Below are 49,968 nucleotides of genomic sequence, written 5' to 3' on the forward strand. Positions count from 1 at the left end.
ATACGTGCACAGCAGCCTGGGATACAGGAGTCCGGAGGAGTTCGAGGCCCTTTACTCCCAGCAAGTTCTTAAGGAAGCAATGTGAAATCTCTAAACTCATTTTACCTCAAATCTGTCTTGACAAATGGGTCGCACTACACTTTGTGAGAAAGTCTAATTGCGAGAGGACTTAATATTAAAACACTTAAGAAATTGGAACCTTGTCGGTATTACCGCTTACATCAATCCGTTTCTTTTTGCTGGTAATTGAAGTGATGGTTGTTAAAGGTGCGCGAAGATTGTCAAGTTGTATATTGCTTTAATTGAGAACAGTTCCTGAAACCGCATCGGCGGATTTCGAAGACTTTTTCTAAAAGATGAAGAAAATAATCGAAGCTATTCTCCTACCAGCCGGTGTTGCAGTTTATCGCATTCGAACAGGCGTTGCCTAGCGCCGTGCCTATTGCATCGCCGCAAGCATCGCCGCAAGCCTGGCCCGCTTGTTGAGCCGAGATAACGAGAATGACCGTGCCTATTAATGCCACTCCTCCTGCGACTCCGCAGCCTATCCAAGCCTTGCCTGCTCTTTCTTTTCTTGCTTCCTTGACGTAACAATCGGTATATGCTGTAACATAGTCACTTGGTTTACCAAGCAATCTTTCAGGGGGAGGTGAGGGTTTCAACAGATAAGCTAATCCAACACCGATTATGTTTATAAGGCATCCTGCTCCTGTCCAGAGCCACCATTGAGAGTCTCTTTTTGCATCCGCTTTTGCCTGCTCGCAGGCGTTTTCTGCAAAAGCCGATATCGGCAACGCAACAATAGCAAAAACGATTATTAAAGATATTATTCTTTTCATCCTTCTCCCTTACGTTTAGCTTTATAACATTATCTTAAATAAAAATGATTTGTCAAGTGTTGATTGATAAATAAAATCATCTTTAATCTAAGAGTGAAACTAACCACTTAGTCTGTCGTTAAATTGAGGGCTTAGTCGTTCTTTGTGTCTGTCTGTTTTTGACCGAAAGGAATGTAGAGAGTCGTTTGACGCTGACGAAGCACTTGTCCGCTCCACTGTTTTTTATATGCCGCGATTGCCTGGCTATCCACTTTAGCATCGCCAGAGGAGCGGTAGATGGTAACTTCGGCTAGTTTTCCTGTGGAATCGACAACCACGCGGAGCGTTCCGCCTTCAGAAAACTGGCGGTCGAACACTATGGCGTTCTCCGGATAGGACTTGGCTATCGTTCCGACGGATGGAGCGGCGGCTTTAGTCGTTCTTGCCGATTTTGTTTCTTTTGCAGCGCCGCCTAAGGCAGAGGATTCATTCTCCTTGATTTTATTGTTGATGTCGCTGATTGTTCCTGCAACAATCGCCTTGCCTGCCTCCTCGGAGCTTCTGCGGCCTCCGCCTTGCTCTGCATTAGCGGTTTTTTCCTGCGCCAATTGAAGTTCGGCTCCTTCAGTCGAGGAGGATATAGACTCGTCTTTGGCAATGTCATCCACATCGTAGGCGCTGACAAGCTCTTTGTTCTCCTCAGGCATTGCAGGTATGGGAACGCTCATTTTCGCTTCGGCTTCCGAGGCGTAATATCCGGCACGGCTTTGCATCTCGACGGCTCTTTCATTAGAAGCAACAGGTGCGCTCTGGGATTTGTCCGTTTTTGCTATTCCCTGTTCACGTTTGAGGTCGACTTTCCCGAGTTCCTCTATTTCTTTCATTTGCGAGAATTTGGCAGGCGCTCGACCTATGAGTTCGATTCCGATTACGATGGCGAATACGACTGCAACGCCGGCTGAAAGGTAGGGCAGAAGACGCCATCCAAGAAGCTTGCGCCTTGGACGGTGGACAAGCATATGTCTGGAATCCGTGAGTCTGCGGCTCAGGCGATTGGTGAAACTGTGCCAGTAATGCTCGCCCGGATCAGGGACGCTTTCTGATTCACCGTCACGAACCAGAGCGTCTAATGCATTTAGCTCCTGAAGTTTTGCTTTACACGCAGAGCATTTCTCCAGATGCTTTTCAAATTCACTCTTCTTTTTTTCGCTCAACTCCCCATCGTGATATAAAGGTATTAACTTTTCAAAATCATTGCATTTCATAGCAGTGCTCCAAGTTCCCCTTTAAGCATCTCTCTTGCGCGCGAAAGACGCGACATCACCGTTCCTACAGGTATCTCCAGCACCTCGGAAATCCTCGTATACGACCAGTCCTCGTATACCCTCAGAACAAGAACCTGTCTGAGTTTTAAGGGCAGGCTGGCTATTGCCTTATGCACTTTTTTCCTTGTTTCATCCTTCAAGGCAGTTGTTTCAGGCGTTTCACCTGAAGATTGGAATTCAAGATCAACATCAGCTATCTTGAGTTTTTTCTTTTTCAGATGGTTCAAGGTCAGGTTAATGGCTATACGGTAAATCCATGGGCTGAAAGGGTAGTTGACATCGAAACGTTCTATTGCCTTGAAGGCGCGTATGAACGTTTCTTGAGCCAGATCATCAGCTTCGTGATGATTCCTTACAAACCTGTAGATCACTGTATAAACCTTTCTTTGATAACGCTCTACCAGTTTGGAGAACGCACCAAAATCTCCATTTTTTGCCTCTATTAAGAGTTTTTTTTCGTCTTCGGGAGGTCCTTTATGTTCCTCGGACCTTATCCCTTTGTCTCTTAATACCGAAAGAGGCATGATTTATTCCCTCATGGAATATGCAGGGGGCGGAAGGGGTTTAGCGTAAGTTTCAGGCTTAAAGTATTATACATCAGGAACCGATCATTTTTTTTATGTCGGAGTCCATCTCTTGAGGGGCTCGGCCTGTAACAATCGTCGAATAAGGAAAGCTTCCTTCAGGTTCAAATTTATTCTTCATTTCGCTGTATATTTCCCATGTAGCGTCAGATAGAAGATCAGAAGTCTTTCTTTTCTCAATCCATTCCCTTACTTTTTCAGGCGCTGCGTCTGTCCGTATAAAGAAAGACTCGACTCCAAGCTCGTCAGCTGCTTTTTTCAACTCAAGCCTGTTTTTTTCTTTATGGCAGGTTGCATCGATTATAAGTGACTGTCCTTGAGAGAGATATAGCTTCACTTGTCTGGCAAGGTAGTCGTAGACCCTCTTTGATATCTCCGCAGAATAGAGATCAGATCCGAATCCGGCATAGTGGTGTTCGTCTAATGAAACGCCGGCAATCACTCTTCTCACAACATCCGCCCTGATATGGATGGCGTTTGTCCAATCCCTTGTTCTTGATGCAAGATATGTTTTGCCTGTTCCCGGAAGGCCGTAGAAGACTATTAACCTTGGTTTTGAAAAAAGGGTGGAGGCGTAAAGCTCGGCAGAGTCGAAGTATGCACTTGCTCGTCTCTTTATCTCCTGTGCATCGCGGGGATTCTGAGACAGTTGAAAACCTATGACCTTTCCCCTTACGTAGGCGCGGTAGCAGCGGAAAAAGTCATGAAACTTCAGCAATGAATAATCCTGCGTTATGTCAAGATACCTCATAAGGAGGAAATCGGACAGCTCCCTTTTCGAGTGAAAATCAAGATCCATGGTCATGAACGCTAAATCCGCGGCTGTATCCGAACAGGCAAAGCGCATATTGAACTCGATTCTATCGAAGATGTGAATCTTATCCTCGTATATAAAGATGTTGCCGGAATGAAGGTCTCCGTGGCAGTATTTGATAAAACCTTCCTTCTCCCTTTTTCTGAAGTCCTCCTTCTTGTTCTCAAGGAATCTGAATACATTCTTCCTTATCGACTCAAAACGTTCCGAGGAGAGTGTAATGTCCTTCACGTTCTCGGTCTGCTGAAAGTTTTCCTCCCAGTTGAAGCGAACATTCTCCAGGGAACCTTCTTTTGTAATCTCTTCAGAAGTTTCAGCCGATTTATGAAATTTCGCAATCTCTTTTGCAAGGCCGTCAATCGTATGATAATCAATTTTGTCGTTCTTCAGTAGGCTGCTCATCAAGGATTCCTGGGGAAGCTCCTTCATGACTACAATATATTCGAGCGGTTCGCCGTTTCCTGAAATCACGAGTCGCCCATCCTCGTCTCTCGTTATCGGTTCGACACCAATATACAAGTCCGAAAGCAAGCGATTGAGCTTGACTTCCTTCTCGCAGAACTCTTTCCTTTTATCCAGAGTCGAAAAGTCCAGGAAACCGAAGTTGACAGGTTTCTTGAGCTTATAGGCCTTAGAACCCGTAAGAAAGACCCATGCGGTGTGAGTCTCCGCTTTTCTTATCTCTCTTACTTTGTGCGGATAAAACCCAGGCTTGCTCATTGCATCGAGGACTTCTTCTGTTAAATCATGGAACAAGTAAACGTCCTATCTGTGCCGCTGTTTGTGTAAGTCTGGTCTTAGTCTCAGCCATTGCCTGCTTGAGTGTCGTAGGTCCTGGTTGAATCGAGATTGCCGTAGTACGGCGATCTCTGGGTGCTATCTGTATAGCAATATCGCCACACAGAAGGATCATCCTGCGGTGCGGGAGTCTCCTCAGGTTTCCGACAACCTTATACGAAAGGCTTTGCTTATCCAGTCTGCCTTCTCCGGATATTATTACATCGTGCCTAGTAAGCCGTTCACGCAGACCTGAGAGTCTTAATAAAAAATCTGCGCCGCTCATGGTTCGCGAGCCTGCTAGCGCGGCGAAACCGAAGGCTATTCCTCCGGCAGCTCCCATGCCTTTGCGGTGATCAAGACGCTGCGCGGTTGTCATCTCGGCAATAACTGCATATCGATCAAGAGCGGCTGCAAGAATCCTCATCTCCTTTTCGCCCGCTCCCTTCTGCGGAGCATAAACAAGCGAACCAAGATGTCCTACAAGGGGACTGTCCACATCCCAGAGTATTGTAACCTGTTTTTTCACTCTGGGATCCAGCTGTGAAAGGTCTATCTTGGCAAGGTTTTGGAGCTCCTGAGGCCCTTTGGATAGGGGTTTGCCGTGAGAATCGAGGAACCTGGCGCCGAGCACCTCCAGAGCATCTCTGCCTCCGTCAACGGTTGCACTCCCTCCGAGCCCTACGATAACTTCGTCCATGCCTTTATCCAGCACGTTCCTTATGGCTTCGCCTAATCCTCTTGAAGTGGTATGCAATGGATTTCGTTCTTCTTCTTTTACAAGTCTTAATCCAAGCACGGATGCAGATTCGATATAGGCGCTGCGACCTGCTATCAGAGCTTGGGTTTTTATCCTTCTGCCTGTGGGACCCGTAACCTGCATTGTGGAGATCCTGGCTCTTCTTCCCTTAAGATAGTACGATAGACACTCAATAAATCCGTCTCCTCCGTCTGAAAGAGGGTAGAGCTCCATCTTTTCCCTTTTCAAGCTGCTTTTGAGGCCGGCGGCAATCGCCCGCGCTGCGGCTACCGGTCCTAGCGCTTCTTTATATGCTGTGGGGGCAATGAAGATCATCTTAACCTCTCCAATCTTGCTTTAACCTCTCATGTTTTGTGTTTCAAGGAGATTAAACTCCTCAAGTAATCTTGATATAGCTCTTTTGAGATTGGGTGCACGAAGAAAGAATGACAGTTTAAGTTCTGAATTGGTAAACGCCTCGATATGAACGTTGTCCGCACGGAGAGCTTCGAAGGCACGTTTGGTTATGGCCGAATCCTTGCCTGCTCCGGGTCCTACCAGGGAAAGCTCGGATATGCCTTTTACTACAGAGAGAGCCTGAGCTCCTGTTTCTTTCTTAAACTTCTCCAATAGAGTCCTTGCCCCAGGAGAGTCCGTTTCTGATACAATGAATGCCAGGTCGAAACTCGAATCTTGAGGATGACCGTGATGGTAGAAAAGGATGCGTATTCCCGCGTCGGCCAGCCTGGCTATCGCCTGTGACATGGCGTTGGGGTCTTGCGGTACGTCCTTGACCGTTATCCTGACAAGCCCTTTCATGTGGGTGAATGCCCGGACGAAACGCTCCTCGAGTTCTTCCTGTTGCCCTATAGATGTTCCTTTTTTGTAGGGTCTTGTGCTTGAACGCACTTCAAGCGGAATCCTGTAACGCATTGCCAGCGATGCGGCTCTTGGATGGATGACTCTTGCTCCGTAGTCTGCAAGCTCCACGAGCTCCTCGTAGCTTATCGTATCGAGAACCTTTGCCTTCGGGAAAAGCCTGGGGTCTGCCGAAGAAAGCCCCTTGACGGTCTTGTAGAATTCGCAGGAATCGGCGTTAAGAAACCGAGCCAGCGCTACCGCGGTCGTATCCGAACCCCCTCTGCCCAGTGTTGTTACTTCCTTGGATTCCGAGCTTACACCCTGGAACCCTGCAACTATAGGTATGTATCCCTTGTCAAGAGCTTCCTTCAGTCTCTGGCCTCTGACATAGAGGATTCTTGCGTCGTTATGTCTTTCATCGGTATGAATTCCTACCTGGGAGCCCGTGAACGAAAGGGATTTTGCGCCTCTTTCCCCCAGAGCCATTGCAAGAAGACTCATCGTAACGCGTTCTCCTGCAGTCAGGAGCATATCCAGTTCCCTGCCTTTAGGCGAAGAACACACCGAATTCGCAAGCTTCTGAAGCTCGTCCGTCTGGCTGCCCATCGCAGAGACCACCACACATATTTTTGTTTCTTTTGATCTCCTAGCCAGATAAGATGCAACCCTTTTAACGTGGTTTGCGGTAGCCAGAGAGCGACCGCCGAATTTAGCGACAATCAAAGCCACTTCTCTAGACGTTTGACGGCTTCCTCTATGCGGGACCGCTCGATTGTCAATGAAAATCTTACAAAACCTTCACCGGACTGGCCGAAACCGATGCCTGGTGTTACGAGGACGCCTGTTTCAGCAAGCATCTTCTTGGCAAATTCCATCGAGGATACGCCTTTTCGAGGAATCTCGGCCCAGACATAAAATGTTGCCTTTGGTGCCGGTATGTTCCATCCTAGAACATTTAATCCCGCCAAGAGGGTTCCACGCCTTGATCTGTAGAGGGCTCTTGCATCCTTAGTAACCTGATCCACGACTTCGAAGGCGGTTTGAGCCGCCCTTTGTATGGCCACAAAAACGCCTGAATCCGTATTCTCCTTGATTCTTCTCAAGGCTGAAATCATATTGGAATTACCTACAACAAAGCCTATTCTCCAGCCCGTCATGTTGAAGGTCTTTGAAAAGGAGTGAAACTCTACCGCGCATTCCTTTGCTCCCGGCACGGCTAGGACGCTTGCAGGTTTTTCGTCGAAGTATATCTCGGAATAACAGTTGTCGTTTATAAGCCACATATTGTGGCTGCGGGCAAACTGAATTGCCTCGGCATAATCAATAGGGGTAGCCATTGCGCCAGTAGGATTGGAAGGATAGTTCATAATAAAGAGTTTCGTACGCTGTGTAGGCCTGAGTCTTGGAATATCTATAAGAAAATGATTCTCTTCGAGAAGGGGCGCAGGATTAGGCTTTCCTCCGGCAAGGAGAATCTGATTACGGTAAACCGGATACGATGGATCAGGATATATAACCTCATCTCCTTCATCGACAAGAGCCCAAATTAAATGGGAGATTCCTTCTTTAGAACCAATTAGTACGCAGACTTCTGATTCAGGATCTACGTCAACTCCGAATCTGTCCTTGTACCACTTGGCTATATCACGTCGCAGAGTTAATGTGCCGGTGTATGTAGGGTATCTATGGGTGCTAGCATCGCTGGATGCCCTAACAAGGGCGTTAACTATTTCTGGATTAGTAGGTTGATCCGGATCGCCTATCCCGAAGTCTATTACTCCTTCGCCGTATTCTGTCTTGAGCTTATCGAGTTCTGCAAACAGATAAGGTGGCAGAAGTTCCAAACGTTTTGCTGTTTCTCTCAATTTTCCTCCAAGATGTCGGAGTATCCATAGAGCCCTTTTGGACGTCCGACAATAAATCGTATAGCCTTGAGTGTTCCTTGTGCAAATGCAAGGCGACTGGATGCCCTGTGTGTAAGTTCCAGTCGTTCGCCTTCGGTTGCAAAGAAAATCGTATGTTCTCCCGCTATGTCTCCTGCCCTCAAAGCCAATACAGCTAATTCGTCCGCATCTCTTTCACCGGTCAATCCTTCACGTCCATACAGGGTTTTTGTTATTCTTCTCTCTCTTTTTACAATCTCCTCTAGCATCTTTGCCGTCCCGGATGGTGCGTCCTTTTTGTGGCGGTGATGCATCTCGAGAATCTCGATATCATAATCCTTGAGTGAACTTGCCGCTTGCCCGACGAGTTTGAAAAGCAGATTTACGCCAGTTGACATGTTCGGCGACCACAAAACGGCTTTGTTTTCGGAGTGTTTCTTGAGTTCTTTCAAGTCGTCAGGCGTGAGGCCGGTCGTCCCCGAGATTATAGGCAGCGATGATTCCTTGAGTTTCTTCAGAAGAGAGAGGAGACTTTGCGGTGATGTAAAGTCAACAACTACGTCGGATTTGTCAAGTAGTGACGAAATATCAGAAAGAACTAAAGTATCGGAAAACATCTTACCGATTTCAGGATGATCGGTTCGTTCAATGATGCCGGATAGGCGCATATCCTTTGTCTTCGAGATGAGTCTTGCAACTTCACCGCCTATTCGGCCGCAGCCGCCGGCGACGATTACGCGTATCATTTAACTAAACCGTACTCCTTGAGAGCGGTCTTGAGTTTCGAAAGATTCTCTTCAGAAAGTCCTGACATAGGAAGTCGAACCTCTCCAGTGTTCCACTTGAGGATTCCAGTTGCGGTCTTTATCGGGCCAGGATTGGTCTCTGTGAATAAAGCCTTTATCAGCTTAAAGAGCCTGTGATGCATGTCTCTTGCTTCATCAATTTTGCGTTCCTCGAAAAGCCTGACGAGCGTTGCCGTATCCTTTGGAGCGATGTTCGAAACAACGGATATGACGCCTTTGCCGCCAACGGAAAGAATGGGCAAAGTAAGGCTGTCATCCCCAGATAACACGCTGAGCCATCCGCACCTCGATACAATCTCAGATACTTGATCCAGGTTTCCAGAGGCTTCCTTCACGGCTACAATCTTGTCATACCTCCTGCATACTTTTTCGAAGGTGGCAGGTGTCATGTTAACTCCCGTTCTTCCAGGGATGTTGTAAATAACTACGGGCATATCCGTCTTCTCACAGACTTCTGAGAAGTGACCGTAGAGACCGTCCTGCGTAGGCTTGTTGTAATAAGGCGTAACAACCAGCGCGGCATCGGCACCCCATTCTTTCACTTCCATTACTTCTTTGACGGTTTTCGATGTTGAGTTAGTTCCTGCTCCTGCAATCACGGGCAGCTTTTTCCCTGATTCTTTTGCTAGTTTAACTGCCGTTTTGACGACTAGTTCCTTTTCGCTATCTTCCAGGGCAGGGGTTTCTCCGGTCGTCCCGCACGGCAGGAGTCCGTCAATTCCTTCTTGAATCTGCCAGCGGATATGTTTTTCTAAGGCCTCTGTATCTATTTTCCCGTTCTTGAACGGTGTTACTAAAGCTGTAATCGCGCCACGGAACATCTAGCCTCCTTGGAGAGTTAATAATACTCGATTTTTGGACTCAAGTCAAGTGGATGCTAAGTATCTGTCTTTGTGGTGTCTTACATGCATCTGTCGGAGAAAATAATCTCGATTTCCCCTTAGTACCGCAATGCGTTTGTTTTATTCTTGACATCTTAACCTTGTCTCTTATACTACTCACTAATGATTTACGGAATCGACGTTTTGAACTCAGAGGTTCGCTGGGTGAGAAACTCCAAAGGCGATGAACCAACAACCTTCGGCAGAGTGTTTGTTGAAGATAGCTCGCCTTCGGGCTTAAAACAAACCCTTAGAGGGCTTTTTACTCGTCTTCAGATAAGAAAATTCGTGTTTCCACTTCAGGGAAGGGATGTAAAGGTAAAGTGTTTTGCATCCGACAAGGTTGATATTTCAGAACTTGAGGATAATGTTGCCTGGGAGGCAAGATTTTTCCTTGGTTTTGATAAGAGCCGCGACATTATGAGTTTTGATCCTCTAAGAAGCGTTGGCCAGGAGACATGGGTTGTTGCTGCCAAGGCTCTCTTCGAGGATGTGAAACGTCAAAGTGAAGTTTTTCCGATTTCACCCGTCCATACGGAAACGGGGCAGACGGCGATTGCGAATGCAGTGCTTGAGTCTAAGTGGGGGCAGAATGCGGTAATGACTTTACACCTCGACACAACAAGGGCTTTCCTTGTGGTTGTAAGTCACGGTATTCCCATACTTGCTCAAGAATTGTTCATGGATAAACCATTCTCCGGTCAATTTGATGAGGTTTCGTTCACGATGTGGCAGGAGGAACTAAAACTCAGAAGAAATTTTCTTCTGCCGGATCATCGCAAACTCGATGCCTTTCTTCTGTCCGGTGAGGCTGGTTTAAACCAAGAAAATGCAAAAAGACTCGGAGAATCCATCGATCTTGATGGCAGTGTCTTTGAACCTTTTGAGGGAAAAGACACTGATTCCGGCACGAATGTTTCACCGCTGTATTCGATTGCTTATGCCTGTTCTTTGAGGGATGAGCCTTGATACGAATAGACCTTTCTGTGCCCAATCGTCATAAGTCATTGCCCTTATGGTTGTTTGCCTTGATTTTTCTGGGTATATTCCTGGTATTATCAGTATGCTTGGGTTTAGGGCTTTTCTTGCAGTGGAGGTATTTGAACGATGTTGAAAATCAGCTCGGAGTTCTTGAGACGGAAAGGGACTCTCTGAGATTACTCAAACGCGAGATGATGAGTTATAATGATGTTGCCGGAAGGTTGGATTCTTTGAAGCTTGAAATAAAAAAAGGCAGGAATAAAATTGAAGAACCTTTAGGTATACTATATCTTCTCGAAGCAAAGCTCGTTCCTGGGATGAAACTTGTTTCCATCCGGTTTTCCGACCGTTTCGTAAAACTTGAGTGCTTAAGTCCGTCCAACGTAAAGATAGCCCGTTACATGGATGCCCTTTCCGAGACGGAGAAGTTCGATTCTCTTATTAGTGAGCCGCATGGTTTTAGGGAAGGCTTGATTGATCACAAGGTAACGTTGAGGATTAAATGAAGACTCTTGTCGTCGTTGTATTTACCGTGCTGGTTGCCGGAGCAGTAGCTGCGGGTGCTTTCTTCGGCGTCTCAAACTATTACCGATCAAGGGAGATGATCGAAAAGAAACAACGTATTGAAGCGGAGGTCGCATTGCTGAGATTTGAAACGAGTTCATATAACGGCAGCCCGGAAGCGACTGAAATGCTTATGCACGAACTGGACAGTATAAGCAATACGATAACATCTGCTGAAGAGAATCTCAAGGAGATTCTTGGCAGAAGGGGGGCGCTCAACAGCAAGCCGGGTGTTAAGCTCGAGAATTATCTCGATGAAGACGCTTTAAGATTGTATCCTTTCTTTCTAACTTTAGAAGGCCGGCATTCAGCTTTAGACACCTTTCTTTTAGAGCTTCATGACGAGCTTCCATTGATGCTTCTCGACAGCCTCGATGCCACACCTGGGCATTCGAGCTACAAGCTTAAGATTTGGGGCGTTGCAAGATTTCCCAGAAACGAATAGGTTTGAAAAAAAATCTTAAAGAGATCGTAGACCGTCTCCGAAGGGAATGTCCGTGGGATCGCGCTCAGACCATGCAGTCTATTCGTCATCTTTATGTAGAGGAGGCATACGAGCTTTCAGAGGCGCTTGAGTCCGCGGATTCACTAAGGATTTCGGAGGAGTTAGGTGATCTGCTTTACATCGTTCTCATGGGAATAAGAATTGCTGAGGATGAGGGCATTGCATCATATGAACAGGTGGAGGAAAAGGCAGCCGAAAAGCTCATTCGCAGGCATCCTCATGTCTTTAAGAGTAAGTCGGTATCGGGCGAAGCAGAGGTCCTGGCGAACTGGGAGAAGATAAAGGAAGATGAGCGTCTTTCAAAAGAATCGGATAAAGGCTTTTTTTCGGGCGTACCAAAATTACTTCCTGCGCTGATTAGAGCCCAGATGATGCAGGAGCGAGCTGCGAGAGTGGGTTTTGACTGGCCTACTTCGCGGGGCCCCCTGGATAAGATACACGAAGAAGCGAGAGAAATTGCCGAACATCTAGAGTCAGACAACAAAAGGGAGCTTGAAGCAGAACTGGGTGATCTTCTTTTTTCGGTGGTAAATCTTGCACGGCACATAGGCGTTCAGGCTGAAGAGGCATTATCAATCTCGAACAAGAAGTTTTCGGCAAGATTCGAGCATGTCCGGAGGTTAGCGAAAGAACGTAACCTAAGCCTAGAACAGCTTAGCATAAAAGAACTGGATGAGTTATGGGAGGAAGCCAAAAAATTGCCCCAGGAAGACAGCTAGCTATCCTCCTGGGGATTCAGACCTAGTTTCTTTCTATAAATAAGAATCGTTGCATCTCAGATAGACGGGTATTATCCATTCGACTCGTTAAACTTACCGTTTAGCTTGAGTGCTCTTATCAATCGCGTGATGCCAATTCCCCCACCGAAGCGTTTAGTCATCGGTAAAGCCAGGAATGACTCCAATTCGGATAATACTCGTTCCTTGCCGAAATGTGCAAACAAGAGCTCGGAATACATACCATTTGAGATAGAAAGGAATCTGTCGTGCATGATTGACGGATCCGTTTCACGTTCAGCCGAACCGATGGTTTCGATTCCATGAATGATTACATCTACCTTGTTGGCGCAAGTGTCGGTGCGTCTCATGTTCCAGAAGGGAGACGTTTTTTCAGGAAAATTGGTTAAAAACACTACATTTCCATAATCCCTGCAGAGAGCTTCTTCTTGTTCAGCCTCAATGCAATCCGTCGAGTACTTTCTGCACGCCGATTCGTAAGATATACTGGGGAACTGAAAGTCTTCGCGTCCTCTTGCCGCATCCAGATGTGAATCCATTTCAAACCCCGAATGAAATCCTAAATGCTGGCATAGTTCGGATTCCAGAGCCATAAGCTCGTCAATACTGCCACGGGACTCGAATTCGAACATCGGAAATATAAGATCGTGTCTCCCGGGAACAGGATTTGCTTCCTGACGGTAGCTCGTGCTTTGGCAAAAAACGCCCGGATACTCCTTGTGAGTCAATAGCTCATGTTCAAGCCACATCTGTCCGGTCTGGGGAAGGGGCCACACTGCTCCATTGTAATCGAAAGACCCTATGGTCGTAGGGTCTTCACATGCAGCAAGTATGCTCAGTCTTGACTGCGTCGGGACCTCAATGTAGCCTCTGGATAAAAAAAAACCCCTCAAGAGGGTTATTGTTTTGTGGTATTCTAACGGGTCAATCAGATTCAATCTATTGCTCCTTTTATAATAAATATTTATCGACAATGCCTTTTAAAATACGCCCGCCTTTTTTTGAGAATAAGGCGGGCGCAGGCTATTAAAAGACATTATACATTATGATAACGAGAAAGTCAAGATTTTTTGAAGGGGTTCTCTCGCGGCGCTATAAAAGGAGGGCTGGGTCAGACGAATACGGTTTTTTCAGAAAAGATGAACGATTGCTCTTGCAAGAGGTCTTAACCACGATACATGCATGGTCGCGAAAGACCCGAGAATGTGAATTAGTTCTGGAGCAACGTATAACCTCAGGGATGCGAAACCGAAAAGCAATCCCACAACAAGCCATGTTTGCCATTCCCTCAACGCCCACAAAGGATTGAATCCCTTGAAAAATGAACCACGAAAGATTTTCGGGAAGAAAAGTTTTACCCTCTTCTTGTACATCTCGTAATCCTTTCCGAAGCGTTCGGCAAGGCTTTTTTCCTCCGCTTTGCCAATCAATATGTAAAGGACTATAAAACCTGCCGATGTCAAGGATATCAGTATCCAGTGAGGCTGAAGAAGCGCTAATCCTGCTCCGACCAGAAGGCCATTTGCGATGTACAAAGGGTGCCTTGAAAGAGAATATGGGCCGCGAGTCACAAGACTCTCGTTTGATATCTTGGGGTTGCGCGAGACCGGACCTATGAAGCCCGCGGCCCAAAACCTTATAGCCAACCCGGGAAGGAACAACAAGGCGCTCCACAAACTTATCCAAGGATGTGCGAAGGCAAGCAAAACGAATACCCACAGCGCCGCAAGGGCGCTGCGGGTACGGAAGAGAGTTTGTCCTAAAGAAGCCTTCAATGCAGGTAAATCTCCACGCGTTTTCCTTCGTTGTCTTTTACTTCAAAGACCTTGCCGGGCTGGGCCTCGTTAAGAGCTTTCAGGATAGTTTCTGCCTGAATCTCCTGTTTGGAGAACACGCTCGATGGTACGAAGTTCATTGCGAATTTTGCGAGCGAGATGGGCAGGTTTACCCTTACATTCGGTTTTTCCTTATTGCCTTCATCAAATACAAGGATAGTAATCTCTCTCGCAAAAGGTCTTGCGCCTTCTATACTCTCAAGTAGTTTTTCAGCTTCCTCGGCCGTTATCTTGCCGCTTGAGACCATCCTGAGTATGCGAAGGGTTGTGTCGTTACTCATGGCGTCTTCTGCCCTTTTTCTGGTTATCAATGTCGACGGTTACTCCGAAGGACTCGTCGCGCCTGCCTCTGGTTTTGCGTATCTCCTCAACAGCGGTATCTACGTCTATTTTTCCTTCTTCAAGCTTGTCTATAATTACCGTTACGTTGCGTGGTCTGCTTAACGCCTTGACTATGACGCTTACGATTATCGTTATTCCCAGAATCACTATTATTACAGGCCACCACTGGGCGAAAGTAACAGGAATTATCAGGGCGTTGGAAAGCCAAAGACCGATACCGAACGCCGCGATAATAAGTCCCCAGAATATGCCCCAGCCTGAGAACCATCTGCGTCTTTTTATGGCAGAGGCTATTACTCCGCCAAGCATGAGGAGTCCAAGCATCGAGAATATAAGGGGCCATGCTGTTTTGAAAGCTAGTAATTGAGGATAGATATTTCCGAGGTAAATCCAGACGCCTATCCAGGCTACTATAAGTCCAAAGATGATTCCCGAGATTGCACGGGTCACTTATTCCTCCTTTTAGTATCGACTTTCACTAAAGCGGGGACACCTTTAACGGTGCGGCCAGCAAGGAAGTATATGATGGCAACCGTTCCAGCAAGTACGGCTGTTATCAAGAGAACTCCAATTCCCGCTCCGTAAATCAGACCTGTCATATATTCCTCCTTTTGTGAATGGCTATATCCCCCTCCCTAGCCTTGATGTAAAGTTTTGTTTTCGGTTTACCGACTGTTATCTTATATTCTTCCATATCAAAAGCCGGTTCGTAATCCGTTTTTATTAAATCAAAATCGGAGTCGATATCCGAATCCTTGTTTTTGTGAATCGTTATCTCGACATCGGCGTCTTCGGGGAGACTCAAGTCTAAATCGCCGGAGCCAAGCTCTATCCTTCCCCCTTTGCATTCTTCGAGGTCAAGATTGATATCTCCTGAACCCATGGATATTGTGAGCGATGCTGAAATGTTTTCTGCGTCCAGATCGCCCGAACCAAGGGATATCGCCATTGCCCCTTTTATATATTCGAGGCGAATGTCGCCCGAACCAAGGGAGGCGGCAGTGCGTTCAGTTATATTGCTTATATCAATCTCACCTGAAGTGCTGCGCAAGGAGATATCAGCTATTCTTTCTACCTTAACATCACCCGAAGCGGCTTTTAAAATCATCTTCTGGGTGGCAGGTACTTGAACGAACATATCCCCTGACATTGTCTTTATCGTCAGTTCTTTTTCGGTCTCATTGACTCTGTGACCACCCTCAACTTTTATGCGGATATTAGCATCCTCGTCACCTTTTATGGTTACGTCGCCTGAGACTGCTTTGATTACAATGTTATCCTTCGGATTAAAGAGAAGATCCTTTTCTTCTCCTTCTCCGGTTATGAAACCCATTCCGGAGATGCTGGTTGAGATCAACTCGGGGAGATCCTTCAATTTTAGCTCCACTTTTCGGGCAATGCGTTCGCCAAAATCCGGACCGAAACCTGCATGACCTTTTGGACCCCAGCGATAGGTTTCTCCAAGAGCTTCAAGCAGCTTTGCCGCTTGATCGGCCGTTATTTTTCCTTCTTCAAGTAACTTAAGAATTCTTTCACGTTCTTCCATTATTGCCTCCGTTCTTCACGAAGTTTATGACCTTTTTTGTTTCTTCCCCTGCATTAAAGATGGCATCTTTTTCGATGATTCTGATAATCTCATGTTCTTCCATATGGTGATCGCTGACTGAAAGCGTCCCTTCCGGTTTTAATATCCTTGCGATTTCAAAGAGGACCTTCTCCGGCTCTTTGAGCATGTGAAGGATGTCGTAGAGGATGACTAAATAAATCGAACCATTTTCGAGGCCTGTTTTGCAGTTCGAGGTTATTGTTTCTATATTTTCCAGGCCGTTTTTGCACGCAATGGACTTGATTCTTTTAGCTGCAAGAGGTTGTATGTCAAGTGCGTAGACCTTGCCTTCTGAGCCCACAAGCTTTGAAGCAGCTATTGAATAGCTACCTGGTCCGCACCCGAAATCAAGAACCTTAAATCCTTTCTTGATACCTGCTTCTGCCAGAATCTCCTCCGGTGGGTTCTTGCGGTTGCGGCTAACCAGAGATGCGCACATGATTCGAAATGCAATATCGCTCATGGGTTTATCAGACATTATTTGAATCAATCCTCGTCGCAGCAGCAGTCGATATCCTCGTGACATCCACAATCGTCTGCGTGTTTGATAATTATCATCTTACGACCAGGACCGAACCCGTGGTTAATGTTATGAATTTTTCTCATAAGCTTGTGGGGGTGAAGATGATGGTGTGAATGTCCAAATGAAGCATTAATATGACCATAACTTTTTTGCACCGCTTCGAGAAGCTTCACAGCCTCGTCCGTTGTAATCTTACCTTCTTCAAGAAGATTCAGGATTTTTTTCCTTTCTTCCATCGTATACTCCTTAAGCTCGACAGTCTTTTTTGAAGGCTGCAAGAAGCCTGTCTGCTTCATTTTTTGTTATCTTGCCTTCTTCAACAAGCTTGAGGATTCTTTCCTTGTTGAGCATTGAATCCTCTTTCCTGCAAGCCTCTTCCTCTGCAATAAGCATTTCTTCTTCGTAGCAGGTATCCGTCGATTCTTTCTCTTCGTAAGTCATTTTAGTCTCCGTAAGTTACTCTTTATCGGGCGTTTCAGGAGGAGCTGGGGGAGAGGGAGGCTCGATGATACAGCATTCCTGACCTGGGCCTAAAGCCTCGAGAAGACGCACTGCTTCATCTACGTTGACCTTTCCATTTTCAAGGAGGTCAAGAATTATCATTCTTTCGTGCACGTCATCCTCCTTTAATCGCAGACGGAGCAATCTCCAAAAGGCATTATTTCAATGTCACCTACATCACCGCAATAGGGTTTATTCATCCTGACAACAATCTTTCTCGGGGTGTGCCCGAAGAAAGGGTTATGTCTGATGGCAAAGCGCGGTATGTAAATCCTTTTTTCAAAACGCTTATGATGATGCTTGTCAGTATTGACGTCCACACAGAGATCATCAGCAAAGCTTTTCTTCAACGCTTCCAGAAGTTTTGCGGCATCGTCGGCATTGATTTTTCCTTCTTCAAGCATCTTCAAGATTCTTTCCTTAGGGTTCATTTCGTCTCCTTTCAATCGCATAAGTTAATGAAACCACGAAGGATATTCTTCACGAACGTATCCTCTAGCTTATCTCTTCTCAGGATTATCGGTCGGTGGTTATAAGTCTTCACCATTCCTCCTTTTACGCGTCCTCATCGGATTCCTGTTTCCGGATGAGTTTTATTGCATCCTCTGCAGAGAGCTCACCTTGCTCAAGTTTATCAAGTACGTCACTTATCTCTTCCTGAGAGGCGCTTGAGGTTATTATGCCCATCTTAGCCAGTAATGCGTCCAGACGGTTGCGCACCGTAGGGTAGGAGAGTGCAAGTTCCCTTTGCACGTCTCTTAGGCTACCCCTGGAGCGCAGGAATATCATAAGAAATTCGCGCTCCTGTTCATCCAGCCTTGAAAATGGCGGTATCTCAAAGTCTCCCTTGATCTTAGTGTCGCACTTTCTACAACTTAGTTCGGAGATGAAAAGCTCTCCTTCGCAGACCGGACATTTTCCAATCAATTTCTTTTCTGCCATGCCCCTATTATAATCAAAATTTTAACTTTGTCAAGGTCTACTTTAACAAAATTAAATTGAAGTGAAATAAAATTAAAATTAGGGCAGTTGGGATTAAAATTTTTTTGACGACGTCCATTCCGTTGGCGACGAGGTAGAAAAGCTGGACAAAAGATGGTCAAAAGATGGTCAAATAGCCGCTGGAAGGCTGCATAGCCTCCAGGGGAGGCATGCGCGGAATGGAATTCCGCGAACATTACTTTCGATAGAGATCAATTTTGAAGACACCGGATGAAGTCAGGTTTGAAGAAGAGAGTCAGTTCTCCTCTCCTTGACGGGAAGGGATTAGGGGAAAAATGAGAGTCGAAATTCGAGAGTGGTCGAAAAAAGATTTCACATCCACCCAGCCTCCCCCTTGTGGGGAGGATTGGAGGATGGGGGTAAACCAAAGTCATTGCGAGGGAGCATCCAAGGGAGGCATGAGCGGAAGTTCCTTCCGCAAGGCGTGGCGATCTCATAGCACTATCTTATGTTCTGAAATACAGAGTCATGTGTTTTGTGCTTAGTGCCAGGAGATTGCTTCGGTTTCTGGAAGCAACCTCGCAATGACTATTCAAGATAACCACGTCACCCTGAGCGAGCGACCGAAGGTCGCATGGGCTTAAGCGTAGCTTAAGTAAGTTACTTCCGTTCAATGGTAGCGGCTGGAAGCCGCATGGGTCGAACTTCGTTCGACAAAATTAAGGCGGTGCGCCGTGAGGGTCTCACTAAACGTGAGACGAATTGTTAATCAAAGATGATCGCTTCGCTCTTTAGGTCGGCCCGCACAATTCGGGCGCACCTGAAGGTACGCCCCTACGGGCTTGTGGTTATCTGCCGAACGCCTGCGCTTCCAGCGCACGTTCGGCCAATGCGCCTCCGGCGCTGCCCCTCCCCCCTTTGTGGGGGAGGCTGGGTGGGGGGGTAATCCTTGACACTCCACCCATTCTCGCATAAAATAAACTGCAATTAATAACATCCTTTTAACGCATTGGAGGGCGTTATGCCTTTTTATTACGGACTGAAGACGAGAGAACCCAAGCCTCTGAAGTTTTCACAGGAGGACAGGAAACGCACTGCAGAGCGCTTGCTCCTGCTTCGCGAAAAGCTAAGAGGAGAGGTGCCATCCCGTACGGTGTCCGAGAGCCTCTTGCTCGCCACCTGGAACATCCGAGAGTTTGGTTCGAACAAACGATCAGCGCGTCTGGCGGAATCGCTCTACTATATTGCCGAGATTATCTCCGCGTTCGACATAGTCGCAGTGCAGGAGGTGAACGCGGACATGGCCGAGCTCGAGCGGGTCATGCGAATACTCGGCCGCAACTGGCGCTACATAGCGACCGACGTCACCGAAGGCGCGTCCGGCAACCGGGAGCGGCTCGTGTTCGTTTACGATTCCGCTAAGGTCACGTTCCAGAACATCGCGGGCGAGATAGTGCTGCCCGAAGGCTCGCTGGTCACGGACACAAAGCAGTTTGCGCGCACGCCGTTCATGGTCGCCTACCAGTCGGGCTGGTTCAAGTTCATGCTCGCGACCGTGCACATCTACTACGGCAAGGAGGGCCAGAATACCCCGGAGTTCGCGCGCCGTGTCGCGGAGATTGAAAAAATAGCCCTGACCATCGCCGAGCGTGCAAAGGAAGATGCACAGCACCGGTTCGTCCTTCTCGGCGACTTCAACATCGTCAGCCCCGAGCACAAGACCATGGAGGCGCTTCGCAAGCAGGGCTACTTTATCCATCCCGAGCTCATGAAGAAGCCTTCGAACTACAAGCGCGACATGCACTACGACCAGATAGCGTTCCGCGCCAAGGCCGACGAGCTTTTGCTGGGCGACGGCCGCGTCGCAGCCGACCCCGCAGCTAAAAAGAACGCGGGCGTGTTCGACTTCAACCAGGTGGTCTTTACCGATTCCGACTTCAAGGTCTACAAGAACACCGTCAAGGAGCAGACGAAGCTCGACGACTCAAAGCTCGAAAAGGAGTACCTCTCGAGCTGGCGCACGTACCAAATGTCCGACCACTTTCCCATGTGGGTAGAGATGAAGATAGACTTCGCTGACCGGTATCTTGCAAAAATCGTGGAGTCCGAAAGATAGGATTCCCTCGAAGAACGTCGCCGATCCAAAGGGAAGGTCTGAGGGATCGCCGGTTTTCAATCCACCTAGGGGTACCCGCACATGAAATGACGACGATTGCGGAGTAACCATACAAAGTAGGCTTGTGGGGTGGAGAATCCCCCCTACCCCCCTTCAAAAGGGGGGCCGATACCTAGCTTGACAGCTTGTAATTCCCCGCATAAAATGAACAGCGATTAACAGCATCCTTATAACGTCAAAACATCGGAAGGCGTTATGCCTTTTTATTACGAACTGAAGACGAGTAACGCAGGGGCAGAGCCTCAGATCGGCAAGTATTAGCTTGCAGAAACGGGAAAGCGCTACTCTTCGATTCGAACCGGCGTCCCAACCCGCACTATCCTTTTGAGCGAATCTACGTCCTCATTGTGAAGTCTAATACAGCCCTCTGATGCGCGGGTGCCAATCGAGGAAGGGTCGTGCGTGCCGTGAATGGCGATACCTTCCCATTTCTTGCCTGATTTTGTCTCGGTCGCAAGCGTCGATAACAAAAAGAACCAGGGTCCGTATGCACCCTTTATGGGTCCTTTGCCGTCGCCGAAATCGTGCTCCCATGTGCGGGAGTCCTCAATGGAAGTTATGGTGAAATCTCCCTCTGGCGTGCGGCAGTCGCCTACGCGTTCCTTGTCCCCCGCGTTTCTGCCTAGCGCAACCGGGTAGGTTTTGACAAGAACCCCGTCCTTATAAAGGAAGAGCCGGAACGTCGATTTCTTTATGACTATAGATATTCCGCCCGGAGCCGCCTTTATCTTTGATGCGGTAAGCGCGTCGCTACCGAGCACGAGAACCATATCCCCAAGATTGGTGCGCGTTTCTATTCTGCCCGTTCCGAGTTCCGCTACGAGCTTTTCTGCGAGCGGTCTATCGGACTCAGAGCAGTACAAAACCGTTTTCGTGAAGGTATCGTCATCGGCCGTCTGTGGTTCGAGCCCCAGTACGCCGAAGCGCACGCTGAATTTGTATGCGGCGTCGCGCGCGAGTCCCTGTTTTTGGGTGCCGTTCAAAATCAGTATGCCTCTTGCATAGGGCAGGGAGTCGAATGCGAAGGCGTTGATTCCGTAAAACACGTGAACGGTTCCGCGAGTGTTCGTGTCGGCAATCTGCGCGTCAGGGAATAAAGCCTTGAGCGTTGCGAGCCACACCCTGTCCTCGGGGTGTATGAGTATCTTCGTATCCACTTCGTATGAGATTCCATTATCCTTTGTCCCTACAGAATCCTTGATGCCTAACGAGTCCATGGCGAGTTCGATCGCCTGAACCGGGAACTTAATGCCGCGCAGCTTTTCGTAGCCCGAACACGAGCTGTGATATATTACCTCTGGAGGCTTTGGCTTGCAGCCAAAAAAGACGAAAGCGGCAAAGACAAGAATCGAAAGAACCCTCATAATTGCAGAAGTTTACGGCAGCGATTGGCTTTGTCAACTCAAAAAAACTTCGTTTCCTTGACATCTTTTCCGGCTTGAATATAATCCTTTACGGACAAGGAGAGGGTCCAAGGAACAATCTAATGCGAGCGTCTTCTAAAGGCATGCATTTAATCGCTTAGCGAGGAGAAAAATGATCCTTGGATTGCACAGATTTCGTTCGGAGAATGAGAAAGGGAGAGGTTCATGAGCGAGAAACTCACAGGGTTGCTTTCGGAGTTTCACCTGTCGGATATTATTCAGCTCTTAATAATGACCCAGAAAGCAGGCGAACTGGCTCTTAGGGATCTCGATCGCCAGAAAACCGCGCTTCTTTACTTCGAAAAAGGGAACCTGGTTCACGCCGCGCTTGACAGCGCGGATGGACAGCATTCAGAGGGTTTAAGGGCATTTCAGGCTATAATTGGCTGGGACGAAGGGGAGTTCAAGTTTCTTGCCGGCAAGCAGACCCCGAAGGTTACCATCAGGAAAACATCTCAGGAAACCCTCATTGACACTCTTGCTCGGATGGATGATATCAAGGAGATGAACAAGGAACTGCCAACAGAGGATATCAACCTTTTCATAAAACCGGAGCTAGACATCGTGCCTTCAATATCGGTTCTTGAATGGCGCGTTCTCGCTCTCGTTAACGGACGAAGAACGATCCAGCGGATATGCCAGAAATTCGGAGACGAACTCGAGGCAAAAAGGGTTCTCAGGGAGCTTGTGAGGAAAGGGCTTGTAAGCGCTGATCCTCCGGAGTCGGACTGGCGAAGACTTGTACCGTCAATCAGATCGGCTGCGGAAGTCGAATACGACAGAGCGCTTCCGCCAAGGGTAAGGACGAATCTTCTCTTCAGGGCGATAGACGGAAAGACGCACTTCGAGGATATACGAAGGAAGCTGCAGATGGATGAGAACGATCTCCTTGAAGATATGAAGCTTCTTTACGAGCTTAAATGGGTTAAATTGAGCCCGGATGACGAGAGGGCGTTTCTTAAGCATCTTGCCGATTTGTGATAGACGCAATCCCTGCAACGCACCAGCCGAATCAGGAAAGGGTTGACAAGGGGTTGCTTTTATGTATACTTAATATGTATATGTGGGAAATCGGGATTATTCACTTGACAAACAGACGATTTTGATTATAATCATGTCCGATGGAAGACAAGCAAAGGAAGCGTGGATTGAATAACTCGAAAGAGTGCGGAGATTATTCGCCTCGACCGTCAGGTCGAGGCTTTTTTCTGTTGTCAAGATGGAGCTTCAAGAACGGTAAGCCTTTGCTTAAGTTTTATGCGCATACCCCCAACGATCAATGGCGGTTCAGACGCAGCTGGATATTCAAGAAATTTCTCAGCCGCGCCCTGAGGGGCGAGAACCGGACAAACAATTCGTCCTCGAAAACGAGACACGGTTCGGATGCCGTCTGCCGCTACATAAGATCGATAGCTAATCCCGATATTTGCTTCGACAGTTTCTTCTACCTTCTCGTTTCGGGATATGCGGGAGGCAACTCGGAAGCGTCAATGGCGGCGTACGTCCGCGCTGATGCTTTAGATTCAAGCCTCGATGCATTGCGTCGGGGCTTTTATTTTGCTGAAATAAACGGGATAACAAAGGAGGTTCGATGAACCAGCCGTCTGAAAAAGATGGTCTTGCCCTGGAATTGGAGCTTCTCAGGGCCGAGATATTCGAAAGGCTTTACAGCGCGATGACCTCTGAAATCAATCCAAGACTTGATAGGCATCTTGCGGCTTTCGTGAAGGAATGGACTGACGATTTCATGAGCCTGCCTGACGCATCTGTCAGTAAATTCATGGAGATGTTGTGATAAGCGAGTTAAGCGGACGGTTGCTGATATGAGTCTTGAGCCGATTAGATTTGCGAAAGCGGGAGCGGGAAAGCGCAAGCCGAAGGAGACTATGTGGACGGAATGATGAAAACGAGTGACGCAGAAATGGAACTTTTAAAGAGCGAGCTTCTTGAAAAGGTGGAGAAGATGTTCGGTTCGTTTTGTGCGTCCGAAGCCTTTGTAAAACAGGAATTATGTCGCCTTGAATCCCTGTACAGCGGAGTGGCATGACGGGCGACATTAATGTAAACCGGAAAACAACCCCAAAACCTTTAGGAGGTATAATGGGTCATAGCGCAAATAAGGGCGGCTTTATAAAGGCGGCCCTCTTTGCAGTACTGGGCATCCTTCTGGCAGTTCCTGCCGTGGACGCGCAGGTAACGGTAAAGGGCGACGCCCGCTACCGCTTCGAGTACTTTGCCGAAGGAAAGAACACCGATACCCTTCAGGGTCCGGACACGACAACGACCCGCTACCGCAACCGCATCCGCGGACGCGTAGGCGTGGAAGCAAAGCTTTCCGAAGAGCTCAAAGCCTATATAGGGCTTGCCACAGGCGGAATCGACCCGGTGTCCACGAACCAGACCTTTGACGATGCGTTTAGCACCAAGGTTATCGGTCTTGACCTGACGTATTTCGAGTGGAAACCGTCCTTAGTTCCAGGACTCAATCTATCCGGAGGCAAGGTAAAGAAGCCATGGGTAATGGTTACAGACCTTGTGTGGGACGGCGACCTCAATCCCGAAGGACTTTTCCTTTCCTACACGCCGTCGTTCGGATTGATAAGCCCCTTCCTTACGGGCACCTACTTCTGGGTGGACGAGACCTCCGGCGACAACAAAGACTTGATGCTCTATACAGGCCAGCTCGGAACCAGGCTCGCATTCGGAAACGGAATCGGCCTTATGCTCGGCGCCTCCTACATCACATACACGAATATCCAGGGTCATAAGTGGCTGTACGATGACAAGGGATTCGGCAACACCGAGGGCGAAGATATGATAATCGACACACTTACCGGTGATACTTCCTATGTGAAGAACAAGACCTTTGCCTGCGGCTATGACCTTCTTGATATCATCGCGGAGTTCGGCATTCGCATCGGAACGTTTCCGATTTCGGTGTACGGCGACTACGTCATGAACATAGCCGCCGATGAAGACAACGCCGGCATGATGTTCGGCGTACGTCTGGGCAAGGCCTCCAATCCAGGAAGCTTCGAGATAGAGGCCAACTACAGAACGCTTGACAAGGACGCCGCGCTTGGGGTTTTCACCGACTCCGATTTCCGCGGCGGCGGAACAAACGGTTCCGGCTTCAAGTTCTCGGGCAAGTACCAGCTGTCACCGGCCGTCCAGCCCGGCTTGACAGTATTCTACAACACCAAAGGCCTTGGCGACGGCGTTAACGACCGGCTGCCTTACACCCGCGTACAGGCCGATGTAAACTTCAAGTTTTAACAGCTTAGGAGGTATTAGTATATGAAATCAAAGAGCAACTTACCAGGCGCATTCTTCAAGGGCTTGCTTCTTGCTGGTTTAGCCCTTACGTTCACAGGCGCAAAAAAAACAAACGAGCTTCGCATTAAAGGCTCGGATACGATGGTCAACCTCGCGTCGGCATGGGCAGAGGCCTACATGCAGACTCACTCTGATGTCTACATCTCGGTTGACGGAGGCGGTTCCGGTACAGGCATAGCCTCCCTCATAAACGGAACCGTGGAGATAGCCAATGCGTCACGAGAGATAAAGCAGAAGGAGAAGGAAGCGGCGGCGGCAAACTACATCAATCCTGTAGAAACCAAAGTCGCACGCGACGCCATCTCCTTCATCGTGAATCCGTCGAATCCGGTTAAGGAACTGACCATGGAACAACTTGCCAAGATGTATACGGGTCAGATAACGAACTGGAACCAGGTGGGCGGACCCAATCAGAAGATTACCTTGTGCGCGCGCGAGAACACTTCCGGAACCTATGCTTTCGTGCAGGAGTTCGTGATGAAGAATAAGGACTATGCGCAGACAACCCTGCATCTTCCGTCCAACGCGGCTATTGTGCAGGAAGTCGAGCAGAACAAAGGAGCTATTGGATACTGCGGTCTGGGCTATCTTCTGGAGGCAGGCAACAAGGTTAAGGCCGTGGGCGTAAAAAAGAGCTCGTCCTCGTCCGCCGTGACGCCTTCAGAGGCAAACGTGAAGAACGGCACCTATCCCGTGGCTCGTTTCCTATATGTATACACTCCAGGCCAGCCGTCAGGCTTGACCAAAAAGTTCATAGATTTCTGCGTAAGCCCGGAGGGTCAGAAGATTGTTGTCGAAGCAGGCTTCGTGACCCTTAAATAAGAGGCAATTGACCCTTGACCCTCTCCCTCATTCAAAGGAAGGCGGCAAACCAGCCGCCTTCCGAAATTGTTTGCGCAGAAAGAAAAAACGCTCAGAATCCAAAAAATCACGCGGGATATCAGGAAATGAAAAGCTTTAATAAGATTGATGCAAGGGGCATATACTATGCCCTGAGAGCGATTGGTTTCAGTATCTCTGACTATACAGAGGATTACATTACCCTGTGCGACGACTTGCTGGTTGTGGTGCTCAAAAGAGAGTGGATGAAGCCGGAAAACGAAACGCCCGACAGGGAGCTGGTAAGACAGGCTAAATGGATATTCAGCCAGCACAACGCCGAGACGCTCATGAAACTGGCGTCGAGAAACAAGAACCTCAGCAATGTTTTAGCGTATCTGGAATTGAAAGCGGATGATAATCAGGAGCAAACGGAAATAGGTGCTAATATCTTGAGAGCTAATGAAGACTTACTCGATAGAGTCTCTCGGCTTGCGCCGAAGAAAACTGGTTCGGATATGGTTCAATCAAACGGCCGCAACAGGCTTAACCATGTTTTAGGGCCCGAACAGGGCACTATTCGCGGTGATGATTTTCGCATTTCACAAAAGAAATATGATGATGCGGGTTGACTTGAAACCAATTATGAAGAAACTACTGAAAAGAAACTCAATAAGCTCTAAGGAGGAGAATCGTGGGTATGCAAAGCGTTAAGACCTTCATAGTGTCTTCGATTATTGTTCTTTCGATCGCAGGCTGCAGGAATAAGGATGAGCAGGCGATTACAATTAAAGGTTCGGATACAATGGTAAACCTCGTCTCTGCATGGGCTGAGGGCTACATGACCGCAAACCCCAAGACCTCCATCTCGGTAGACGGCGGCGGCTCAGGAACGGGCGTCGCCGCGCTCATAAGCGGAACTGCGGATATAGCAGCTTCATCCCGGAGCATCAAGCCCGAGGAGGAAGCTCAAGGAAAGGTAAACGGAATAACTCCTGTAGAGCATACGGTGGCGCGCGACGCCATATCAGTCATCGTAAATCCCTCAAACCCTGTTGCAGAACTCTCAATGGAGCAGATAGCCGCAGTCTACAAAGGCGAGATAACGAACTGGAGCAAGGTGGGCGGTCCTGATGAAAAGATAACGGTTCTTTCGAGGGAGAACTCCTCCGGAACCTACGCTTTCTTTCAGGAGCACGTTTTGAATAACAAGGATTACTCCAAGGCCGCGCTTTTTCTTACTTCCAACGCCACCATTGTCCAGGAGGTCTCGGCGAACAAGTGGGCAATCGGCTACTGCGGGCTCGGATATCTCATAGAAGCAAAGGGCAAGATAAAGCCGGTAGCGGTCAAGAAGGACGCCTTTTCTGCGGCCGTAATCCCTTCGGAGGAGACCGTAAATTCCGGCGCATACTCAATCGCCCGGCCGCTCTATCTCTACACGGCAGGAGAACCTAAAGGCCTGGTCAAGAGCTTTATTGACTTCGCGATGAGCGAGAAGGGGCAAAAGATAGTGGTCGAAACAGGTTTCGTGACGGCAAGATGATGCGCCGGGAACCAATTAGTCCGCTTACCGGCACCAAGCGCCGGAGGTTTTTTTGAACATTGCCAAATCGTCAACAAAGCCGGAAAGGATGAAGGCTAACCGTGCGGTCTGGCAGGACACGGCCATCCGGATAATCCTTACTGGTCTCGGCTCCACCAGCATCCTTATAGTCATTCTCATATTCATCTTCCTCTTCAGGGAAGCTCTGCCTTTTTCATGGAAGCCTGGACTCGATAAGCTCTTCAGCGGGAACTGGATTCCGACATCGCCGGTCAAGGAGCAGTTCGGGGTTTTTCCTCTCATAACCGGCACGCTCATCGTGACCTTAATTGCAACCGCGATAGCGATTCCCTTCGGGATATGCGCGGCCGTCTACGTAGCCGAGATCGCCTCGACGCCCGAGCGCGAGTTCTTCAAGCCGTTCATAGAGCTTCTTGCCGGGATTCCATCGGTCGTAATCGGGTTCTTCGGTCTTATTGTTCTCGCTCCGCTTGTTCAAAGGGTTTTCCATCTCGATTCAGGGCTCAATGCTGTTACGGGAGCTCTGCTGCTTGCTCTCATGGCTTCGCCCACAATAATCTCCATTTCCGAGGATGCAATACGCTCAGTCCCCCGCTCCTACAAGGAGGCTTCGCTCGCGCTGGGAGCAAGCAAGATGCAGACCATCTGGAAGGTTACTTTCCCTGCATCTCTCTCAGGCATTATCGCGGCCGTAATGCTCGGAATGGGCCGCGTTATCGGCGAGACGATGGCTGTTCTTATGGTTACGGGGAACGCGCCGATTCTGAGGATCAACCCTTTTCTTTCGGTAAGAACGATGACGGCAACCATAGCCGCTGAGATGGGCGAGGTGGCATTCGGCAGCGACCACTACCGAGCGCTTTTCTGGATAGGGATACTCCTGCTTCTCTCCACGTTCGGCCTCAATATGATAGCCCAGCGCGCGCTTCGCAGATTCGGGAGTACGCGCAGATGATTACTCGAAGAACAATTACCGACGCTTTTTTGCGCTGGCTCATACGAATCGCAACCTACTTGATAGTCATCGTGGTCGGCTACATTCTCGTCGATATCATAATAAAGGGACTTCCTGCAATGAACTGGGAGTTTCTCTCTTCTTTTCCCAAACGCAGAGGCACGCAGGGAGGCATACTCCCGGCGATAATGGGAACGCTTTTCCTGGTTACGGGCACTATCGTCGTTGCACTGCCTCTTGGCGTTGCAAGCGCCATATATCTCACAGAGTATGCGAAGGATAACCGCTTCACGAGAACGATACGTCTTGCCATCATTACTCTTGCAGGGGTGCCTTCAATCGTATTCGGCTTATTCGGGCTTGGCCTTTTCGTGCTCTTCTTCGGGTTCGGGCCTTCAATCGTATCAGGAAGCCTGACCCTTGCCTGCATGATACTGCCGACCATTATCGTAGCGTCCGAGGAGGCGCTTAAGGCAGTGCCCCAGTCCTTGCGCGAGGGGAGTCTTGCTCTGGGTGCAACAAAGTGGCAGACGATTCGCAAGAATGTGCTTCCTTACGCCGTGCCGGGAATCATAACGGGCTCAATCCTTGGAATCGGACGCGCCGCCGGGGAGACAGCGCCAATACTCTTGACTGCGGCGGCGTTTTTCATGCCGAAGCTTCCAAGGGGAATACTCGACAAGGTGATGGCGCTTCCCTATCACCTGTTTGTGCTGACTACGCAGGTTCCGGACGCTCCCGAATCCTATAAGTACGGGACCGCTTTGACGCTCATAGCTCTTGTTTTAGGAATCAACCTTGTTGCAATCATTATAAGAATCCGCATGAGGAGAAAAACCAGATGGTAAAAGAAAAAAGGAATCTTAAGATAACGACCTTATCTCAATCAAGAGCGGGGGATGTGCACGCCGGATACCCTAAGCCGGCTATAAGAACTGAGCACCTTAATTTCTACTACGGCTCGACTCAGGCCTTGTTCGACGTCACTCTCGATTTTCCTTCAAGACAAGTTACGGCTTTGATAGGTCCATCCGGATGCGGAAAGTCCACCTATCTTAGGACCCTTAACCGCATGAACGATATCATCAGCGGAACAAGGATTTCCGGAAAGGTTCTAATACATGGCGAGGACATATATGCAAGGAACGCCGACGTTGTCGAACTCAGGAAAAAAGTGGGTATGGTCTTCCAGAAGTCCAATCCCTTTCCGAAGTCGATTTTCGAAAACGTGGCGTACGGTCCGCGCATACACGGAGAGCGCTCCAAGTCAAAGCTTTCCGAGATAGTTGAGCGAAGCCTTGTGCGTGCAGGGTTGTGGGACGAGGTAAAGGACAGGCTCGAAAAGAACGCGCTCGATTTCTCCGGAGGACAGCAGCAGAGACTTTGCATCGCCCGGGCTCTGGCCATTGATCCCGATGTTCTTCTGATGGATGAGCCCACTTCGTCTCTTGACCCCAAGGCTACAGCACGCGTCGAGGACCTTGTAAGCGAACTCGTCAAGGACTACACAATCATCATTGTAACTCACAACATACAGCAAGCGGCGCGCGTCTCCGATTATACAGCATTTCTATACGAAGGCAGGCTAATCGAATTCGGAGTTACGACGAAGATGTTTACCAGACCTAAAGAAAAGCAAACGGAAGACTACATAACGGGCCGGTTCGGTTGAGCCGATTCGGCTAAGGAGGAAGAATGTCAAGACATCTGGAAAGAGAGATAACGAAACTGAAGAAGAAGATTCTCAAGCTTGGCAGAGCCGTGGAAGAAAGCATTACAAACGCTGTCCTATCTATTAAAAATCGCGACGCCGCGCTTGCGCGCAAGGTCATTTTAAACGACATAGAGATAGACAAGATGGAGGTCAATACCGAAGAGGAATGCCTCAAGATTCTTGCCCTCCACCAGCCGGTCGCGATAGACCTCAGATTCATCATCGGCGTACTGAAGATGAACAGCGACTTCGAAAGAATGGCTGATCTTGCATCAAATATCGCCGAACGTTCACTGGACCTCGCCGAGCATAAAAGGAAAGTGGAAGTTCCTAAGGATATATTCACAATGGCTGAAAAGGTCAAGGCAATAGTGGAGAAAAGCATGAAATCGATGATAAACATGAGCTCGGCAATGTCGCGTGAAGTATGCAATGACGACGACGAAATAGACGAGCTTCATAAAAAGATTTTCGCGGATGGGAAAATCGTGATGTCGAATGACAAAACCAAGATAGAAACCACTACTCTAATCCTATCCATCTCAAGATACCTCGAAAGGATTGCCGATCACGCAACCAACATTGCCGAAGACGTGGTCTATATGGTCGAAGGGATAATACACAGGCATGTCTACAAATTTCAGAAGGAAGCCTCGAAAGAGTAACTCCTCGCGCCATCCGCTTGGTCATTAACTTGACACGGCGTCAAATCCCTACATAATTAGAAACTTATGGCTAATATCTTAGGAAAAATTTTCGGTACAAAGCAGGAGCGCGAGGTAAAGAGGATGACTCCAATAGTAGAGGAGATAAACGACAATCTCCTTGCGCTTCACGACTATGTTTCCACTCCGGCGCCCATCACTCACCTTGCTGCCGTCACCGAGGATGAGGCAAGAAGCCAGGCTCGGGAATTCGAGAAAAGGTGGACGGAGCTGATTGCAGGAATTTCTTCAGACGACCCCGAGCGCGCGAAAAAAATACGCAAGGCGGAAGAGGACGCATCGGATTGGTTTACGGACGGCGAAGGAGGCGAGCGTCCTCAATTCGACTGGCGCGCCATATACTGGGGCATTGAAAGCGAATTGCGTTCTTCGAATCCCTTTGCCGGAGCGGGTGACGACTGGATACTAGAATATCTTAATGAAAGGGTCGGAAGACCGCTGTACAAGGAGCTTCGCGCAGAACTTGAGGCGAAAGATAAGAACGCCCCCAGACTCTGGCTTGAGGCAAAAAAGAATCTTCAAACGCGGGTCCGTCCAGCTCTTGTCGCGCGCACTAGAGCGTGGCAGAAGCGTTTCAGGGCTATAACGAGCGAACTGGAAGCGGAGGCAAAGAAGATTGACGAGCTTGAGCGCAAGGATTTCTGGAAGAAGCGTACTAATGAGGCGCTTGAGCCTATAATCGTTGAAGCATTTACGCTCGTTCGCGAGGCATGCTATCTTCTCCTGGGCAATGTGTGGAACGTTCGCGGCTTTGATGTGGAATGGGACATGTTCCCGTTCAACGTACAGGTTATCGGCGGAATAGTACTACACGAGGGAAAGATTGCCGAGATGCGTACTGGCGAGGGCAAGACCCTTGTTGCCACCATGCCTTTGTACCTCAACGCCCTCATGGGACGCGGCGCTCACCTAATTACGGTCAACGACTACCTTGCCGCGCGCGACAGGGAGTGGATGGGACCTGTATACGAGTATCTCGGACTTACGGTGGGCGTTATCCAGACCGGCATGTCGCCTCCTGAACGCAAGCCCATGTACGAGGCCGATATCACCTACGGCACTAACAACGAGTGCGGTTTTGACTATCTCCGCGACAACATGGTTATCTCCATGTCCCACAAGGTGCAGCGCGCTCACGCATACGCCATCGTGGACGAGGTTGACTCGGTGCTCATTGACGAGGCGCGTACGCCGCTGATTATTTCCGGAGCTACCGAGTACGTCGACAGGGGATACGCCCGCTACAAGCCTGGCGTGGAAAAGCTCTTCCGCTACCAGCAGGGATTGTCGAACGAGCGCGTAGCGCAGGCTGAAAAGCTTATGGAAGAGGGCAAGGATATGGATGCGGCACGCATGCTTCTTACGGTTAGGCGCGCAACACCCAAGCACAAGAGGCTTCTAAGAATTGAAAAAGAGGGCCCGATGAAGCGCCTTATCGACGACCTCGAATTAGCCATTATGCGCGACAAGAAGCTGCCCGAGATAGACGAAGAAAACTATTTTACCTACGACGAGCACAACCGGGCAGTTGAACTCAACGAAAAGGGCCGTGAACTGCTGAATCCGCATGATCACGAAGCCTTTACGCTTCCCGACCTCTCTACAGGCCTTGCCGAGATTGACAAACGCGACGGGGTATCCGCACAGCAGAAGCTGAAGCTAAAGGAGGAGCTTTACGAGGAGTATGCCCGCAAGAGCGAAATGCTCAACAACTACCATGCTCTTCTTAAGGCTTACGTCCTTTTCAACAGGGATGAGGATTACATAGTAGACGGAGGAAGGGTCGTAATCGTTGATCCTTTCACCGGCCGTCCCCAGCCGGGAAGGCGCTACTCCGATGGTCTGCATGAGGCTCTGGAGGCCAAGGAAAACGTGCAGGTCCAGGAGGAAACGCAGACGGTTGCTTCAGTCACCCACCAGAACTATTTCCGCATGTACGCAAAGCTTGCAGGCATGACAGGTACGGCTTTGACCGAGGCGAATGAGTTCTGGAACATCTACAAACTTGAGGTGCTGGAGATACCGACGAACAAGCCTATACGCCGCATAGATTATCCCGACATCGTCTACAAGACCCGCGCAGAGAAATACGCGGCCGTTATCGAGGAGATAGATGAGCTTCATAAAGAAGGCAGGCCGGTTCTTGTCGGAACAACGTCCGTAGACGTCTCAGAGACTTTATCAAGAATGCTCAAGCGCAAGGGCATCAATCACAACGTCCTGAACGCCAAGCAGCACCAGCGCGAAGCCGAAATAGTCAAGGATGCGGGAAGGCTCCACAGCGTGACAATCGCCACTAATATGGCCGGTCGTGGAACGGATATCAAGCTTACGCAGGAAGTGCTCGATATTCCGACGAAATGCCTTATTCAGAATGCCGAAACACAGGCCGATATCGAAAGAATGAAGCGGACCAAGGAATGCGAACAGGAGTATCCAACGGGGCTCATCATTATCGGCACCGAGCGTCACGAATCCCGTCGTATTGATAACCAGCTACGCGGACGTTCGGGTCGTCAGGGAGACCCTGGCGCCTCGCGCTTCTATCTCAGCCTAGAGGATGATCTGCTCAGGATCTTCGGAGCCGACCGCATGAATCAGGTCATCGAGCGTTTCGGGGGGAAGGAGATGGAGCCCATCTCCTCGCCGTTCGTGACTACGGCCATAGAGAGTGCGCAGAAAAGAGTCGAACAAAACAACTTCGAGATACGCAAAAGACTGCTTGAATACGACGACGTCATGAACAAGCAGCGCGAGGAGATATACGCTACCAGGGATGAGATACTGGCAGGAGAGGACCTGGATGGTCTCTGCCGTTTCATATTCTCGGAGGTTGTTGACCAGCTCGTCTTCGAGCGCTGTCAGTCACGCAACGCTGAGGAGTGGGACATGGAAGGTCTTGTCAGTGATTTCGTTACCTACTTCATGCTCGATTTTCCTGTGCCCCGGCCTGAAGAACAGTCGCGCATGAAGCGCGAGGAGCTCCTTGAAATTCTGAACGAGCGTACCGAAGAGGCGCTTAAGCTTCGTCGGGAGACCCTTGGCGAGGAAATATTCACAGAATTAAGGAATCTTGTGCTTCTTACGGTTATAGACAGACACTGGCGCGACCATCTATCGGAAATGGAGGAGCTGAGAAAAGGCATAAGCCTCAGGCAGTATGGCCAGAAGGACCCAATCATTGAATACAAAAAAGAGGCATACGGAAAATACCAGGAGATGGTCCGTTCCTTCCAGAAGGAGGTCACGAAGCTTTTATTCCGTGCCCAGCTCAGGCAGGCTCCAGCACGCAGACAGACGCCAGTCCGCGCCTACAAGGAGGAATCTGGTCCAGCAGAAGCCTCTCAGCAATCTGCAACAAATCAACCCCAGGCGCCAGGCGCGAAACCAGCACCTGCGCAGACTTCCACAAAGGTCGGCCGGAACGATCCCTGTCCGTGCGGCTCCGGAAAGAAGTACAAGAAATGCTGCTATCCCAAGTACGGATAAAGATGCTCTTTTCGTCTTTGCGACGAAAATTCGCAATAACATCGAGTTAATGAGAAAATGGAGGTTTCATGCAAAAAGCAATTTTTTCTTTAATTGTGAGTTACCCTTTCCTTTCGCCGAATTCGAAAGGAAAGATTTAAGGAGTTTTGATGGATAAGAATCTCGCAAAGCCCTTGAAGGACAAGCGAGTGCTTGTATGTTCAGGAGGATGGTCTTCAGAACGCGAGATATCTCTTCTTTCCGGCAGAAACGTGTTCGAAGCGCTTCGAAGGCAGGGGATAGAGGCCGTGAGTTTCGACCTGACGTCCCAATCTGATCTGCCCAGACTGCTCAAGGAGAAGCCCGACCTAATATTCATCGCCCTGCACGGCAAGATGGGCGAGGACGGCTCTTTTCAGGGCTTCTGCGAGACGGCGGGAATCCCCTACACGGGTTCAGGCGTTGAGGCATCCGCGCTCGGACTCGATAAGTGGGTCTCCAAGTGGGTTTTTGCCAGAAACGATATTCCTACGCCGCGTTTTTTCCCGCTTCATTCCGGCGAGGACTACATTCCAGTCGCCCGAAAGGCGATGCAGGAGTTCGGGTTTCCTTTGGTGATAAAGCCGCGCTACGAGGGTTCAAGCATAGGCGTAAAGATAGTGCACGAGGAGCTGGCGCTGCTGGAAGAAACCCGCAGAATCCAGACCGAGTTCGGCGATATTCTTCTTGAGGAGTTCATATCAGGAATGATAGGAACCTCGGGCATACTGGGTGATACTGCGCTGCCTCTGCTCGAACTCGTACCGAAGACTCAGGAGTTCTATGATTATCAGGCAAAGTATACTAAAGGGGCTACGGACTTCGTTTGTCCTGCACGAATCAATCCTGAACAGACAGCACTCACTCAAGAACTTAGTCTTAAGGCTTTTCGCTCAATCGGGGCAAGGCATTTCGGAAGGGTCGACTTCATGCTTTCCGAGAACGGCCAGCCCTTTTTTCTTGAGGTCAACACCATTCCAGGCCTTACCGATTTGAGTGATCTTCCTGCGGAGGCTCGGGCTCGGGGAATGGATTATGACGAGCTTATCGTTCGGATAGCGCTACTTGCCCTGCAATGAGATACCTTTCCATTATTCTATTATGCCTGCCTTTGTGGTCATCAACATACGGGGTCTCCGCAGGCAAGGCCTATCAGATAGACGACGCCGATCTTCGCATCATAACAAACCAGGGCTCAAGAAGACTTCCGCTTTTCGGTACGCCGGTAACGATTCTTATCGGAACAAGGCCTTACGTTCTTACGTCACAGGCGCTTTTTGCGGTCGATGCTTCAAAAGAGGAAATATCGGCAGTATTAAGGCTTGACAGGAGCTATTCCGGTGCCGTTATCGGCAAGGACGACCGCATATACCTGCTCGGCGCTGATGCCTTGAATGCGGTTCAGGGTTCGCAGACGAAGTTCAGCATTCTCTATACGTATGCGCTGCCTTCAGCGCCAGACAGGATGTTTCTTCTTCCATCAGGAAACATCTTTTTTTCGGGTCAGAAAAGCTTCGTCTATGATCCTGCCGCAAAGAACACGACCGACGCTTCGCCTGGCTGGACGCTTAAGAAACCCTCGATGAGCGGAAATGTTCTTATCGAATCCGAAGGTTCGAGCCTTCACTTCTACAACGTCTTAACCAAGGAATCCGCGAAGCTTGATTTGGCATCCGAGGTCAAGCAGATTGCTGTTTGGAGGGACAAGATATTAGCGTCAACTTCAGCCGAACTCATGCTTGTTGATCCTTTGAGCGCAAGAATCGTCACCCGCAGGCCTTATCTCAGTATCTCCAGGTTGTCGGCAGTGGATTCCGATACAATAGCGGTAGCGCTAGTCCCGGACGGAATAATCACGATGAGTCTTCCTTCACTCGAAGCTCTTGGAAGCTATAACGCATCTTGCGCTGACGGAGGCATCGGCTATCCGTTTTTCGGCAAGCCGCTTTTTATTTGCGGCGAGAAGCTTGCGCTTCCCGGAGGAACCAGGGAGACCGAACCATATCTAGTTCAGCCTGTTAAACCGCAGGATGGAAGCTATTATGCCCTTCAGGTAGGAGCATTCTCCAATCTGGCAAGCGTAGGACCTCTTATGGAAAGGCTTGCTAACCAGGGGCTTCCTTACTATACATTGGAAGACGCAAGCATGACGAAATTCAGGGTTGGATACTTTAAAACCAGAGCGGATGCAGAACGTATTCGCTCATACCTATCCGATATTAATGCCTGGATTGTTACCGAAAAAAATCAGCAAAACCTGATACATTCAATTCACGATTTAAACCATGATGTACGTCCTGATGGAATTGTTGCTAAGGCGGATAGTGTAATAATCATCACGCTGCGCGACCAGACATGGATTGAAGTACTCAAGGCTTCAAAACTTCCCGAATCCGCAACCGAGGTCTACCTTCAGGGAAACAAGGCGTACGCAAAACTGGAAAAGTCAGGCCTGAGGGAGCTTGTGCTGCCTGATTCCACACAATAGCTTTCTAAAAGTACATACCTGCCGACAACTCGAATTTGTTTTCAAGACCGCGCGTATCCGGATAAAGCGCGCCATCATATGAAAGGCGGACGCTTATCCCTTTCCCGAGTGAGCGCTCGATGCCTGCGTTCCAGGAAGGCGTCAAGCCAGGAGGATTATCCTTCGAGATAAGATAGGGGAGGAGGTCCTCGGCCACATCCGATTGCCTTTGAGTCAAAAGGAAGCCGGCCTTGAAACGCCAGCTCTTGCAAGGTTTTTCCGCCTGAACGCCCAACCACACCCTTTGAATATCAATCTGCCCGAGTTCCGGAAAGTACAAAGGTTCCTCGGCGACGAGATAGCCAAAGCCTAATGATGGCTCAAGTCTGGCCCAGAAATCCAGTATCGGTTCAAGAGCTATGCTCCATTGGTTTCTTGAACGGAGAGGTGTTTCCGCTCTTGTTCGTACTTCATTCATTGCAGAAGCTTTCAAACGCAGAAGATACTGTCTGTGAACCCTCGAGCGGATCTCTGCATCGACGTTCCAGCTTTCCAGGCGTTCGCGGAGGCCTCCCCATGCCGGAAAGAGCTGGTTTCTGTAGGAAGGGTAGAGGATCAGGCTGAAATAATCGCTGGCTGGAAGGATTGTTATCCTTGATGATGCATTAAGGTTGTTTGCAGAGTCCGTGCTCCTGTAATCCATGGTGGTCCACAACCGCAAGAAGTTCAAGTTCAAATCGGTTCCTAGAGAAGCGGAACGCTGGAGCGTGAGCGTCCCTGCGGTCTCGCGTATAACTACCTGTTTGTAGTCGCCCCCATCATCTGCGACATACTCTCCGGTTGTAGAATCCTTTGAGTAATCTCCGGTGCCGGGTTCTACAGGTAGATAGTCAATTCTCACATTAAGACTGGAAGCAAGATGCTGCGAGAGATCAAGCCAGAATTTAGTCCTTGCGGAAGGTGAGTACGTGAAGCGAAGATCGCCGAAGAACGCCTGTATATTCGAATCTCCCAGGGGAATGAATCTCTCAAATCCGGTCACAAGCGAAGTTTCAAGTCTATCAGTAATCCAGGTTCCTTCCAAGGCGAGGCGGTCGTAGTACAATGTATCTAGCCAGGTTTTGTTGCCGGCGGAATCCTTCTGGTCAATCCTTCTCGATAGAGTCGTTTTTATCGAGAGATTAGGGAGAGGGGTGATGCCGAAGCCTGCTAGTGGTTCAAAAGCCTGAGAATTCGGCAGCTTTCCCGTGTATCTTGACCATGAAAACCCTGCCACAGGCGTAAGAAAGCCGAAGCGCGGGTAGAGATTAGTTCGTATTCGCCATCTTGATGCAAGCCAGTCTGCGTAGATGTCTGCGAACTTGAATCTCACACTCGATTCCGCTCTCCATGCATTTGAATCCGACCACAAGTGTCCGGTTTTGACCCTGATGCTTAAGGAATCGATCGGGCTCCATTCAACTCCTGCCTCCTGTTCATTGAAAGAGGAAGAAAAAGTGTCGATGTTCCAGCGATCGGTTTTGTTGGCATTGATCTTTTCAACTGGGAGCCATGAGTGTTCTGTCTGAAGGATATGCGTTAAATAAAGGTTTACCCTATCGAATCTCAAATCGAAGCCTGCCTGATGGCTGTGTCCGAACATGGCGTTTGCCGTATTGTAAAGGTTAGGCATTTTTCTTGAGCCCGTTGCGGAAAGAAGAATGCTTGCGGGACCGAATCTCTTGTCGAACGAGAGACCGAGGAGCTCCTCGCTTTCCGGCAGCGGCGTCAATATCTCTGCGCGGTAATTCCCTGAACCCGGGCCTGCATAAATGAAAAACCCCGAATCAGGGTTAAGAACGTAGTCCCCTGCTGCTGAGTCGACGCTTCTGAAAGCGACATCGTAATCCCCTTCGCCAGGACCAACCCATTCGTAATGATTGCCTATCTGAAAGTAGCTTCCGTTTCCTTCTCCCACAAAACTTGCTCCCGGAAGTACAGCCTCATACGATGTCGCAGTGTCCAGTATCGCCTGCTGCTCAGCAGACCATGAATATAAAAGATGGTTCCGCGACTCCGCCTCCCTGTAGAAAAAAAAGCTGAACGGGCCACTGCTGAATCCCGCAAGTTCATTGTCAGCCGTATAATCATTCCCGGCGTAGACATATTCCGCCTCTATCCTTGAACGGGATTCAAGTTTCAGGGTGTTGCTGAAGGTTACCTCGCCCGTAGCATAGTCAATAACATAATCCTTGTCCCTGCCTCGCGCAAGGAGTCTGCCGTCAAGCCATATTTTCTCGGTTCCGGGTATCAACGGTTGTTCAGAATCCGTCCTGCCTATAAAGTACGGGCCGCGCTTGCCGTCTATGGGTTCTATCCCGCTGCTGCCTCTTTTGGTTCCTTCTATTCCGAATGCCAGCAAGGCGGTATTTTTGCCGAATGAAATCTCGCCTGTTGCGCCCTTTATTCTCCTCTCGATTGGACTGTACCCAGCCAAAGGATAAGAAATATCCAGGTCGCCAGCGCCCAGTTTCCATTTTTCTTGAGATAATAGTATGTTGATTCTATCAAAATCTTCAATCTTCTCGGTTGTTCCTTCAGGAACGAAGGATGCCTCCTCGTCAGTGATATAACCTTTAACGTCTACGCCAGCAAGATTCCCCGAAAGGTTAACCGTAAGCCCCTGTTTAAGGTCGCCTGCTCCCTTGTTGGTTACTGAAAGCGAAAATGTTTTTGAACCGTGAACGCCTAAATTGCCGGTATTGACTGACTCAGGCTCTGAAGATTTAAGAGCTGTTGAATCGAATCGGCTCTGGGAAGAGGGTTCGTAGACGCTGAACTCATTGAGGGCATCCGCAAGAGTCTTATAACTGACTACGACAGTTAAGGAATCAACTGGGGTTTTGTCGAGGATCAGCTTTGAATCTCTAATCAGCCATCCTGAATCAGGTGAAGGGCTTATGGATACTGAATTTTTCACTATATAAGGATAAGCCAGAAGGTATTCTAATCTTCCTGGTTCGAGTGTAATCGTTTCCTCTCGAGGTACGAGAAGGGATGATGCAATAAAAAAAGAAACAAGAAGCACTAGCGAATCATCAAGACGCGCTTTGAATCGGCGAGAATATAAAGCGCGTCCTTGGTCATTGCGATAAGGTATTGAGAAGTCGAGTATATCAAGGATTCCTGATTCGACTTCTCAAGTTCATCGCTCCAGTCAGCCTTTACTCTCTCGCCAGGGAAAAGGGGTATCAAGCTGTCGTCAAAACACTCGAGTCGCAGGGGTCGCCTTGTCAGGTTTATACTTTCCAATTGTCTTCCGAGGGGGGACAGACGCTTAAGTGAAAAATCAGACAACGTCCATATCTCGCCTATGCTTGTCAGGACTGCATCATCAATATCTTTCGCAATAACCCCTTTCTTTCCAGTCTTTAAATCGTAAAGGATTAATTCAGATCCCGATATCACGTAGAAAAGGTCTTCGTTGAGGAGAATTCTTTGCGCAAAAACAACCCTTTCAGGCAGGCTGATACTATCAACAACCGAACCAGGTGGCGAAAAAATCACTAAGCGGTCTCCTTCTCCTGTCAGAAAGGCTATTCTTCCCTGAGTTAAAGGCGTTAAGGCTTTTGCGGAAAAGGGGAGTTCAAGAGTATCCACCATCCCATGAAGCAGAAGCGCTAAAAGAATCACAAGTCAAAGCATAATCCCCTCCAAGCAGGTGTCAAGCGAGTGAAATTAAACTTTTGAGCGCTTATATTGTCAAACATGTTATCGAACAATTCTGAAAGGAGAAAAATATGTTCAAACTTGCCGCAATTCCCATGATTGCCGGAATGCTGCTTGCGGCGTCCGCAGTCCGCATGCCCGGAGGGCAGGGGTTCATGAATCCGGGGATGCTACTCAATCCTAAGGTTTCAGAGGAGCTCGATTTGACCCGTGATCAACAAGCCAAGATAAAGAAGATACAGGATGACCACCAGGAAAAGGTTCTCGATACAAAGCAAAAAATAGAGCGTCTGGGCCTCGAATTAAAAAGACTTTTTGAGGAGGATGCACCGCAGCAGTCCAAAATAGAAGCGAAGGTTCGTGAAATAGGCGCTTTGAGAACCGCCCTGCAGATAGAACGAGTGAATCTCTGCTTCGAGGTTCGCAAGCTGCTTACAGACGAACAAATAAAGAAGCTTAGGGATATGCATCCGTTCAGGGGTAGCGGGGAAGGGCCGCATGACGGTCAGGGGAGATTTAATCGATAAAAAAATAGCGGCTGGAGGCGCAATGTCTCTTGACAGTCGCTTGAGCCCCATGGTGTGTGGCCGGAGCTCTCCGGCCACCTTGCCAAAGGCTTTGCAATTACTATAATTTAAGTATGATTTTCTTGAATAAAGACAAAAAGGAGATAAAATGGTTAACTTAACCGCGACATTACTTCTCTCAACATTACTTGGAGCCGCACAGGGCGGTTGCCAGATGATGCAAGGTCAGGGAATGATGAATCAAGGCATGATGGGCGCAGGCGGGATGGGCGCAGGCATGCATTATTTCAGGATGCTGCATAATCCGCAAATGATAGAGATTCTCAATTTGACCGAAGATCAGCAGACAAAGCTCAAGAACTTGAGATATTCACAGCAGGAGAACGCTCTCGAGATAAGGCAGAAGCTGGAGAAGGAAGAACTGGCGCTTTCGAAGCTGATGGATGCAGAAAATCCCAACAGAGCGCAGATAGAAGCAAAGATCAAGACCATCGGTTCCCTGCGAACGGATCTTGAACTTCTGCATGCCGGAATGATTTTTGAGGTGCAGAAGATACTTACGGCCGACCAGTGGAAGATGTTAAAGGATATGCGTGGCGGATGCGGCATGGGATCGGGCTTTCCTCAGGGCAAGCCGGGAATGCTTGAGGACGATATGGATATGCCAGGAATGCACAACTGATGCCTTAAAGGGCTTGACTTAACTAAAAAAAAGGATTAATATGACCGGATAATATCCGGTCATGTTTTTTTGACCCTTCAAACTCTAGGAGGAAGCATGAAGCGTATATTAACCGTGTTGCTTGTTACAGCACTTCTTTATATCCCGCTCTCTTTAAGCGCACAAGCCAAAGGCGGAGGTAAAATCCATCCTATGATGATGGGTCCCAAGCTTTCCAGCACCGTTCTTCCGGTAAGCGGAATCCTTAATCCCTTGACCGTTTCGGGTGAGATGCTTATAAATCTCTACCGCAACGTGCTTTGGCTCAGAACCAACCTCGTGTCGCTCTCTATCCGCGACAGCTCAAACTATTTCGGTATAAATCTGGGATCTCCGTTCGATATCGTCTTCATGGGAAGATACAAGCAGTGGAGACCTTATGGCTTCGGCGGATTAGGGGTATCGGTTAATTCGTTTGGAGAGAATACTTCTTACTGGGCAGGCGTAGACCTTGGGGGAGGAGCTTCCTACGAGATCTCACGAGGACTCCATCTTTTCGGCGAACTTGGCGGCAGACTTGGGTATAACGGTACGGCTTTTGATTACGGTATTTTCCTGGGAGCGGGTGCAAGGTTTGCGTTCGTCTGGTAGTCATAGAATTTCTTGACATTCATCTCCAGGTAGCTAGAATACACGTGTTGCGCCCGTGGCTCAACTGGATAGAGCATCTGACTACGGATCAGAAGGTTGGGGGTTCAAGTCCCTCCGGGCGTACTTAAATCAAGCAAAAAGCGGCCGCGGCCGCTTTTTGCTTGCAAGCTTCAGCTTGACATTCCTCAGGTTGTAACTATCCTTAGAACTAATGCTTAAGGGTACAGATTCGCAAGGAGTTGTGTTGTGATTGGCTCCGAAGAGCGCTGGATGCGCGAAGCGCTTCGGGAGGCTGAGACCGCTTACAGGGAAGGTGAAATACCTGTGGGCGCCGTAGTCGTTCACGAGGGAAGGATAATCGGTCGGGGACATAATCAGACCGAACGGTTGAACGATCCGACAGCTCATGCGGAGATTATAGCTATTACGGCTGCAGCCGCGGCATTGGAGTCGTGGAGGCTCGTGAATACTGCATTGTACGTTTCGGTAGAACCCTGCATTATGTGCTCGGGAGCCATCGTTCTCGCGCGCATTCCGCTTGTGGTTTTCGGGGCTCGTGATGCGAAATTCGGTGCCGTTGCCTCGCTTTATAAGATAAGCGAAGACGAAAGACTCAACCACAGATTCGAGGTGAAAGAAGGAGTGCTTGCCCGAGAAGCGGCTTCGCTCATGCAATCGTTCTTTCGCGACAAAAGAAGGAACAAAGATTCAGGTGAGTCTGATATTAAACGGGCAAGCGGGGGAGATGAAATTTATTAACTTTAGTTTAAAGGAGAGATGGCCGAGTGGACGAAGGCGCACGACTCGAAATCGTGTAGGCGGCAACGTCTCGGGGGTTCAAATCCCTCTCTCTCCGTTTGAATATTCTGTTAGTGACTGCAATAACATCTGGAGGCGATAGAGCTGTTCTTCGTTTTTGTAATCGGTAAGTAAGATTTAAGGAAGGAGAAATGAATATGATAAGAAGAATAATGCTTTTAGTGTTTACAGCCACTATCGCTGTATCTGCTGAAAAAATTAAAATACCGCGGGAACCCTTCAAATCCCGTCTTGATAATCCCTATTATAGAGGCATTCTCGAAAGGTCGGCTAAAACCCCGTCTTGGGTCAATACCGCTGCATTAAAATATCTTACCTCCAGGATAGGGATAGCGGTTCCCGAGACTCTGCGGGTGCTTGTTTTAAGGGTCGAATTCCCAGAGGATGATGATTCGACTACCTGGGGCAACGGCAAGATGGATTTGAAGGGTTTCGGCACTCCATCCGACGGACTTTCCTACGATCCGCCCCACGACCGTAATTATTTCGAGAACCAGATGCTCGGGTTACGCAACTTTTATCTCCTGAACTCAAGGGGCAAGCTCGTCATTGAGTATGACGTTTATCCCAAGGAACCTTTCAGATGCTATCAGGTTTCGCATCAGATGGCATTCTACGGAGACTCAAGCAATCCGGACAGGGGCATCACGCTCTTAATGCGTGATGCGCTTCTTGCCGCGGCAAAGGACCCAGAGATAGATTTCTCCAGATACCATTATACCTATGCTGGAAGAAGCTTTGATATGGTGGTTGTCTTTCACGCAGGAAGCACGCTGCAGACATCGGCCGCTTACGGCTACACATCCGATGTCGCGTCAGCCACGGTTACGCCGGGCGCTCTTGATGCGTATACAGGCAGGGATTTTGTGGAGGCTGGAGGCGTACCGATATCTTCAGCCTCAATCCTGCCCGAATCACCCAGGGTAGAGGGAGCGATGTACGGACTTCCAGGCGTATTGTATCACGAGTTCGGGCACCTTCTTGGTGCATGGGACTTGTACGACGTTACCTATTACACGCAGGGTGTGGGCGCATGGTCGCTCATGGGAAGCGGCGGATGGCTGAGCTACCCGCCGGGCCAGATTCCTTCAATGCACGATGCGTTCCACCGCTACATATGGGGCTGGGATAGCGCGGTAGTCGTTGCACGCGATACGACCATATCCCTATACGCCGCAGAATTCGATACCTTGGCTATTCCTGAAAGAACCGGAGTCGAGCACCCCACCCTTGTAAAGATTCCTATCAGGGAGGGTGAGTATTTTCTTATTGAGAACAGACAGGTCGACATCCTTGCGAAGGACACGGTTGAAGTCGACGTTAAGGACGGAGTACCTATATGGGTCGTTAACGGCGAATACGATTCCTACCAGCCCGGATCAGGGATAATCATATGGCACGTGGATGAAGATGTGGTTGAGGAATGGGGCGATTACAATAGAATTAACTCCTGGATCAGATACGCATCTTACGGACAGCATAATGCAGTCGATATGGAGGAGGCCGACGGTATTCAGGACTATGAAATTCTTTACTTAAGCACACAGGCTTACGCGTCTCAGGGTTCTGTGTTCGATCCATTTTTTTCGGGCGGCAATACCGACTTCGGCATTTCTACCAATCCATCCTCGGATGGGTACTACGGCGAGACAGGAATCAACGTAGAGGTACTTGATCCATCAGACACCGTTATGAGGGTGAAGATCACGTTCGGCGACAACCTGAAGGGATTCCCCCAAACCGCTGAGAATCTCAATGAAGTCAACTTCATAAACGCCATGGATATTGACGGTAACGGAACAAAGGAGTTGGTCGCCTTCGGGTCGGGCCCTGACGGAGAGGGCCGGATAGGATATGCATGGAGAGCGAACGGACAGCCTTATGCTTCCACATCCCAGTTTCTTACCTTCAACTTCGGATCCTTGTCTTCGTCTCCCGCTTTCGGCGATGTTGACGGAGACGGTGTCGTAGAAGCCGTCCTTCTCGGTACAACTGGTCGGATTTCTGTCTTCGACACAGACTCGCTCATAAACGGGAGTCAAGCAGCTCCCAAGTCCGGATTTCCATTCGACTTATCGGGCAGGAGTTTTACAGCGTCGATGCTTGCAGATATTGATGGAGATGGCATCCTCGATATTGTCAGCGTCAATGAATTCGGCAAAGTCTATGCGTTGAAGGTCGAATCCGATACCGTTTCCATTATTTCAGGATTTCCTCTCGATCTCGGAGAGGAGGTAAGGGCAGGTTTCGCGCTTGTCCAAACCTCTCCTTTACGAATAGCCGTTATTGCATCCTCCGGAAACCTGTACGTCTTTGACCGCTCTGGGAAGACTGTTAAGGGGTTTCCTGTTGCGTTAGGCAAGGCTTCTGCCCAATGCGACGTTCCGCCTGTCGTCTGCGATATCGACGGAGACTCGAAGAGAGAGATCGTTGTTTTCGCCTATGAATATAGTTCTTACAGATACTTTGCCGTGGATTTAGACGGAGTAGTTAAATACAAGTCAACAAGGACGTTCCCTCCGCCTCTCACAGCCCCGGCTGTAGCTGATATGAACTCCGATGGGTTGCCAGAGGTTGTCTTCGGCTCATTGAACGGCATCTGGGCTCTTGAGGCTAACGGTGCTGCACTTGACGGGTATCCCCTGGTGTTTCCCGAAACTTACGACAGATTGGTGTGGATTCCTCATGAAGGATATCTATATCCTTTCACTTTTCCTTACACCTTCAGCTTTCGCACCTCGCCCGCAGTGGCCGATATCGACTCAGACGGCAAGATGGAGATTGTTGTAGGATCTCCTGATCATGGGGTGTATCTTCTGAAATCAGGAAACAGCAAGCCTTACAAAACGCTCTACACCAAGCTTGGTGTGGGCAGGGCTGTATCCGTTGCCGACCTGGATGGAAACGGAAAGCTCGACATTCTTGTCGGCGCTGACAGCGGTTTTGTAAATGTCTGGCGTACATCCGGTTCAAAGGCTTTATGGTCATCCTGGATGCATGATCCTGCGAATACCGGTCTGGTTACTGAGTCTTTTACTTCTCCTTCGGCTCCAAGCCAGCCGCTTACGGGTGTTTACGTTTATCCTAATCCTGCGGCGAACCATGCCTACTTAAGGGCGACGATAGGCGATGTTGACGACTTAAAGATTCAAATCATCGATATCGCAGGAAAGATTCAGGCCTCTCTTGAACCTGATTTTCAGCCTGGTATGATTAACGATATTCCTCTTGATCAGGTTCTTGCAGAATTGGTTTCAGGCCTTTACATAGTTCGAGTGGAGGCCGTGAAATCGGGCCTGAAAACGGTTGAACTCTACAAGCTTGGTATAGCTCGATAAAGGAGGATATGATGCTCATACTGCTGTCTCTTGTTTGCACGTCTCCGGATTTAGCTGGAACAATTCCTGATTCCGTCGTAATGACCAGAAAAGACCGTTTTGCGCCGTGGGCGTCTCTTCTTTTTCCGGGGTCGGGAGAATTGATGCGGGGCTATCAGACAAAGGGAGAGATTCTTTTGTGGATAGACGGTATAACGATTGCAGGCGTAGCAGGTTTCGGCTGGGATTCATATCAGAAAAACAACTCGGCAATCGGCATGGCAGCGATGAATGCAGGAGCCAATCCTCTCAACCGGTCCTCATCCTATCTTAATTCAATGGAGAGCTATATGTCTTCGGATGATTATAATGCCGATCTTCTTATCGAGGCTAGAAGCCGCTATCCCGATGACTTGGAGAAACAAAAGGAGTACTACGAGGCAAGAAAGATAGAGGATGAGGATGCATGGCTATGGAAGACGGACTCACTCAGGCTCGAATACTTTCAGCAGAGGACCTCGATGCGGAATTCTGTAGGGGCGGCTCAGATTCTTGCTGGAGTGATGGTGCTGACACGAGTGTTCAGCGTCTTCGACGTGAGCTTTTTCTCTCCTCCAAAAGAGTCCAGACTAGGCCTGATTCCTCAATTTGACAATCCCGGGGTGCAGCTGGTTTACCGCTTTTAGATATGCAACTTGAAACCGACTACATTGTCGTGGGTTCGGGGATTGCGGGGTTATGGTTTGCATATACTGTATCAAAGACCTCTAAGGTAATGGTTTTGACCAAGAAGGGGGATTCTGACTCCAACACGAACTATGCCCAGGGCGGTATCGCTGCTGCGGTTGGCTCTGACGATTCGCCGAGACTTCACCTTGAAGATACGTTGAACGCCGGAAACGGGTTGTGCGATATTGAAGCATCGAGAATAATGGTGGAGGAGGGTCCCGGTCTTGTAAGGGCGCTTAAAAAACTGCACATAGACTTTTCCACAAAAGCTGGAGCGTTTGAGCTTGGGATAGAGGGCGGACATTCAAAAAGAAGGGTCGTTCACGCTGCCGATACTACAGGCCAGGCCGTCGAGAACGGATTACTCGGTACGGTTCGTTCAAGCCGAAACGCGACTATTATGGAGCAGTTCTTCGTGATTGATTTGCTCATCGATGATAGCGGGCAATGCTACGGCGTTATTGCTTTTAATCGCGAAGATAACATGTTCGTTGAGATTCATGCAAAGGCCATTATGCTAGCCTCTGGCGGGCTCTGCTGGCTTTATGAGCATACGACCAATCCGAGAATCGCAACGGGAGACGGGGTTGCCATGGCCTGGAGAGCCGGCTGCGAGGCAAGAGACCTTGAATTCGTGCAGTTCCATCCGACCTCTCTTTTCGGCGCAACCATCGACGGCAGGGCATTCCTCATATCCGAAGCCGTCAGGGGAGAAGGAGGGATATTGAAGACGCCTGACGGCGAGCGTTTTATGACAAGATATCATAAAGACGCTGAGATGGCTCCGCGCGATGTCGTTGCAAGGTCTATATACAACGAACTCCGGACTCGAAGGCTCGATTACGTGCTTCTCGACCTTTCCTCAATCCCTTCCGAAAGAATACTCGAACGGTTTCCGATGATTGCTGAAACATGCAGGCGTTTCGGTCTTGATATCACAAAAGAACCCATTCCTGTTGTGCCTGCGGCGCACTATTCGGTCGGAGGAATAAAAACAGACTTATGGGGCCGCACTTCAGTCAAAGGAATTTATGCATCAGGCGAGTGCGCAAACACGGGTGTGCACGGCGCAAATCGTCTTGCATCGAACTCCCTTCTGGAGGCGCTGGTTTTTGCAAACAGAGCGGCAATGGCAACGCTTGAAGATAACGGACGGAACCCTTTAAAAATCTCAAAGATCCCTTTCCAATGCTGCCTTAAAAGCATTGAAGATCCATCTCTCATCAATTCGCTGGCTTCATCATTAAGACAAACTATGTGGAGATTTGCAGGAATCGTGCGCTCTGTCTCTGAGATGGAGCGCGGTCGCGCTCGAATTGCGGAACTCGTCAAGGAGCTCGATGCGCTTTATCCTCAAGGTACTTTCAGCCCGGCTATTCAGGAGCTTCGCAACATGCTTCTTGTGGGCGACTTGATACTTCAATCAGCGCTCAAGCGTAAGGAATCAAGGGGCCTGCATTACGTGGAAGAATACCCCAGCGTTCTTCCTGAAGCCGGACATACAATCTTGAAGCCAGATTAATCTCGACAACTTTATCAATAATGAAGAAGGCCCGCATTGCGGACCTTCAATTTTTTCAACCTTTTCAGGTTATGCTATACAAGGTATTACCAGCGAATCATGTGTATGGCGTTGTTCCAGTCTGCGAGTATCGCCTGTGTTGTAGAGCCTTCGCTTCTTATTATTACATCGCGCAGGTCGTTAGCGCCGACGATGTTTGTTATATCCTTGGTGCCGATGTGGTAAGGATACAGAGGATTTGTGAGATTCAGAACCCTAAGTCCGTAAATGCCGTCTGAGACGTACACTATGTTGCCGGAGGTCTGAATGCCCCAGGAATTGCTGGCCGGATCGCCTGCCCACAGAGCAGCCTGGTAAGGACTCGTCGGGTTACCCACATCGACGACGAGGAAGCCTTGCGTGCCGGCTGCAACATAGGCGTATGTTCCTGTTACGTATACCCTGTGAGCGGCATCGTAGGTAGAAAAGAGACTTACAGGTTGCATCGGATCTGATGCCGTAGGACTCCAGCTCAAAATCTCCATACCCGCATTGCCTTCAGCAATATAGATGTAGCCGTTGGTTACATGTATGTCTTCAGGTATATCGTAGAGAGTGTCGATAAACAAAGCGCCTGTGTTAGTGTAGTTAAAGTAAACGAGGGTATGGGTATTGGTGGCAGGATCGGTGCAACCGACAAAAATGTCGCTACCTATTGCATAGATGGCACGGGCTTCGCCTCCAAGAGTCGCTGCATCAACGTAAGTGGATTCAACAGGATTGAACGGATTACCGATATTATATGACCAGTAACCGCCTTTGCCGAAAGCTACGTGCAACAGACTTCCTGACACATACAAATCGTAGGCCCAAGCGCTGTTGTCATTTAATGGATGAGGGATGGTTGGTCCGGCATCAAGTCCGGCGCTTCCGAGTGTGAATATCTTTACGCTCTGTTCGCGAGTAGCGCAGAAGATGTAAAGATCCTTATTGGCAAGTCTTACGCCGTGACCGCCGCCTAGGGGCTGTCTGTTGCCTACGTATTCAAAGCTTTGAGTAGTCAGGGACTTTTGATCGGAGAGAGCCTCGTTGCCCGCTGAGTCAGTTACCTCGACGGAATAGTAGTAGGTTGTTCCAGGATCGAGCTTATCGTCTGTATACGTGGTATCAAATCTATTGTAGCCGTTTCCATAAGTGTAGGATACTATGGGATCTCCAAGCGTTCCGCTTACTTTGGAACGATAGACGCGGTATCCCATCCAGGATTGCTCGGCGCTTGTCCACATTATAGTGGCTTTTCGAGTTCCGATATCCTTAGGTTCAAGCATCTTTACCGCTTTA

General features: G+C 49.0%; 50 protein-coding genes, 2 tRNA genes and 2 pseudogenes. 29 read left to right on the top strand and 25 right to left on the bottom strand.

What is annotated here, in order from left to right; all coding sequences use genetic code 11:
- Positions 1-383: 383 nt before the first annotated feature.
- The 9 genes from GX441_06960 to GX441_07000 form a co-directional block, all read right to left on the bottom strand.
- On the bottom strand, positions 384-839 hold the full coding sequence (locus tag GX441_06960) for a hypothetical protein (GenBank protein NLI98384.1): 456 nt from the start codon (positions 837-839) through the stop codon (positions 384-386).
- Between the two features lie 131 nt (positions 840-970).
- On the bottom strand, positions 971-2,083 hold the full coding sequence (locus tag GX441_06965) for a hypothetical protein (GenBank protein ID NLI98385.1): 1,113 nt from the start codon (positions 2,081-2,083) through the stop codon (positions 971-973).
- On the bottom strand, positions 2,080-2,667 hold the full coding sequence (locus GX441_06970) for a sigma-70 family RNA polymerase sigma factor (protein ID NLI98386.1): 588 nt from the start codon (positions 2,665-2,667) through the stop codon (positions 2,080-2,082). The genes GX441_06965 and GX441_06970 overlap by 4 nt, the downstream gene beginning before the upstream one ends.
- Before the next feature lie 73 nt (positions 2,668-2,740).
- On the bottom strand, positions 2,741-4,297 hold the full coding sequence (locus GX441_06975; protein NLI98387.1) for an AAA family ATPase: 1,557 nt from the start codon (positions 4,295-4,297) through the stop codon (positions 2,741-2,743).
- On the bottom strand, positions 4,287-5,393 hold the full coding sequence (locus GX441_06980) for a glycerate kinase (protein ID NLI98388.1): 1,107 nt from the start codon (positions 5,391-5,393) through the stop codon (positions 4,287-4,289). Before GX441_06980 ends, GX441_06975 begins: the two co-directional genes overlap by 11 nt.
- Positions 5,394-5,414: 21 nt before the next feature.
- Positions 5,415-6,641, bottom strand: a complete 1,227-nt coding sequence (locus tag GX441_06985) for an aspartate kinase (protein NLI98389.1) — start codon at positions 6,639-6,641, stop codon at positions 5,415-5,417.
- The gene (locus GX441_06990; GenBank protein NLI98390.1) at positions 6,638-7,783 is read right to left on the bottom strand and encodes an aminotransferase class I/II-fold pyridoxal phosphate-dependent enzyme; all 1,146 of its coding nucleotides are present in this window, start codon (positions 7,781-7,783) and stop codon (positions 6,638-6,640) included. The genes GX441_06985 and GX441_06990 overlap by 4 nt, the downstream gene beginning before the upstream one ends.
- Positions 7,780-8,547, bottom strand: coding sequence for a 4-hydroxy-tetrahydrodipicolinate reductase (locus GX441_06995; GenBank protein ID NLI98391.1), 768 nt, complete (start codon positions 8,545-8,547; stop codon positions 7,780-7,782). Before GX441_06995 ends, GX441_06990 begins: the two co-directional genes overlap by 4 nt.
- Entirely contained in the window at positions 8,544-9,428 is an 885-nt protein-coding gene (locus GX441_07000; GenBank protein NLI98392.1) for a 4-hydroxy-tetrahydrodipicolinate synthase, read from the bottom strand. Before GX441_07000 ends, GX441_06995 begins: the two co-directional genes overlap by 4 nt.
- Before the next feature lie 183 nt (positions 9,429-9,611).
- Between GX441_07000 and GX441_07005 the strand changes: the two genes are divergently transcribed.
- The 4 genes from GX441_07005 to mazG all read left to right on the top strand — a co-directional run bounded on the left by GX441_07005 (position 9,612) and on the right by mazG (position 12,257).
- Positions 9,612-10,457: a hypothetical protein gene (locus GX441_07005; GenBank protein ID NLI98393.1), complete on the top strand. Its 846-nt coding sequence runs from the start codon at positions 9,612-9,614 to the stop codon at positions 10,455-10,457.
- A gap of 131 nt (positions 10,458-10,588) precedes the next feature.
- Complete coding sequence (locus tag GX441_07010; protein NLI98394.1) at positions 10,589-10,975, top strand: hypothetical protein; 387 nt, start codon at positions 10,589-10,591, stop codon at positions 10,973-10,975.
- Positions 10,972-11,478, top strand: coding sequence for a hypothetical protein (locus tag GX441_07015; GenBank protein NLI98395.1), 507 nt, complete (start codon positions 10,972-10,974; stop codon positions 11,476-11,478). Before GX441_07010 ends, GX441_07015 begins: the two co-directional genes overlap by 4 nt.
- Positions 11,479-11,480: 2 nt before the next feature.
- Positions 11,481-12,257, top strand: a complete 777-nt coding sequence (mazG, locus tag GX441_07020) for a nucleoside triphosphate pyrophosphohydrolase (protein ID NLI98396.1) — start codon at positions 11,481-11,483, stop codon at positions 12,255-12,257.
- A gap of 71 nt (positions 12,258-12,328) precedes the next feature.
- Here mazG and GX441_07025 read toward each other — a convergent pair whose 3' ends face one another.
- The 12 genes and pseudogenes from GX441_07025 to GX441_07080 form a co-directional block, all read right to left on the bottom strand.
- Complete coding sequence (locus GX441_07025; protein ID NLI98397.1) at positions 12,329-13,213, bottom strand: transposase; 885 nt, start codon at positions 13,211-13,213, stop codon at positions 12,329-12,331.
- Between the two features lie 192 nt (positions 13,214-13,405).
- A complete protein-coding gene (locus GX441_07030; protein NLI98398.1) occupies positions 13,406-14,050 on the bottom strand; it encodes an isoprenylcysteine carboxylmethyltransferase family protein in 645 nt (214 codons plus the stop codon).
- Complete coding sequence (locus GX441_07035; protein NLI98399.1) at positions 14,047-14,391, bottom strand: hypothetical protein; 345 nt, start codon at positions 14,389-14,391, stop codon at positions 14,047-14,049. The genes GX441_07030 and GX441_07035 overlap by 4 nt, the downstream gene beginning before the upstream one ends.
- Positions 14,384-14,902, bottom strand: coding sequence for a hypothetical protein (locus GX441_07040; GenBank protein NLI98400.1), 519 nt, complete (start codon positions 14,900-14,902; stop codon positions 14,384-14,386). Before GX441_07040 ends, GX441_07035 begins: the two co-directional genes overlap by 8 nt.
- A complete protein-coding gene (locus GX441_07045) occupies positions 14,899-15,051 on the bottom strand; it encodes a hypothetical protein (protein NLI98401.1) in 153 nt (50 codons plus the stop codon). The genes GX441_07040 and GX441_07045 overlap by 4 nt, the downstream gene beginning before the upstream one ends.
- Positions 15,052-15,914: 863 nt before the next feature.
- Positions 15,915-15,998: pseudogene (locus GX441_07050) on the bottom strand (DUF2089 domain-containing protein).
- Positions 15,985-16,536: a class I SAM-dependent methyltransferase gene (locus GX441_07055; protein NLI98402.1), complete on the bottom strand. Its 552-nt coding sequence runs from the start codon at positions 16,534-16,536 to the stop codon at positions 15,985-15,987. The pseudogene GX441_07050 and the gene GX441_07055 overlap by 14 nt, the downstream one beginning before the upstream one ends.
- A 197-nt stretch (positions 16,537-16,733) precedes the next feature.
- Positions 16,734-16,817 (bottom strand): annotated as a pseudogene (locus GX441_07060) (DUF2089 domain-containing protein).
- 10 nt (positions 16,818-16,827) lie between these two features.
- On the bottom strand, positions 16,828-17,022 hold the full coding sequence (locus GX441_07065; protein ID NLI98403.1) for a hypothetical protein: 195 nt from the start codon (positions 17,020-17,022) through the stop codon (positions 16,828-16,830).
- A gap of 15 nt (positions 17,023-17,037) precedes the next feature.
- Positions 17,038-17,196, bottom strand: a complete 159-nt coding sequence (locus tag GX441_07070; GenBank protein NLI98404.1) for a hypothetical protein — start codon at positions 17,194-17,196, stop codon at positions 17,038-17,040.
- Between the two features lie 11 nt (positions 17,197-17,207).
- Positions 17,208-17,513: a DUF2089 domain-containing protein gene (locus GX441_07075; GenBank protein ID NLI98405.1), complete on the bottom strand. Its 306-nt coding sequence runs from the start codon at positions 17,511-17,513 to the stop codon at positions 17,208-17,210.
- Positions 17,514-17,637: 124 nt separating this feature from the next.
- Positions 17,638-18,024 carry a DUF2089 domain-containing protein gene (locus GX441_07080; GenBank protein NLI98406.1) on the bottom strand — a complete coding sequence of 129 codons (387 nt, stop codon included), beginning with the start codon at positions 18,022-18,024 and terminating at the stop codon, positions 17,638-17,640.
- A gap of 1,021 nt (positions 18,025-19,045) precedes the next feature.
- On the opposite strand from GX441_07080, the gene GX441_07085 reads away from it, so the two are divergent.
- A complete protein-coding gene (locus tag GX441_07085) occupies positions 19,046-20,140 on the top strand; it encodes an endonuclease/exonuclease/phosphatase family protein (protein ID NLI98407.1) in 1,095 nt (364 codons plus the stop codon).
- Positions 20,141-20,481: 341 nt separating this feature from the next.
- Here GX441_07085 and GX441_07090 read toward each other — a convergent pair whose 3' ends face one another.
- The gene (locus GX441_07090) at positions 20,482-21,564 is read right to left on the bottom strand and encodes a L,D-transpeptidase family protein (protein ID NLI98408.1); all 1,083 of its coding nucleotides are present in this window, start codon (positions 21,562-21,564) and stop codon (positions 20,482-20,484) included.
- A 225-nt stretch (positions 21,565-21,789) separates the two neighbouring features.
- Here GX441_07090 and GX441_07095 point away from each other — a divergent pair, with 225 nt between their 5' ends.
- From GX441_07095 to GX441_07165, 15 genes are all read left to right on the top strand, one after another.
- Entirely contained in the window at positions 21,790-22,605 is an 816-nt protein-coding gene (locus tag GX441_07095) for a DUF4388 domain-containing protein (protein NLI98409.1), read from the top strand.
- Between the two features lie 140 nt (positions 22,606-22,745).
- Positions 22,746-23,219 (top strand): hypothetical protein, encoded by a 474-nt coding sequence (locus GX441_07100; GenBank protein NLI98410.1) that lies wholly within the window; start codon positions 22,746-22,748, stop codon positions 23,217-23,219.
- Complete coding sequence (locus tag GX441_07105; protein NLI98411.1) at positions 23,216-23,419, top strand: hypothetical protein; 204 nt, start codon at positions 23,216-23,218, stop codon at positions 23,417-23,419. The genes GX441_07100 and GX441_07105 overlap by 4 nt, the downstream gene beginning before the upstream one ends.
- Before the next feature lie 102 nt (positions 23,420-23,521).
- Positions 23,522-23,671, top strand: a complete 150-nt coding sequence (locus GX441_07110; protein NLI98412.1) for a hypothetical protein — start codon at positions 23,522-23,524, stop codon at positions 23,669-23,671.
- 53 nt (positions 23,672-23,724) lie between these two features.
- On the top strand, positions 23,725-24,900 hold the full coding sequence (locus GX441_07115) for a hypothetical protein (GenBank protein NLI98413.1): 1,176 nt from the start codon (positions 23,725-23,727) through the stop codon (positions 24,898-24,900).
- Between the two features lie 21 nt (positions 24,901-24,921).
- Positions 24,922-25,782 carry a phosphate ABC transporter substrate-binding protein gene (locus GX441_07120; protein ID NLI98414.1) on the top strand — a complete coding sequence of 287 codons (861 nt, stop codon included), beginning with the start codon at positions 24,922-24,924 and terminating at the stop codon, positions 25,780-25,782.
- Positions 25,783-25,907: 125 nt separating this feature from the next.
- Positions 25,908-26,411, top strand: coding sequence for a hypothetical protein (locus GX441_07125; protein ID NLI98415.1), 504 nt, complete (start codon positions 25,908-25,910; stop codon positions 26,409-26,411).
- A gap of 68 nt (positions 26,412-26,479) precedes the next feature.
- The gene (locus GX441_07130) at positions 26,480-27,325 is read left to right on the top strand and encodes a PstS family phosphate ABC transporter substrate-binding protein (GenBank protein NLI98416.1); all 846 of its coding nucleotides are present in this window, start codon (positions 26,480-26,482) and stop codon (positions 27,323-27,325) included.
- A gap of 88 nt (positions 27,326-27,413) precedes the next feature.
- Positions 27,414-28,301: a phosphate ABC transporter permease subunit PstC gene (gene pstC, locus GX441_07135; GenBank protein ID NLI98417.1), complete on the top strand. Its 888-nt coding sequence runs from the start codon at positions 27,414-27,416 to the stop codon at positions 28,299-28,301.
- On the top strand, positions 28,298-29,149 hold the full coding sequence (pstA, locus tag GX441_07140; protein NLI98418.1) for a phosphate ABC transporter permease PstA: 852 nt from the start codon (positions 28,298-28,300) through the stop codon (positions 29,147-29,149). The genes pstC and pstA overlap by 4 nt, the downstream gene beginning before the upstream one ends.
- Positions 29,143-29,973, top strand: a complete 831-nt coding sequence (locus GX441_07145; GenBank protein NLI98419.1) for a phosphate ABC transporter ATP-binding protein — start codon at positions 29,143-29,145, stop codon at positions 29,971-29,973. The genes pstA and GX441_07145 overlap by 7 nt, the downstream gene beginning before the upstream one ends.
- A gap of 23 nt (positions 29,974-29,996) precedes the next feature.
- Positions 29,997-30,680: a phosphate signaling complex protein PhoU gene (gene phoU, locus GX441_07150; protein ID NLI98420.1), complete on the top strand. Its 684-nt coding sequence runs from the start codon at positions 29,997-29,999 to the stop codon at positions 30,678-30,680.
- A 66-nt stretch (positions 30,681-30,746) separates the two neighbouring features.
- A complete protein-coding gene (gene secA, locus GX441_07155) occupies positions 30,747-34,229 on the top strand; it encodes a preprotein translocase subunit SecA (protein ID NLI98421.1) in 3,483 nt (1,160 codons plus the stop codon).
- 149 nt (positions 34,230-34,378) lie between these two features.
- Entirely contained in the window at positions 34,379-35,326 is a 948-nt protein-coding gene (locus tag GX441_07160) for a D-alanine--D-alanine ligase (protein ID NLI98422.1), read from the top strand.
- Between the two features lie 32 nt (positions 35,327-35,358).
- Complete coding sequence (locus GX441_07165) at positions 35,359-36,735, top strand: SPOR domain-containing protein (protein ID NLI98423.1); 1,377 nt, start codon at positions 35,359-35,361, stop codon at positions 36,733-36,735.
- A gap of 4 nt (positions 36,736-36,739) precedes the next feature.
- On the opposite strand, the gene GX441_07170 is transcribed toward GX441_07165, so the two are convergent.
- A complete protein-coding gene (locus tag GX441_07170; protein ID NLI98424.1) occupies positions 36,740-39,781 on the bottom strand; it encodes a hypothetical protein in 3,042 nt (1,013 codons plus the stop codon).
- Positions 39,781-40,386 carry a hypothetical protein gene (locus tag GX441_07175; GenBank protein NLI98425.1) on the bottom strand — a complete coding sequence of 202 codons (606 nt, stop codon included), beginning with the start codon at positions 40,384-40,386 and terminating at the stop codon, positions 39,781-39,783. The genes GX441_07170 and GX441_07175 overlap by 1 nt, the downstream gene beginning before the upstream one ends.
- A 107-nt stretch (positions 40,387-40,493) precedes the next feature.
- Here GX441_07175 and GX441_07180 point away from each other — a divergent pair, with 107 nt between their 5' ends.
- From GX441_07180 to nadB, 9 genes are all read left to right on the top strand, one after another.
- On the top strand, positions 40,494-40,949 hold the full coding sequence (locus GX441_07180; GenBank protein NLI98426.1) for a periplasmic heavy metal sensor: 456 nt from the start codon (positions 40,494-40,496) through the stop codon (positions 40,947-40,949).
- A 148-nt stretch (positions 40,950-41,097) separates the two neighbouring features.
- Positions 41,098-41,631 carry a Spy/CpxP family protein refolding chaperone gene (locus GX441_07185; GenBank protein NLI98427.1) on the top strand — a complete coding sequence of 178 codons (534 nt, stop codon included), beginning with the start codon at positions 41,098-41,100 and terminating at the stop codon, positions 41,629-41,631.
- A gap of 96 nt (positions 41,632-41,727) precedes the next feature.
- On the top strand, positions 41,728-42,261 hold the full coding sequence (locus GX441_07190; protein NLI98428.1) for a hypothetical protein: 534 nt from the start codon (positions 41,728-41,730) through the stop codon (positions 42,259-42,261).
- Between the two features lie 49 nt (positions 42,262-42,310).
- A tRNA-Arg gene (locus tag GX441_07195) sits at positions 42,311-42,384 on the top strand.
- Positions 42,385-42,531: 147 nt separating this feature from the next.
- Positions 42,532-43,020 carry a nucleoside deaminase gene (locus GX441_07200; GenBank protein NLI98429.1) on the top strand — a complete coding sequence of 163 codons (489 nt, stop codon included), beginning with the start codon at positions 42,532-42,534 and terminating at the stop codon, positions 43,018-43,020.
- 12 nt (positions 43,021-43,032) lie between these two features.
- Positions 43,033-43,117 (top strand) — tRNA-Ser (locus tag GX441_07205).
- Between the two features lie 100 nt (positions 43,118-43,217).
- Positions 43,218-46,418: a T9SS type A sorting domain-containing protein gene (locus GX441_07210; protein NLI98430.1), complete on the top strand. Its 3,201-nt coding sequence runs from the start codon at positions 43,218-43,220 to the stop codon at positions 46,416-46,418.
- Positions 46,419-46,426: 8 nt separating this feature from the next.
- Positions 46,427-47,083, top strand: a complete 657-nt coding sequence (locus tag GX441_07215) for a hypothetical protein (protein ID NLI98431.1) — start codon at positions 46,427-46,429, stop codon at positions 47,081-47,083.
- A gap of 2 nt (positions 47,084-47,085) precedes the next feature.
- Positions 47,086-48,648: an L-aspartate oxidase gene (gene nadB, locus GX441_07220; protein NLI98432.1), complete on the top strand. Its 1,563-nt coding sequence runs from the start codon at positions 47,086-47,088 to the stop codon at positions 48,646-48,648.
- Between the two features lie 86 nt (positions 48,649-48,734).
- On the opposite strand, the gene GX441_07225 is transcribed toward nadB, so the two are convergent.
- Positions 48,735-49,955 (bottom strand): hypothetical protein, encoded by a 1,221-nt coding sequence (locus GX441_07225; protein NLI98433.1) that lies wholly within the window; start codon positions 49,953-49,955, stop codon positions 48,735-48,737.
- Between the last annotated feature and the right edge of the window lie 13 nt (positions 49,956-49,968).

It is taken from the genome of bacterium, from assembly GCA_012517375.1.
Classification (GTDB): Bacteria; Hydrothermota; Tepidihabitantia; order B3-TA06; family B3-TA06; genus JAAYVC01.

Bases quoted from the DNA above. Each gene is read 5' to 3' on its own strand.
- GX441_06965 (NLI98385.1), bottom strand. From the start codon at position 2,083: ATGAAATGCAATGATTTTGAAAAGTTAATACCTTTATATCACGATGGG.
- GX441_07115 (NLI98413.1), top strand. From the start codon at position 23,725: ATGGGTCATAGCGCAAATAAGGGCGGCTTTATAAAGGCGGCCCTCTTT.
- GX441_07125 (NLI98415.1), top strand. From the start codon at position 25,908: ATGAAAAGCTTTAATAAGATTGATGCAAGGGGCATATACTATGCCCTG.
- GX441_07110 (NLI98412.1), top strand. From the start codon at position 23,522: ATGATGAAAACGAGTGACGCAGAAATGGAACTTTTAAAGAGCGAGCTT.
- GX441_07045 (NLI98401.1), bottom strand. From the start codon at position 15,051: ATGACAGGTCTGATTTACGGAGCGGGAATTGGAGTTCTCTTGATAACA.
- GX441_07095 (NLI98409.1), top strand. From the start codon at position 21,790: ATGAGCGAGAAACTCACAGGGTTGCTTTCGGAGTTTCACCTGTCGGAT.
- GX441_07105 (NLI98411.1), top strand. From the start codon at position 23,216: ATGAACCAGCCGTCTGAAAAAGATGGTCTTGCCCTGGAATTGGAGCTT.
- GX441_07065 (NLI98403.1), bottom strand. From the start codon at position 17,022: ATGACTTACGAAGAGAAAGAATCGACGGATACCTGCTACGAAGAAGAA.
- secA (NLI98421.1), top strand. From the start codon at position 30,747: ATGGCTAATATCTTAGGAAAAATTTTCGGTACAAAGCAGGAGCGCGAG.
- nadB (NLI98432.1), top strand. From the start codon at position 47,086: ATGCAACTTGAAACCGACTACATTGTCGTGGGTTCGGGGATTGCGGGG.
- pstA (NLI98418.1), top strand. From the start codon at position 28,298: ATGATTACTCGAAGAACAATTACCGACGCTTTTTTGCGCTGGCTCATA.
- GX441_07190 (NLI98428.1), top strand. From the start codon at position 41,728: ATGAAGCGTATATTAACCGTGTTGCTTGTTACAGCACTTCTTTATATC.
- GX441_07090 (NLI98408.1), bottom strand. From the start codon at position 21,564: ATGAGGGTTCTTTCGATTCTTGTCTTTGCCGCTTTCGTCTTTTTTGGC.
- GX441_06980 (NLI98388.1), bottom strand. From the start codon at position 5,393: ATGATCTTCATTGCCCCCACAGCATATAAAGAAGCGCTAGGACCGGTA.
- phoU (NLI98420.1), top strand. From the start codon at position 29,997: ATGTCAAGACATCTGGAAAGAGAGATAACGAAACTGAAGAAGAAGATT.
- GX441_07120 (NLI98414.1), top strand. From the start codon at position 24,922: ATGAAATCAAAGAGCAACTTACCAGGCGCATTCTTCAAGGGCTTGCTT.
- GX441_06970 (NLI98386.1), bottom strand. From the start codon at position 2,667: ATGCCTCTTTCGGTATTAAGAGACAAAGGGATAAGGTCCGAGGAACAT.
- GX441_07055 (NLI98402.1), bottom strand. From the start codon at position 16,536: ATGTCTGATAAACCCATGAGCGATATTGCATTTCGAATCATGTGCGCA.
- pstC (NLI98417.1), top strand. From the start codon at position 27,414: ATGAAGGCTAACCGTGCGGTCTGGCAGGACACGGCCATCCGGATAATC.
- GX441_07130 (NLI98416.1), top strand. From the start codon at position 26,480: ATGCAAAGCGTTAAGACCTTCATAGTGTCTTCGATTATTGTTCTTTCG.
- GX441_07145 (NLI98419.1), top strand. From the start codon at position 29,143: ATGGTAAAAGAAAAAAGGAATCTTAAGATAACGACCTTATCTCAATCA.
- GX441_07080 (NLI98406.1), bottom strand. From the start codon at position 18,024: ATGGCAGAAAAGAAATTGATTGGAAAATGTCCGGTCTGCGAAGGAGAG.
- GX441_07185 (NLI98427.1), top strand. From the start codon at position 41,098: ATGGTTAACTTAACCGCGACATTACTTCTCTCAACATTACTTGGAGCC.
- GX441_07005 (NLI98393.1), top strand. From the start codon at position 9,612: ATGATTTACGGAATCGACGTTTTGAACTCAGAGGTTCGCTGGGTGAGA.
- GX441_07210 (NLI98430.1), top strand. From the start codon at position 43,218: ATGATAAGAAGAATAATGCTTTTAGTGTTTACAGCCACTATCGCTGTA.
- GX441_07035 (NLI98399.1), bottom strand. From the start codon at position 14,391: ATGAGTAACGACACAACCCTTCGCATACTCAGGATGGTCTCAAGCGGC.
- GX441_07180 (NLI98426.1), top strand. From the start codon at position 40,494: ATGTTCAAACTTGCCGCAATTCCCATGATTGCCGGAATGCTGCTTGCG.
- GX441_06995 (NLI98391.1), bottom strand. From the start codon at position 8,547: ATGATACGCGTAATCGTCGCCGGCGGCTGCGGCCGAATAGGCGGTGAA.
- GX441_07015 (NLI98395.1), top strand. From the start codon at position 10,972: ATGAAGACTCTTGTCGTCGTTGTATTTACCGTGCTGGTTGCCGGAGCA.
- GX441_07075 (NLI98405.1), bottom strand. From the start codon at position 17,513: ATGAACCCTAAGGAAAGAATCTTGAAGATGCTTGAAGAAGGAAAAATC.
- GX441_07225 (NLI98433.1), bottom strand. From the start codon at position 49,955: ATGCTTGAACCTAAGGATATCGGAACTCGAAAAGCCACTATAATGTGG.
- GX441_07000 (NLI98392.1), bottom strand. From the start codon at position 9,428: ATGTTCCGTGGCGCGATTACAGCTTTAGTAACACCGTTCAAGAACGGG.
- GX441_07160 (NLI98422.1), top strand. From the start codon at position 34,379: ATGGATAAGAATCTCGCAAAGCCCTTGAAGGACAAGCGAGTGCTTGTA.
- GX441_07200 (NLI98429.1), top strand. From the start codon at position 42,532: ATGCGCGAAGCGCTTCGGGAGGCTGAGACCGCTTACAGGGAAGGTGAA.
- GX441_07085 (NLI98407.1), top strand. From the start codon at position 19,046: ATGCCTTTTTATTACGGACTGAAGACGAGAGAACCCAAGCCTCTGAAG.
- GX441_07100 (NLI98410.1), top strand. From the start codon at position 22,746: ATGGAAGACAAGCAAAGGAAGCGTGGATTGAATAACTCGAAAGAGTGC.
- GX441_07215 (NLI98431.1), top strand. From the start codon at position 46,427: ATGATGCTCATACTGCTGTCTCTTGTTTGCACGTCTCCGGATTTAGCT.
- GX441_06960 (NLI98384.1), bottom strand. From the start codon at position 839: ATGAAAAGAATAATATCTTTAATAATCGTTTTTGCTATTGTTGCGTTG.